Source organism: Curtobacterium sp. MCPF17_018 (genome assembly GCF_003234135.1).
Lineage (GTDB): Bacteria > Actinomycetota > Actinomycetes > Actinomycetales > Microbacteriaceae > Curtobacterium > Curtobacterium flaccumfaciens.
Genome location: NZ_QKSJ01000003.1, coordinates 115,343 through 173,013 on the forward strand (window position 1 = coordinate 115,343; position 57,671 = coordinate 173,013).

A 57,671-nucleotide genomic window follows, 5' to 3' on the forward strand; every position below is an offset into this window, starting at 1 on the left:
TGATGTTCGTGGTCTGCGTCGTGGTCATCGACTGCACGGACACCGGGGCGTCGCCGCCCACGAGCACCTTGCCGACCCGGATCTGCCGCGACTTGCGACGCGGAGCGAGGGTTTCGGGGGACTTGGGCATACCGAGGTTGACTGCGGGCACGTGAGCACTCTACGCGCTCGGTCTGACCGTGCCGGGTCCGGTCCCCGTGGGTCCGTTCAGAGGTCCCCGACCGAGTCCACGACGGTGATGAGCGGGGCGTAGAGCCGCATCGCCGCGAGCGCACGGTCGTGGTCCGCGTCGGTCCCGCCGGCGCAGGCGTCGGCCACGACGGTCACCGTCGCACCGGCGTCGGCCGCCGCCAGCGCGGTCGACAGCACGCAGCAGTCGGTCGAGACCCCCGTCAGCACCAGGTGCGGGTGGTCGCCGACGACGGCCCGGAGGCTCGTCCCCCACTTGCCGAAGGTCGGCTCCGTCACGACGGGGTCGTTCCGGTCCGCGGCGGCCGACGCGAACGGCTCGGTGAGCGCGTACAGCGGGTCGGCGTCCGGGACCAGTGCGAAGGGCCAGTCGCGGTAGTACGGCACCCACGCGCCCTCGGGCTGCGCCGGTGCCACGAAGCGGGTGAACACCGTGCGGCCCGTGAACCGCGGCAGGAGCCGCTCGACGCCGGCGCCGGCGTGGTCGTACCGCGGTGCGGCCCACGGGTTCTCGCCGGTGAAGACCTGCTGCATGTCGATGACGACGAGCCAGGCGTCGTCGCGGATCGCAGCGCTCATCGCAGGTTGTCCGGGGTGCCGAGTGCTTCCTGACGGCGGATCGACCCGCGCGCGAACAGCAGCGTGCCGAGGAACCCGACGACCAGGGCGACGAGGACGCCGAGGTTCGCGTACGCCCACGGCCCCTCGCGGCCACCGAGGCCGAACGGGCCGAGCAGGTAGCCCTGCCAGTTGAGCCAGGCGGGGACGCCGTAGGTGTTCGTCACGAGGCCCCACCCGAGCAAGGTACCGAGCACGACGAGCGCGATCGGCAGCCATCGGACATCGCCGTAGCGCCCGCGGCGGTCGTCGAGCTCGGCCTCGGCGTAGGCGCGTCGACGGAGCAGGACGTCGGCGACGAAGATCCCGGCCCACGCGGCGATCGGGACGCCGAGGGTCACGAGGAAGGCCTGGAACGGCGAGATGAAGTCCTGCGCGAAGAAGGCGACGTAGACGGCACCGGCGACCATGATCACGCCGTCGACACCCGCGGCGGCCGGACGCGAGATCTTCACACCGACGCTCAGCAGTGCGAGGCCCGACGAGTAGATGTCGAGGACGGCTCCCCCGACGAGCCCGAGGATCGCCACGATCGCGAACGGGATGAGGAACCAGACGGGGAGCACCGTCGTGAGCGCGCCGATCGGGTCGGCTCCGATCGCGTCGTTCAGGTCCGGTGACGACCCCGCCAGCATCACGCCGATCACCACGAGGACTGCCGGTGCGAGGGCACCGCCGAACGTCGTCCAGCCGACGACACCGCCCGTCGAGGCGTTCCGTGGCAGGTACCGCGAGTAGTCAGCGGCGGCGTTCACCCAGCCGAGTCCGAACCCGGTCATCACGAGGACGAGCGCCCCGATGACGTTCTGCCCGCTGCCGGACGGGAGGGCACCGAGCGCTGCGAAGTCGATCGTCGGCGCGGCGAGCACGATGTAGACAACCGTCAACACGGCGGTGACGACGGTGATCACGGTCTGCAGGCGCATGATGACGTCGAACCCGGCGATGCCGGCTCCGACGATCAGTGCGGCGACCACGACGAGCGCGACGATCTTCGTCAGCACCCCGCCGTCCCAGCCGAGCTCGGTGAACACCGTCGAGGTCGCCAGGACCGCCAGCGCGGCGAGCGACGTCTCCCACCCGACGGTGAGGACCCAGCTGAGGAACGACGGCACGCGGTTGCCACGGACCCCGAAGGCCGCGCGGCTCAGCACCATCGTCGGCGCGGACCCGCGTTTGCCGGCGATCGCGACGACGCCGCACAGCAGGAACGAGAACACCACCCCGATGACCGAGACGATCGTCGCCTGGGCCAGCGAGATGCCGAAGCCGAGGACGAAGGAGCCGTAGCTCAGGCCGAGGACGGAGATGTTGGCGGCGAACCACGGCCAGAACAACCCCCTCGGGGTGCCCTTCCGGTCGGACTCGGCGATGACGTCGAGCCCCTGGCGTTCGACGGCGCGAACCTCGGGCGGGTTCGTGGCGGCTGTGCTCATGCGCTGAGCGTAGTGGCTCGGCAGCCCTACCCGAAGAGGTTCACCGGTCGAACGATGTCGGCGTAGATGAGCAGGGCGCTCATGCCCGCCAGCAGCACCACGACCACCATCGTCAGCGGCATCGTCTTCGCCAGGTCGATGGGCCCCGGGTCCGCCTTGCCGACGAGCTTGAACGAGCGTCGCTTGATCGCTTCCCAGAGCGCACCCGCGATGTGTCCGCCGTCGAGGGGCAGCAGCGGCACCATGTTCAGCACGAACAGGCCGATGTTGAGCGAGGCCAGCAGCCCGAGGATCGTGTACGCCTTGTCGACCACGGGGACACCGCTCATCGACGAGACCTCGCCGATCGCACGGCCCACGCCCACCACCGACACGGGGCTGTCCTGCGACCGCTCCTGGGCACCGAACGCGGCGTTCCACACCGCGACCATGCGCTGCGGCAGGTCGATGATCAGGTGCGCCGACGCCGCGATCTGGGCGCCGGTCGCGGGCAGCACCTCGGCCGGGGACTGCCGCACCAGGGACTGCCCGATGCTCACGCCGACCACGCCGACGCGCTGGGTCTTCGTGGTGCCGTCGTCGTTCTCGACGACCTTGCCCTCGGCGTCGTAGACGTCGCGGGTGGCGGTCGTCGGGGTGATCTCGAGGGTCTTGCGGGCGCCGTCGCGCTCGACCACCACGGTGACCTGCTCACCGGCGGACTCCTGGAAGACCTCGGAGACGCGGGTGATCGTGGGGTCCTGCTCGCCGTTCACCGAGAGCACGACGTCGCCGGACTCGATGCCCGCCTGCTTCGCCGGCGACACGGCGTCGCCGGGCGAGCACTCGGTCGTCCGGCTGTTCGGCAGCACGCACCCGACGCTCGACGTGAAGGTCGTGGTCGGCGCCCCGAACCCGCACAGCAGGACACCGAACAGCACGATGCCGATCACCAGGTTCATGGCCGGGCCAGCGACCATCACGATGATCCGCTTCCACGGCGTCAGGCGGTAGAAGGCGCGGGAGTCGTCGCCACCGGAGTCCGCGATCTGCTCGGCGCTGGCCTGGCGGGCGTCCTGCACGAACGCGCCGTACATGCCGGTGTTCGTGATGGCGTTCGCCCGGCCCGAGGCGCGCGGCTTGAGCATGCCGACCATCGAGATGTACCCACCGAGCAGGATCGGACGGATCCCGTACTCGGTCTCACCCCGCTTGAACGACCACATCGCCTTGCCGAAGCCCAGTGAGTACTGCGTCACCTTGACGTTGAAGAGCTTCGCGAAGGACAGGTGCCCCAGCTCGTGGAGTCCGATCGAGACCAGCAGGCCGATGATGAAGACGACCACGCCGAGGACGAAGAGCAGGACGGATTCGACGGTCACCGGGAAAGAGTACGGGACTGATTCCATGACGGAGCCGGGCGCCGTCTGAGAGGTGATCAGGGCCTCCCGTCCGTCGCCGTCCGCGGTCTGCCGCCTCCGCGTCGGACGGGAGGCGCGACTCGCGTCAGCGGGTCAGCGCGCGGTCCGCAGCGGTGCGCGCCCACTGCTCCGCCGCGAGCACGCCGTCGAGTGACGGCTCCCCCGCGGTGTGCTCCTCGACGATGCGCTCGACCGTGTCGACGATGTCCAGGAAACCGATCGCGCCGGCGTGGAACGCGGCGACGGCCTGCTCGTTCGCGGCGTTGAACACGGCCGGGAACGTCCCGCCCAGCTCGCCCACCCGCTTCGCGAGGGCGACGGCGCCGAAGGCGTCCTGGTCGAGGGGCTCGAACGTCCACGTGCTCGCGGTCGTCCAGTCGAGCGGCATGCCGACACCCGGCACCCGGTCCGGCCAGGCCAGGCCGAGCGCGATCGGCAGGCGCATGTCCGGCGGCGACGCCTGGGCGATGGTGGAACCGTCGACGAACTCGACCATCGAGTGCACGATGGACTGCGCGTGCACGGTGACGTCGATGCGGTCGTACGGCACGTCGAAGAGCAGGTGGGCCTCGATGACCTCGAGCCCCTTGTTCACCAGGGTGGCCGAGTTCGTCGTGACGACGAGCCCCATGTCCCAGGTGGGGTGCGCCAGCGCCTCGGCAGGGGTGACGTCGCGGAGCTGCTCGCGGGTGCGCCCGCGGAACGGGCCCCCGCTCGCGGTGAGGACGAGCCGCTGCACCTCGGTGTCGACGCCGGCGCGGAGCGCTTGCGCGATCGCGGAGTGCTCGCTGTCGACGGGCACGATCTGCCCGGGCGCCGCGGCCTGCTGCACGAGGGAGCCGCCGACGATCAGGCTCTCCTTGTTCGCGAGGGCGAGCGTGGCACCGCTCTCGAGTGCGGCCAGCGTCGGACCGAGCCCGACCGAACCGGTGATGCCGTTGAGCACGACGTCGGCCTCGACGCTCCGGACGAGCCGCTCCGAGTCGGCCGCTCCGAACGCGGTGTCGCGCACGCCGAAGCGGGCGGCCTGCTCGGCGACGAGATCGCGGTTGCTTCCGGCGGTGAGGCCGACGACCTCGAACCGGTCGGGGTTGCGGGCGACGACGTCGAGCGCCTGGGTGCCGATCGAGCCGGTGCTGCCGAGGACGACGATGCGTCTGCGGTCCGGACCGGTGCTGCCGGGGCGGCCGTCCGTCACGGTCAGCCCTTGGCGAGGATGTCGACCACGAAGACGAGCGTGGCGTTCTTCGGGATGCCCGAGCCCTCCTGCGGGTTGGCGCCGTAGGCGTCCTCCGGTGTGGCGACGATCAGGACCTGTGAGCCGACCTTCTGCCCGACGAGCCCGGTGACGAAGCCCTTGATGAGTGCGCTCTCCGACACGGTGAAGGTGGTGGGGACGCCCTTCGACCACGAGGAGTCGAACTCCTTGCCGGTGTCGTAGACGACGCCCTTGTACTGCACGAGTGCGGTGTCGCCGTCCGCGATCTCGGTGCCGTCGCCCTGCTTGAGCACCTCGACCGTGGTCTTCGTGGGCGCCTTCACGCCGTCGGGGACCGTGATCTCCGGCTCGCCCGAGGCCTTGTCCTCGACCGTGGGCAGGGCCGGGTCCTGGTCCCGCGGGGTGCCGGTCGCCTTGGTCGGCGTCTGCGCGACGACGTCCGCGACCACGACGATCTCGCCGCCGGTGTTGAAACCGAGTGCGGAGGACTGTCCGACCGCGGCGATCCGGTCGCCCACCTTCGAGCAGGCGAGGAGCGCGCCGAAGCCCGACCCGCCGACGGACAGGACCTGCGGGTTGCCCTCGTCGAAGCCGACGGTGCCGAGCTTCTTGGCGTCCGACGTCTCGTACACGCTGTAGGACACCTGCGCGTAGTCGCCCTCGTCGAGCGCCGCGCCCTTCCCCTTCACGAGCCGGGTGGCCTGCGGCGTCTTCGCGGACAGGCCCGAGGCGAACTTCACCGTCGGGGCCTTCGTGCCACCGAACGACCCGGTCGCCTCGACGGCGTCGGAGGACTTCCCCGGGTCGGGGCAGGAGGTGATCGCCGAGGCCGTGGCACTGGCCGACGGGGTCGGCGAGGCCGAGGACCCGTCCGAGCCGGAGCCGGAGCAGGCGGCGAGTCCCAGCACGACGGCGGGGACGATGGCGATCGGGAGCAGGCGGAGACGCTTCACGAGGACCTAGTCTGCCCCACCAGTCGAAGAGTCCCCTGCCAATGACGCAGGTCGGACGACCAGCTGCGGCTCGTGGTGCACCGGGAACGCCACGGACCGCGCGATGAAGCAGAGCTGGTTGGCGGTGACGTGTGCGGCTTCGGCGTCCTCGACGCGGTCGGCCTCGAGGATCGTGACGACCGGGTGCAGGGTCGCCTCGGTCAGTTCACCCGAACCGTCACGGTTCAGGCGGAGCGACGCGGTCGCGGTGTCCTGGTAGTCCACGACGGTGAAGCCCTTCGTGACCGCGACGTGCAGGTAGCTGAGCATGTGGCACTGGGCGAGCGCCGCGAGCACCATCTCCTCGGGGTTCCAGCGGTCACGGTCCCCGCGGAAGGTCGGGTCGGCGGAGCCGGGGACGTCGGGTTTGCCCGTCGCCGAGACCACGTGTTCGCGGCCGTAGTCGCGGTACCCGGACGTGCCGGTCCCGCGGTCGCCGGTCCAGCTGACGGAGACCTCGTAGGAGTGGTCGTGCACGGGTGCGCCCCTTCGCCTTGGCTAGCATGGCGGCATGACGGTGAGCCCCGAAGTCCGCAGTGATCGCCATCCTCTCACCGCCGACGGTTCGGTCGAGCTGGCGGTGCTCGAACGCTCAGGGTTCGACGAGAGCCGACACATCGGCGCCGGCGTCGTCGTCGACGCGACCGGCACGGTGATCGACTCCGTGGGCGACGTGACGGCGAGCATCTACCCGCGTTCCACCATGAAGCCGTTCCAGGCCCTGGCGGTCCGACGTGCCGGTGCGCTGTTCTCGGACGAGGAGCTCGTCCTCACCACGGCGAGCCACGCCGGTACCGCGGCGCACCAGGCGCTCGCCCTGCACATGCTCGAGTCCTTCGACCACGTCGAGGCCGACCTCGGCTGCCCGCCCGACATGCCGTTCGACCGCGGCACCGCCCGCACGATGGACGGACCCCGCCGACTGGCGATGAACTGCTCCGGCAAGCACGCCGGCATGCTCGCGGCCTGCCGGGTGAACGGGTGGGACGAGGCCACCTACCTCGACATCGAGCACCCGTTGCAGCAGCGGGTGCGTTCCGTGGTCGAGGAGTACACGCACGAGACCGTCGACCTGGTCGGCACGGACGGCTGCGGCGCCCCCGTGTTCCCGCTGACCCTGACGGGGCTGGCACGCGGGTTCGCCGGCGTCGTGGCACGGGCCGACGACGACTCCGCCGCGCTGACCGACGCGGTCCTGGCGCACCCGTGGGCGATCGATGGCGTCGGGCGCGCGAACACGGTCACCATCGAGCGGCTGCAGGTGCTGGCGAAGCTCGGTGCCGAGGGCGTCATGGTCATGGGGTTGCCCGGCGGCGCCGCGGTGGCGGTGAAGGTGCTCGACGGCTCGCAGCGGGCCGGCACCCTGGCAGCACTGGCCCTGCTCGAGCGGAACGGCCTCGTGGCGTCCGACGGTGTGGCCGAGGTGCTCGAGGCGACCGGTGAGCGGGTGCTCGGTGGTGGCGTCCCCGTCGGTGCGGTGCGCGCCGGCGCCGGGCTGCGCTGATCCGTCGCGAGTGCTGTTCCTCGGTCGGCGCTGATACCCGGGCCGCGCTGGTCATCGGTCCGCACTGACGGGGTCGGGGGCGAGGACCGGCAGCGCCGGGGACACGCGGACGACCCCGTGGCCGTCGAGTCGACGGACGGAGCAGCCGTACCGCGAGACCTCGACGGTGACGTCCCGGTGTCGGGGCGCTGCTCCGAGTCCGGGGACGAGCACCACCGTGCCGAGCGGTCGGCCGTCGGCGCCCATCCACACCGCGATCGAGGTCCCCGACGGAAGGGTCTCCGCTGACGGCGTGCTCGGGCTGGTCGGGGCCGGATCGTCGCTGCCGGAGCCCGCTGCGTCGAGGACTCCTGGCGCGACGGCCCATCGCAGATCGTCGTCGGCGTGGACGGCAGCGGCTCGGAGCTGCTCGGCGAGCCCGCGGAACACCGCGACGGCGAGTGCTCCGGCACCGACGACCACCACGTGGGACCCGGCGTCGACGCGGAGCAGGTCACCGCCCGGCCCGTGCCCGAGGACGAGTGCCGGCAGGCCGTCACCGTCCTCGGGGGTCGGTCCCATCGGCTGCTCCGGCGCGCCGAGCGGATCGGCCGCGGCGGGTTGGTCCGGCCCGTGCGGCGCAACGACCTGGGCCGGACGGGTTCCGGGATCCGGCGGCGCCGACTGGTGCAGCACCACGTCGACCAGGGCGCAGCACGCACCCGCCCCGAGCAGGACGGTCTGCCCCGCGCCACCGATCGGCGCGAGGACGCCGGCCACGACGAGCGCGACCGCGGCCCCCACGATCACACAGCGGGCGGTGAAGCGGGTCATGTCCCCATCGCACCAGGTACGAAGGGCCCAGCGCTGGTCCGCGACGGATCTGTGGAGAAGTCGCCTACTGCACGAGGAAGAACTGCTCACCGATGTCGACGCGGGCGCCACGCTCGACGCGGTACCGCCGACCGGGCTCGCAGCGGCGGATCGATCCATCGATGTGCCGGACCACCGTGCCGTTGCCGGAGAACCGGTCGGAGACCCACAGGTCGTCGCCGTCGCGGCCGAGCTCGAGGTGGGTCTTCGACACGGACTTGCCCGGGTCGTGCACGGTCAGCAGGTCGTCGTACCGCTCCCCCGGCTGCGGTCGCGGCAGGCGTCCGAGCAGGCCGGTGCCGTGCACCCCGAGCCGTTCACCCGTGCTGAAGTGCAGGACGAACGGCGCCCGGGTCGGGGTCTTCGCGACGATGCGGGTCTCGTCGACGTCGTCGTCGGCGTCGTCATCGGCGTCGTGGAGCGCATCGGCTCCGGCGTTCGACTCCGACCGGCTCGCCGGCGGGAACGGCAGCGCGGGTCCGGTCGCTCCGGGGATCGGGGGCAGCGGTGCAGCCACGGGCGCACCGGTGGTGGTGGCGGACGGCGCGGAGGACGGGACGGTCGCGGAACCGGGCACCGGCGGGAGTGGGGTGCGCGGCACGGCGGACGCCTCGGGCTCGCCCACCGGGGCAGCGTGCGCCCCTCGGGGGCGACGGCCCGCACCGGACTGCTCGACCCCGGCGCGGAGCGACTCGTCGTCCACCCGGGCCTCGTCGTTCGGCTCGTCGCCCTGCTCGTCGCGTGCAGTGATCTCGTCGGAGCTGTTCTCGTCGCGGCCGCTCTCGTCGGACTCGTCCGAGCCCGCGGGCTCAGACGATCCACCGGCCGGCTCGTCCGCATCGTCGGTCGTTCCGGACGTCTCGGTGCCGTCAGACCCCTGGGCGCCGTCAGACCCCTGGGTGCCGTCGGATCCCTCTGCTGCCCAGTCGGGTCGGGTCATCGGCAAGGGCATGACGGGGCCGGTGAAGGCCGCGGTGACCGCCGGGCGGACGGCTCCGCACTCGCCGCAGAAGATGTCGTCGGGCTCGAGCCGGTTGCCACAGACGTGGCAGATGGTCGTCTCGTGCATGCCGGGGGTGACGAGCGGGGCCGGACGCGGCGGCCGTCGATCGATGAGCGGCTCGACCACGGCGGTGTCCCCGGGCTGCGGGGGCGACACGACGGCGGGGCGGTCGTCCGCGGCACTCGTCTCCGACGCCGCCACGATCACCTCGTCGCGCTCCGGCTCGGAGCCGGCCTGGGCATCCTGTTCCCGCTGTGCGCCCTGTGGTTCCGACGCAGGAGCCGCGGCGCCCTGCTCGGTGGCCGGTTCGGCAGCTGCTCCTGGCCCCGGCGGAACGACCGGCTCCGACGGCGTCTCGGCAGCCGGGGTACCGCGGCCCACCCACCAGGAAGGACCGGCGGGTGCCGCTGGGGGTGCGGTGGCGGCTGGCGGCGCCCACACGGGCAGAGCGGGCTCCGCGGTGTGCGGAGGTGCGACGGGCTGCTGCGCCGTCTGCTCAGGAGCGGGCGACGCGGCATCACGCACCGGGGTCGCGGGCGTCGCTGGGCGACCGGGAGCCGGGGCGATGCGGGTGCGCTCGGGATCGTCGGCGTCGAGGGGCTCGGACGGGTAGGCGTCGGGGTCGAGAGCCGGCTCCGGATCCGACTGGCCCGGCGCACCCGACCAGTCCCCGAGTCCGGATCCGGCGCCGTGCACGTGTGAGGGCGCCTGGCGCGGTGCGAAGTCGTCGGGACGCTGCACCGGCACGGGTGCCGGCGGTTCGGTTCCACGGCGGTCGGCACCGGTGAGCCAGGCGCGGGTGGCGGGATCGAGCGTGGCTTCGGGCAACCAGGCGTCGGAGGCCGGGTCGGACCGTCGGCCATGGGCGTCGGGCTGCTGCAACGGTGGCGGCGGTGCCTGTTCGACGGGGGTCGGCGCGACCGGGCGACGGCTCGCCGCGGCGGTGACCGCGCGTCCGCACTCACCGCAGAAGATCGCTCCGTCCGGGAGCATCGATCCGCAGTGTTCGCATCTGATCACGTGGTGCCTCTGTCCTCACTCGGCCGTCCACGACGCTCGTCCGGCCTCTGGACATCGTAGTCGCCGTGCCCCGACGCAGTCTGGCCGTCGGTCACACGACGGGACCGTGGCGTCGGACGACGCCCGGTTCCCCGCAGCGACCGGAGTGACACGGCGGTGCGGAACCGCTCCCGACGGCTCCGCCCGGTCCGGAGCGAAGCGATCGCGTCGTCCGTCGCCGCCCACATGCGATCGGCGGTCGTCTGGTCGGCGTCGCTCGGGCCGAACACCGCACGGTCGGCCAGTGCCGCGAGTCCGGCGCCGCCGTCACCCGGTGCACCGACCACGGCTTCACGTCGGGTGGCGGAACGCCGCACGTCGTGCCCGCGGTCGAGCAGCGCGTCGCGGTACTCGTCCCAGGCACCGACGATGCGACCCCGGTGCGTGGTGGCGTTCCGTCGTCGTCGCCGTCGCAGTCGCTTCAGCAGCACGATCACGGCGAACGGCAACAGGACCAGTGCGACCACGCCGAGGGTCCCGAGGGCCCAGGGCAGCACGGCGAGCAGGATCCGGAGCCAGAGCGGCTGCACCGGCGGCGTGTTCCGGTCGCTCTCGGGCGGCGTCTGCTGGTCCTGGTCCTGCTGGTCCACCGGGGGCGGCGGCACGACCGTCTCCGGTCGGGTCACCGGCTGCGGGGTCTGCTGCTGCTCGTCCGGGATCTCACGCACCTCGGGGTTCGGGTTGAGCATCACCCACCCCCACTGCGCGGTGTCCACCTCGACGCGTGCCGTGACGTCGGACCCACGGAAGGTCATCGTCCCGCCACGCGCTGCGGTGCCGTCGCTGCCCGAGTCACCCCCGGCCGTGAAGCCCATCACGACCCGCGCGGGGAACCCGAGCTGGTCGGCCATCAGCGCGGCCGCCGCGGCGTACTGTTCCTGGTCACCGATCATCAGGGGCGCGGTGAGGAGCTCCTGGACGCGGTCGGCGCCGTGGCCGGACCGACTCATCCGGTCGTCACCGACACCGTGACTGACGTACCCCTTCCGCTGCAGTGCCTGCACCGCGGCGAGGAGCTTCGCGCCGGGTGCCGACACGTCCTCTGTCGTCGACTCGACGGTGTCGCGCACGGCGTCGGGGACGTCCCGTGCGGTGGGAACCGCGGCGCTCCCTGGCCGCGCGGTGGCCAGCTGCCGTTCCGTCGGCTGGTCGGGCAGCACCGCCGTCAGGTCGTAGGACGTGCCGTCCCCCACTCCGCCGACCACGGCGCCGGTGCCGGTCGATCCGTTGTAGAAGAAGGCGCCGCGCTCGTCGTCCGCGTCCTGCCCGGTGAACTCCACGCGCTCCAGGGCGCCGACCGTCGGCAGCCACACACCGCGGTACCCGTCGACCGTCACACCGACGTCGACCGTGGTGCCCCGGACGCCACGGACGTCGACGGCGGTCGGCACGCGTTCGAAGGTGCCCGAGCCCGCCGAGCCGTCGGCGCCGCCGACCCGGTAGACCACGCCGTCGTAGGTGTCGAGCGTCGCGATGCGGACGAACCCGCCCTCGGGCAGGCCGGTCACCCGGAGCTGGATCGCGTCCGAGGCAGTGGGTTCCTCGTAGGCGCGGAATCCGCTGAGCGGACTGACGTAGTCGCGGGGGTCGAACGGCTTCACGACGTCGGTGCGCGCGACGGTGCGGTCACCGGAGGGCGGTGCGACCAGGCCGAGGCCGGTCGCGACGACCGCCGCGGCCACGATGGTGCCGGTGCCCACGAGCGCGGGTCGGACGATGGACCGTGCGACCGGCACCCGTGAACCGATGGTGGTCGCCACGGCGACCGCACGACGCGCGTGCCGGACCGTCAGCGCCCAGACGAGGGCGAGACCGACCAGGACGACCGCCGTCACGATCGACGTGTCGAGCCGGCTCGGCCCGACGACCACCCCCACCGCGAAGAGCACCAGCGCCGGGATGCTCGCGAGTTCCTGCCGGGAGGCGCGGGTCGCCACGCTCACGGCGGTCACCGTCGCCACGAGCAACGTCACGAAGTAGGGCACGAGGAGCGCTTCGTAGGAGCCCACCGGGAGGCTGATGGTCACCAGCTGCTTCCAGCCGAGGGCGACGCCGGCGAAGAGGTCGAGGAGTCCGTGTCCGGTGGGCAGCAGGCCGTTCGCCTGGCTCGGCACGGCGGCGGGGACGCCGGTCAGCGTGAACGCGGCGACGGTCGCGATCGCCACGACGGCCGTCGGGAGCCGGAGCAGGGTGCCGAGGAGCGCGACGATCGTGCCGATGACGATCGCGGTGACCGCGGCGGTGATCATCGCGCCGTCCCGGTACACCGGCCACCAGGACGTGCTCGCGACGGCCAGCAACAGCCAGACCGCCAGCGTGCCGCCGGCGAGGCGGAACGGGACGAGCCGACGGGCACCGCGACGGTCGGATCGCCGGGTCGAGCGTCTCGCCCGGTCCGCCGCAGGGGCCGGGTTGGTCACGGGTGCGGCGCTCATGCTGCCGACGCCGATCGGTGCAGGGCGTGCCGGAGGTCGTCCAGGTAGCCGATGGTCATCACGGTCAGACCCGCGACACGCAGGAACCGCGGCTGGGCCTCGGGCTCGCAGATCACCGCGACGACCTCCACCCCGACGGGGAACCGCGTGGCGGCGAGTCGGAGCGCGGGCAGGCCGACGGTCGAGCCCACGACGAGGAACGCGACGGAGATGCCGTCGGTGTCGCTCCCGACGATCCGGGAGACCTCGGCGATCGGCAGGCACGCGTCGGCGAGGCCGACCGAGGCGAAGTCGTCGAGCAGGCGCGTCGGCGTGACGGTGGGGAGCGTCCGGACGGCGTACACCGCACGCTTCGCGAACTCCGGCGTGCGCTGGGACACCACGACCGAGACCTCACGGCCGTCGCGGATCGCCCGCGCGCCGAGGGAAGCGGCCGCGCTCACCGCGAGCTCGAACTCCTCGTCGTCGGCGAACTCTCCGCGCGCGATGCCGAGCGCGACGACGAGGTGCGAGCGACGGGTGTCCTCGAACTGCCGGACCATGAGCGCGCCGGACTTCGCCGTCGACTTCCAGTGGATGGTGCGCGGGTCGTCGCCGGGCATGTACTCGCGGATGGCGTGGAAAGCGATGTCCGCGGGCGACAGGTCGGTCGTCGCCTGCCCCTCGAGGTCGCGCACCAGGCCTGTGCTCGTCGACGGGATCGCGATGGTGCGCGGGTGCACGATGACCTGCTCGCGGGCGGTCCAGACGAGCTCACGGCGGACGAGTCCCACCGGGTCTGCGCGGACCCCCGTCACGGGCCCGACGTCGAGCACCCCGCGGCGGAGCGTCGGGACCGGGACCTGGCGCTCGAAGGTGCCGTGCGGCCCGATGGCCGGGATCGCGACGTCGACCAGGCCTGATCCGACCGGCACCTCGACGGTGGTCGGCACCGACGGCAGGCGCGTGGGGTTCTCGGCCGTGATGATCACGCCAGCGTCGTCGCCGACCGCCACACGGTGCTGCGGCAGCCGCATCCGGATGGCCAGCCGCGACCGGCCGATCAACGCCACCGCAGCGACCACCGCGAGCACGGCGCCGGCGAACCCGACGACGACGACCTCCCGCAGGCCGAACCGGTAGCCGGCCACGAACGCGACGAGCGTCAGCGCGGCGACCGTCCACCCGAGCCCGGTGACGACGGACGAGACCTCGCCCCAGAGACGCAGGACGAGCCTCCAGGCCGTTGCCCAGAGCCGGACGATCCCGATGACCGCATCCGCTGCGACACCCTCGCGGTCACCGACGATCCGCGTCCGGACGTTGGTCATGCCGGTGACCGTCCCCGTGCGCTCGTACGCCGCCGTGCCACGACGCGACCGCGTCGAGGACGGACGGCGTGAGCGCGTGGAGACGGGCCGGCGGTCCGTCACGTCGTGACTCGGTCGGCGGGCGGCGGGGTCTCCACCAGGAGCTGCGCGATGACGCTCGGTGCGCTGACGCCGTCGAACTCGGCCTCAGCGTCGAGCACCAGGCGGTGCGCGAGGACCGGGACGGCCAGCGCCTTCACGTCGTCCGGTGTGACGTAGTGGCGACCACTCAGCGCCGCGAGGACACGGGAAGCACGGATCAGACCCATCGCCCCGCGGACGCTGACGCCGAGCCGGACCTCGCTCGCGGAGCGGGTCGCGTCCACCAGGCGGGCGACGTAGTCGGCGATCACGGCGTCGACGTGCACGGTGCGCGCCAGGGCGGCCATCTCGGTGATGGTCGCGGCGGGCACGACGCTCGCCAGCGGGACCGACGCCGACGGAGCCGACGAGGTCTCGAGGATCTTCACCGTCGCGGCGTGGTCGGGGTAGCCGATGGACGTCTTCATGAGGAAGCGGTCGAGCTGCGCCTCGGGCAGGCGGTAGGTGCCGGCCTGCTCGATCGGGTTCTGGGTCGCGATGACCATGAACGGCGCAGCGAGACGGTGGTTGACGCCGTCGACCGTGATCGCGGACTCCTCCATCGCCTCGAGCAGCGCGGACTGGGTCTTCGGGCTCGCACGGTTGATCTCGTCGGCGAGCACGATGTTCGCGAAGACCGGCCCGCGGTGGAAGTCGAACTCCTGCGTCCGTTGGTCGTAGACGCTGATGCCGGTGATGTCGCCCGGCAGCAGGTCGGGGGTGAACTGGATGCGGTTCGTGGAGCCCTGCACGCTCTGCGCCATCGCTCGGGCGAGGCTCGTCTTGCCCGTGCCGGGGACGTCCTCGAGGAGCAGGTGCCCCTCGCTGAGCATCGCCGTGACCGCGAGACGGATCACGAACGTCTTCCCGAGGAGCACCTGCTCGACGTTGGTCACGATGCGGCCTGCGACGTCGGCGAACCAGGTGGCCTGCTCCGGGGTCATGCTCATGCGGGATGGTCCTCGTCCTTCTGGATGGTCACTTGCCGGCGGCGGGGGTGATGACGAACGTGTCCGGGCTCGGGTCGGGCGTGCCGTTGACGGTTGCGGTGACACGGATCGCATCGAACCCGACCGGCACGTTGTCGCTCAGCGCGTACTTCCCCGCACCGTCGGGCTTGTCCTCGGTGCAGTTGTAGCTTCCCAGAAGCCCGTCGGTGCAGTACTCCACCTTGTACGTGGGGACCAGAGCCGCGTTGTTGCTGTTGTCGGGTGGGTTCACGACCGGCCCCTGGCCGACCACGGCGCTCACCACCGAGGCGCGGGTGGTGTACGCAGTGCCCTTCGACTCGCTGCTCGATGCGCAGTAGTCACCATCGGTCGCACACGCGGTGAAGACCACCCTCGACTCGATCCCGTTCCCGGCGCCGGCACCGAGCGAAGCGCTGCCGTTGAACCGAACCCGGGGACCGTCGTTCACCGAGTAGTACAGGTAACGGGTCGTCCCGCTCGCAGCGATGTCGACGACGTGGTTCTGTGGGTTCCGGACGTCGGTTCCGATGCTGACGCTGCCGGTGGGCGCGTCCGGCGTCTGGTAGCCCTCGACGCCGGCGGGCTGGGAGGGCGCGCAGAACAGGCCGTTGTCGGCGTACGCGACGTAGCGGTACTGGCTCGTGATCGTGTCGCTGGCGCTGCTGCTCGACCAGGTCCTCTCCGCGCCGTCGGTCGAACACCCGGCCGGGATCGGAGTGTTGGCGGCGTACTTCGCGATCGTCCATCCCGGTGCTCCACCGGCCCAGTTCGACTCGGTCGCGTTCAACGAGACAGCAGTGGTCGAGCCCTGACGGTTCCCCGTCGCGCTCAGGGAGGGGGTTCCGGGTCGACCGATCGCCGAGCCCGTCGCCGACGCCGAGTTCCACTGCACCACCGTGCCGTTGCGATCAGCGCTGTTCCGCGCCGACACGGTCACCGTGTACTGCGCCGCGCTCTGGGCACCGGCGAACGAGGTGTTCGTCGCAGTGCCGGTGTTGCGGGTGTCGGACAACCCCGGACCCTCGATCGTCACGACGTAGTTGTCGACCGAGCTGCCCCGGTTCGGAGTGGCGACGGCGCTCCACTTGACGTCGAGCTGGTTCGGCGTCGACCCGTTCGGCGTGACGGTGATGCCCTTCGGCGGCGCCGGCACGAAGTCCGCACTGATCGGAGCGGAGCTGCCCGACGGCTTCGAGTCGCCGATCGCGTTGGTGGCGATGACGTGGAACCGGTAGGACGCCTTCGGGTCGAGCCCGGTCAGCGTGCAGACGGTCGCGGTGCCGCAGTTCTTCGAGACGCCGTTCGTGCCCGTCACGCGGTACCCGGTGATCGGCGAGTTGTTCCCCTGCGGCGTCGACCAGGTCAGGGTGGCCTGACCGCCGTCGTACGAGCCGGTGCGGGTCGGTGTGCCCGGGGCGTCGGGGACGTCCTGCACGGAGACGGTCACGTCGCCCCACACGTACCGGTCCGGGTCGTTCGTGGCGTCCGCGACCTGGTACTGCAGGTGGGCGTCGACGGGCTTCGCGGTGTCGGAGACCCGGACCTGCAGGCGGGAGCGATCGGCACTCGGCGTCACCGAGACACCGCTCGGCAGCCCGCCGGAGAGCCCGCGGATGTTCACGACGCGCAGCCGCTCACCGGGGAACGGATTGGTCGGCTGGTCGTTCGTCAGGACGTCGATGGTCGTGGTCGCGCCACGCTTGGTGATCGACCTGTCGGCGCCGGGTTGCACGAGCGGGCGGGTGGACGCCACCACGCCGACGGTCACGGTGCCGGCACGTCCGGTGTTGGCGTCGTCCTGCACGCCTATGCCGATCGACGCCGTCGTGTTCTTCTTCGCGGTGTCCGGCACTGCGATGGTCAGCTGCTGGCCCGAGATCGTCGCGGTGGCACCGCTGGTCGGCTTGCTCACCACGGAGTACCGGAGCTCCGGCAGGTCCTTCGGGTACGGGTAGTCGGTGAGCTTCGTCAGGTCGATCTTCCGCGTCTCGCCCGGCTGCATCTCGATCGAGGAGCCCGCGAACGCCGGCGGCTGGTTCGACCGGGGCGTGACCGTGATCGGGAGCACGAGGGTGGCGACGCGGCCCTTGCCGCCGTTCGCCGACGACCCGTCGGTGACCTCGAACGAGATCGACGCCTTGCCGTAGTAGAGCTTCGACGACGTGAACTGCAGCGTCGACGAGTCGACCACCAGGGTCTGCCCGTTCGCGTGGGTGGCCTTGACCGTGCCGCGGTCGGTGATCTTCGCGGTCTGGCCGTTCGCCGTCACGACGAAGTCCTGCAGCGGGATGCGAACCGTGGCCTCGCTCTTCACCGTGACCGCGCCGGCGCTGCGGTTGATCTGGGGCAGGGCGTCGTCGAAGCCCGGCACGTTGATGAAGCCGTAGGAGACGATGTCCGGGTGGTCGAGCCGGGCGACCGAGAACGGGATCACCTGCGAATCGTCGGTCAACCGGACGGTGATGCGGCCATCGTCGGTGGGCGTCGCCGTGTCGCCGTAGCCGGGGACGACCCCGACCCGGAGGTCGGCCGCGGTGCCCTCGGCGAAGAAGACGTTGTCGAGCACGTCGACGGTCACGCTCTGCCGGCGCAGGATGTCCTGCAGGTCGAGGGTCGTGTCGTCGACCTCGGGCCGGAGGGGCTGGGCGTCCGGGTCGACGGTCACCGTGAGGAACGCCGTGCTCGATCCCCCGCTGCTGTTCGCGACGGTGTAGAGCACCGCGAAGTCACCACGCTTCGCCGACTTCGGCGGCGTGACGCGGATCTGCTGCTTCCGGAGGATCTTCGCGGAGACGTCCTCGGCCGTCGGCTCGGCCTGCGCGACGGTCAGCTGCCCACCCTCGGGGTCGGAGTCGTTCTGCAGGACACGCACCGTCACCGACCCACCGGGACGGATCGTGACGTGGTCGGCCTCGGCCACGGGGTTCGAGGCCTGCTCGGCGCGGGGTGCGATGCCCACCCGCACGGTGCCGGTCGCACGGGCACCGAGGGCGTCCACGACCGTGTAGGTGAACTCGTCGGTACCTGCCGAGTAGTCGCCGGCCTCGTAGCTGAGGGCGTCAGAGGCCACGTCGGCGACCGATCCCTTGTCGGGGTTGGAGCCCACGCCGACGAGCTGGACGGAGTCGCCGTCCGGGTCGATCCCGTTCAACGGCACGCTGATCCGCACCGACGACCCGGCGACCACGCGCGCGGTGACGGTCTGCGGGACGGGTGGGTTGTTGGTCGCGGCGTCACGCTCGCGCACCGAGATCGACACGGCGGCATCGGCGTACTGGCCGTCCGGGCCGGCGACCCGGTAGACGGCGGTGTAATTGCCCGGCGTCTTCGGGGCGAGGTAGCGCAGGTGGTCACCGGAGACGAACAGCAGGCCGCCGTCGCCCGGCACGTTCTGCACCAGCTCGGGCTGGAGCGTCAACGGTTCGCCCTCGGGCTGGGTGTCGTTGCCGAGCACGTCGATGTTCGCGACGTCGCCGACGCGCACGGTCGCGGTGTCCGGCTGGGCGACCGGGGGCTGGATGCGGTCGGGCTTCGGGATCTCGACGACGGTGATCGTGCCCGGGGACGACGCCAACCCGTTCGTCTCCGTGTACCCGAACGACACCGGACCGTCGAGCGGCGCCGTGAGCGTCACACGGACCGTGTGCTGGTCGAGGATGCTCGCCTGCACGCCGCTGCCCCGCGCGGGTCCGTCGAGCGCCGTCACGAGCAGCACACCGCCCGCCGGGTCGATGTCGGTGGCGGTCACGTCCGTGTCCTTGGTGGACAGCGTGTTGACGAACACCGTCTTCGGCGTGGTGATCGGCGCCGTCGAGGCGTCCGGTGGCGCGAGGACGGTCACGCGGACGATCCCGCTCGACGTCTTCACGCCGTCGGTCACCGTGTACTCGAGCTGGTGGTCGCCCGCCCGCTCCCCCTGCACCCGGAAGGTCCCGGCGTCGTAGCTCGGGGTGACGGTGAGCCCGGACGCCGACGACACGCTCGTCAGCGTCACGGTGCCGTTGCCACCACGGACGTGGTCGAGCGGCTCGACCGTGAAGGCCTTCCCGGCGTACCCGGACACGGGGAACGGATCGGCACGCAGCGGGACGGTGCCCTGCTTGGCCACGCGCACCGTCACGGCACCCCGGCCGTCGGCGCGTCCGTCGCTCACGACCAGCTGCACCGACCGCTCACCGGTCCGGCCGCTGTCGTTCCGGAAGTCGAGCAGGCCGTCCGGTGTGGTGGACACCCGGTCGCCGTTCGACGCGGTCGCCGACTCCAGGTACACCGGGTCGCCGTCCGGGTCGACCCAGTCGCCGAGGACGTCCGAGACGACGTGCCCGTTCTGGACGACGTCAGCCGAGGTGTCACGGACCTGCCGCGGCGCCTCGTTCTGACTGTCGGGGCGCACGCTGATCCGGACGGTCGCTGTGTCCGATCCGCCGTTGCCGTCGGTGATCGTGTACGGGAACGTCACGGTCCCGGAGGCGCGCGACGACAGCGTGACCTGCAGGCGTTGGCCGTCGCCGACGATCGCGACGCGGCCGGCGGCCTTCGAGATGGTGCCGACCTCGCTCACGATGATCGGGTCACCGTTCGGGTCGTAGTCGTTCAGCAGGACCGGGAGGCTCGTGGTGCGTCCCGGACGAGCGCCCAGTTCGTCGTCCACCGCCACCGGCGGCTTCTGGTCCTTGTCGACCTCGGGGTCGTCGTCGGAGACCTGCTCCTGCTGCTGCTCGTCGTCCTGCTTGATCAGGTCGGCCCAGTTGTCGATGAGCTGGCCACTCCGGTCGATCGCCCAGGAACGGCCGCTCGTCGGGTCGTTGGCGACGACGGTGTCGCCGTTGTGCAGGATCTGCAGTTCGCTCGCGCCGCCGGTGCTCGCCAGGCGCTGCAACGCGCTGCCGTCACACGTGTCGATCGCCTGTCCGCCCGCCCACGCCGCGTACGTGCAGGACCCGTCGACGTAGGGCCGCGCGGGTCGCCCGGACACCTGGAGCGCGGTGGCGTCCACGGTGCCGGAGGCGCTGACGCGGACCAGGCCCGCCGTGCCCGCGACCGTGACCTCGGCCGTGCTGTCGGAGGACCGCTGGAGGGCAGGCGACGCCCCCACCCGGTCGCCGAGCTCGACCGTGCGGCCGTCGACCGACAGGGCACCGCTCGTGCGGTCGAGCACGGCGAGGTGCCCGTCGAACGTGGCGACCTGGAAGTCGTCGCCCCGGCCCATGTCGACCTTCCACCGTTCGGAGACGGTGAGTGTCGCGCCGACGTCGACCAGCGACGCCGTCCCGGTCTTCGCGGAGTAGACCGCGACGTGGCCGTCGGAGGCGTCGAAGACGGTGTCGGCGCCCAGGGTCAGGTCGGCCTTGGCCGACGCGTCGAACTCGCCGAGGTCGCTCGTGGGGGTCGCCCAGAGTTCGCCCGTGTCCGCGTTGCCGATGACCGCGGTGTCGCCCGCGAAGAATACCTGCGGCGTCCCCGCCGGCAGCGTGATCGCATCACCCACGGTGGCGTCGGCGACGTCGACCCGGGCGACCGTGCCCTTGGTCTCGTCGACGCTGTAGACGGTGGAGCCGCGCTGCAGCACCGACAGGTCGTCGCTGGCCGTCTCGACCGCGGTGTTGAGCTGCAGGATGCCGGTGTTCGCCCGGCCGACCGCGCCGTACTCGGCCGAGGGGACCCAGACGGTGCCGTCGCCGAGGTCGACGCGTTGGGTGTGGTACCCGGTGGAGACGATCGCCGTGGTCGCGACGACGGCGGCGACGAGCACCGAGGCACCCGTGGTCACGGCAGCGGAGCGGTGCTTCGCGAGGAGGGCGCGGATCACCCGGCGCTCCCGATCGTCGCGCACTTCTGCGCGCTCGCGGCACCTGTCCTGCCGTCGCGGTTCACCGCGACGGCGATGCACTCCTCGTCGCCGCGTTCACCGGAGACGACGAACGTCGTGCCGGTCTGCTGGCTCGAGGACCCGTTGGACGAGATGACGTACGTGTCGCCGCTGCGCAGCCCGGGGTCGGTCCAGCTGAAGGACACGAACTGCGGCGACGGCTCGGCACGGACCTCGGCCACGACCGGGATGGCCCCGGCGCCGAGCCGACCGACGACGACGACCGTGGCGATCGCGAGGGCGGCGACCACGACGACGGCGAGGGACGTCGCCCACACCAGGGTCGAACGGGTCCGGCGCCGCGAACGGGTCACGGACCCGGTGCGGTGCACGGTGCCGACGCTGTGCGAACCGCCGGCCACGACCCCGCCCTGCACCGCGCGGCGGGTGCGACGACGCCCGCCGACCCGGGTGGGTGGCTGCAGCTCACGGATCACGGTGCGGTCACCGTGCGGGGTCGGCGTCGAGATCGCCCAGGCCTCGACCGCGACGTCGGCGGTCGTCTGCGGGATGCCGAGTTCGGCCTCGACCTGCTGGAACCCGCGCACGAGTTCGATCACCGTCGCGGGGCGTCCCTGCGGCTTGCGGGACAGCGCCGAGGCGAGCAGGCGCTCCAGCGAGGGCGGCACGTCGGTGCGACCGGTGGGCTTCACGCCGCCCTTGTCGATCCGGTGCATCAGGTCGTTCGCGCCGTTCTTGCCGCCGCGGACCTCGAACGGGCTGCGCCCGGCGAGGAGCGAGTACACCGTCGCCGCGAGGGAGTACACCTCGGACTGGATCGTGCCGCGCGACTCGTCGATCAGGACCTCGGGCGCAGACCACGGGATCGACATGCCGATCGGCTCGTCCGGGTCGGTGCCCCCGATCGTCGCGGCGATGCCGAAGTCGGAGAGCACGGGGTTGCCGTAGGCCGTCAGCAGGATGTTCGACGGCTTGATGTCGCGGTGCAGCACGCCCTCACGGTGTGCGGTCTCGAGCGCCGACCCGATGCGGATGCCGATCGACAGCACCTCGGACACGGGGATCGGTTCGCGACGGTACCGCTCGCTGAGGGACGAGGAGCAGAGCTCCATGACCAGGTAGGGACGGCCGTCAGCCGCGACGCTGGCCTGGAAGACGGTGAGGATCGACGGGTGGGTGCTGAGCCGGGCCATCAGGTTGGCCTCGGCCTGGAACATCTGCCGGACGCGGTCGTCGACGACCTCGTCCAGCAGCACCTTCACCGCGACCTGTCGTCGGGGCATGTCCTGCTCGTAGAGAAAGACGTCGGCGAAGCCACCGGACCCGAGGACGTGGACGGGGCTGAAACCGCCGATCACGGGCGGGGTGGACGGCAGGCGTCTCGCCATGGTCCTCTCCTCCCCCGGCCGAGCGGCCAGCTCTCTCGACGTGGCCATGTCATTGTACGAAGCGTGGGTGACGGACATTCCGCACGTCGATCCCCCACAGCTCGACGTGTTCCCCCAGTTCGGGGGCCAGCTAGTGCCGCGGCAGCGTGTCCTCGAGGTCGCCGTCGTCCGGTGCGGCATCGACCTGCAGCACCACCACGGTGACGTTGTCACGACCGCCGGCCACGACGGCGTCGCCCACCAGGCGTTCCGCCAGGTCCTGCGCGCCTGGCTCACGTGCCGCGATGCGCGCGATCCCGGCGTCGCCGAGCTCCTTGGTCAGCCCGTCGGAGCACACGATGTAGCGATCGCCGGCCCGCAGGGGCAGGGTCCACCAGTCCGGCGCCGGCGGTTCGCCGAAGCCGACCGCACGCGTGATGACGTTGCTGTCCGGGTGCTGCTCGGCGTCCTCGGCGCGCAGCAGGCCGGCGTCCACCATCTCCTGCACCACCGAGTGGTCGACGGTGACGCGGCGGAGCACGCCGTCCTCGATGCGGTAGGTGCGGGAGTCACCGACGTTGAACACGAGCGCCGCGGGCTGCCCGAGCGACGCCACGAGCGCGATCCCGGTGACGGTGGTGCCCGCGCCGATGGCGTTGCCGCCGGCTGCACGCTCGATGTCGGCGGTCGCGAGGAGCAGTGCGCGCTGGATGCCCTGGCGCGTGGTGAACGGCTCGGCCGTCACCTGTTCGAGCCGACGCACGACCGCGTCGCTGGCGCGGTCGCCCGCGAGGTGTCCGCCCATGCCGTCGGCGACGACGAAGAACGGCGCCCCCACGATGTAGCTGTCCTCGTTGTGGTCACGCCGTCGACCGACGTCGGTCGCGGCTCCCCACGAGAGCGTCAGGGTGGCGCCGTCGGCACCGGGGACGTCGATGGCGTGCGCAGTGGCTGCTCGGCCGAGTTCGGTCACGTGTCAGGATCGCTCTCTGGTGGGTCGGGGCGTGCCGTGTGCTGTCTGATCGGAGGGCCACGGGGGAACCGGAGGCAGCCCCTCTGCCGTCGGTGCGACCCGGAGGTACGGCGAGAGGACCTCGATGGCGTTGCCGTCACCGATCTCGACTACCGTACCCGTCAGCGCGACGATCGACGCACCCGACGCCATGCGGTAGGCGGGCGCACCGGCCGGGCGGACGACGGTGCCGTTCGTCGACCGGAGGTCCTGCACGACGACGGCTTCGCCCTCGGCGTGGATCCGGACGTGGGACGACGACACCTGCCCGGACGCGGACCGCACGGTCACGAGTTCGGGCTGCGGACCACGGGTGACCCGGGGCAGCGACGGCCGGCGGCCGATGACCACCGGGTGGTCGAGCCGGAAGGTGCGGCCGTCGATGCGGATCGAGGGCACGCGTGTCGCGGGTGCGGCGGGTACCGACGGGACGGCCGGGAGGCCCGGGGCAGCACCCACGAACGGGTTCGCTCCGGCGCCGGGTCGCGCCGGCACCCGGACGACGGTGTCCTCCGGATCGACGTCGTCCCCCGCTGTCGGTGGCTGGCCGGGTGCGCCGAGCGCGGGCCGGATGACCGTGTCGCCGAGGACCCCGTCGTCGGATCCGGGGTCGGAGTCCGGACCGGCGCCGGGGACGACGGGACCTGAGCCGCGGATGACGGTGTCGTCGACGGCGTCCGCCGTCCGGTCGCCCGCCGCCGATCGTCGGGGTCGCCGGATGACGGTGTCCTCGATGTCGTCGTCGCGCAACCGGAGCCCTCCCAGTGTGGTCTCCCCCACCGTAGACGATCCGGTCGACCCCACGTCATCGACGCTCCCACGACGGGCCGCTGCCCGCGACGACCGAGCGCAGGACGAGCCCCGCGAGCGGATCGTCAGCACGGGTCTCGAGGGCGTACCGGGCACGCGTCTCCGCCCGGGCCCACGACCCGAGCGCCCACGCACACCAGGCTCCGAGCGACAGGGCACCGGCGGCACCCGACGATCCGTCGAACGGGCCGTCCTGCGCTCGCCACACCCGCCACGCGTCGGCGCACCGGTCACCGGCGAGCCGCACGCGGCCCCGGTCGGGAGCCGGGCCGAAACCGTGGAGCGCCGGCGGGGTCGGGTCGGCGAAGGGGTCGAACACCCGGATCGACCGGGGGTCCGGAGTGCCCTGCGCCGCGATGAACGGCACCAGGGCCATGCGGGGCGCGAGTGCGCCGCACGCCGTCACCACGGCCGTCGCAGCGGCCTTCGACAGGTCCGCGCGCCCGGGCGCGACGAGCGCGGCCGCTGCGGCTGGGAGGGTGACCGCCGCGGCGATCTCGCGAGGGAAACGGACTGCGGAGCCGGGGCCGGACTGTGCCGTGAGGGGGATCATGCACGCCATCGAAGCGTGCTGCGGGCCTCCAGGCAGGGGCGCCCCGGCCATCTGTGGACCGGAGCGGCCCCGCCCACGCCTGTGGAGGACGAGTCGGCGGAAGCCGCTCAGGCGGCGACGGGCTCCAGGCTCTCGGCGACCAGGTCCCAGCCGCCCTCGTTGCGTTCGACGGCCACGCCGTTCGCGGCCGCCCAGCCGACCAGGTCGTCCATGCTGCCGATGCTCGCACCGGTGCGGGCGAGCAACGCCACCAGGCGGCCCTTCGCGGTCTTGTTCCAGTGGTTCAGTGCACGACGACGACCGGAGCCGTCGACGCTCACCACCCGTGGTGCCACCGCTCCGGACACGGGACCGAGCTGCCGGTACCCCTCGGATCGAAGGTCGAGCACCAGGCCGTCCGCACGGGTCAGCAGGGAACGGGTCGACACCGCGGGCCAGTGCGCTGCCAGTCGGATCGACCCGAGCCGCGAGTCGTGCGACAGCCGGTAGGCCGGGATCGGGTCACCGGCACCGATCGGGCCGAACATCGCGGACTGCACGATCACGTGCTCCGCCCACCACGCACGGGTCGCCGCGTCCGCGTCCTGCGCGCCCAAGGGGTCGTAGAGGACCCCCGTGTACCGCTCGATCGCGGGCATCGTGCCCGAGGTGTCGAGCTCGAGGTTCCGGAGCCGCTCGGCGATCGACTTCGGACCGAGCTTCAGCGCCGTCCTGGCCGAGGACTCCTCGGAACTGACGAAGCGGGCCGCGGTGATCACCGCGGCCCGCTCATCGGCCAGTTCCGGGAACGAGAGTGCACGCAGATCGAGCGTGCGGCTCGTGTCCCCGCCCTCCCGCTTCGTCTCCGAAGGCGGGAGCAGGACGGTCAGTCCGGTCAGGACGCCAGCGCGGCCTGCCGCGCGACGATCGTCACCGTGTCGTGCTCGACCGACAGGAAGCCGTCCTCGGCGTCGACCGCGACGGTCGACCCATCGGCCCGCGTGATGCGGACCTGACCCTGCGCCAGGATCGCGAGCATCGGCTCGTGTCCGGCGAGGATGCCGATCTGGCCCTCTGTCGTCCGTGCGACGACCATGGTGGTGTCGCCCGACCAGACCTCACGGTCGGCCGAGACGACGCTCACGCTGAGACCCGCCATGTCAGCGGTTCTCCTTCTGGATCTGAGCCCACTTCTCTTCCACGTCGTTGATGCCACCGACGTTGAAGAACGCCTGGGTCGCAACGTGGTCGAACTCACCGTCGGCGATGGCGCGGAAGGACTCGATGGTGTCCTTGAGCGGCACCGTGGAGCCCTCGACGCCCGTGAACTTCTTCGCCATGTAGGTGTTCTGCGAGAGGAACTGCTGGATACGACGAGCGCGCTCGACCGTGATCTTGTCCTCTTCGGAGAGCTCGTCGACACCGAGGATGGCGATGATCTCCTGCAGTTCCTTGTTCTTCTGGAGGATCTGCTTGACGCGCGTGGCCGTCTCGTAGTGGTCGGCACCCAGGTAGCGCGGGTCCATGATGCGCGACGTCGACGCCAGCGGGTCGATCGCGGGGTACAGACCCTGCGACGCGATCTCACGGGAGAGCTCGGTCGTCGCGTCGAGGTGCGCGAACGTGGTGGCCGGAGCCGGGTCGGTGTAGTCGTCAGCCGGCACGTAGATCGCCTGCAGCGAGGTGATCGAGTGACCACGCGTCGAGGTGATGCGCTCCTGGAGCACACCCATCTCGTCGGCGAGGTTGGGCTGGTAGCCCACAGCGGACGGCATGCGGCCGAGCAGCGTCGAGACCTCGGAGCCGGCCTGCGTGAAGCGGAAGATGTTGTCGATGAAGAGGAGCACGTCCTGCTTCTGGACATCGCGGAAGTACTCCGCCATCGTCAGCGCCGACAGGGCCACGCGGAGACGCGTTCCCGGCGGCTCGTCCATCTGGCCGAACACGAGGGCCGTCTTGTCGAAGACACCCGCCTCTTCCATCTCACCGATGAGGTCGTTGCCCTCACGGGTGCGCTCACCGACACCGGCGAACACCGACACACCGCCGTGGTCCTGCGCGACGCGCTGGATCATCTCCTGGATGAGGACGGTCTTGCCGACGCCCGCACCACCGAAGAGGCCGATCTTGCCACCCTGCACGTACGGGGTGAGCAGGTCGATGGACTTGATGCCGGTCTCGAACATCGAGGTCTTGGACTCGAGCTGGTCGAAGGCCGGGGCCTTGCGGTGGATCGGCCAGCGCTCGGTGATCTCGAGCTTCTCGTCCGTGTTGAGCACGTTGCCGAGGACGTCGAAGACCTTGCCCTTGGTGACGTCGCCGACGGGGACCGAGATCGGAGCGCCCGAGTCACGGACCTCCTGGCCACGGACCAGGCCGTCGGTCGGCTTCAGGGAGATGGCACGGACGAGGTCGTCGCCGAGGTGCTGCGCGACCTCGAGGCCGATCTCCTGCGACGAGTCACCGATGGTGATGGTCGTGAACAGGAGGTTGTACATCTCCGGGATTGCGTCGTGGGGGAACTCGATGTCGACGACGGGGCCCGTGACACGGGCGATCCGGCCGACACCGGGCGCCGACGACGTCTCGACCGCGGTGGTTGCGGTGTCGGTCATGGCTGGTGCCTTCCTGAGGGTGGGTATCTGTCCGCGAACGACGCGGACTACTTCTTCTTCGACGAGAGGGCGTCGGCGCCGCCGACGATCTCGGAGATCTGCTGGGTGATCTCCGCCTGACGCGCGTTGTTCGCGAGTCGGGTGAAGTCACGGATCAGCGAGTCGGCGTTGTCGCTGGCCGCCTTCATCGCCTTCTGACGCGCGGCGTGCTCGGAAGCAGCCGACTGCAGCATGGCGTTGAAGATGCGGCTCTCGATGTAGACCGGGAGCAGCGAGTCGAGCACCGCATCGGCGTCCGGCTCGAACTCGTAGAGCGGCAGGGGCTCGTTGCCCTCGGGCTCGTCGATGCCCTCGACGACCTCGAGGGGCAGCAGGCGAACGACCTGCGGCTCCTGGGTCGCCAGGCTGATGAACCGGTTGAACACGATGTGGATCTCGTCCACGCCGCCGTCAGCGGTGTCCTGGAGGAACTTCGCCACGACGGCGTCGCCGATCTCCTTGGCCGTCGAGAACTCCGGCTGGTCGGTGTTGCCGATCCACTGCTGCTCGGACGGACGCTCACGGAACGCGAAGTACCCGACGGACTTGCGGCCGACCAGGTAGTAGACGACGTCCTTGCCCTCGCTGCGGAGCAGGGAGGCGAGCTCCTCGCCCTGCTTGAGGACGTTCGTGCTGAACGCGCCGTTCAGGCCGCGGTCCGAGGTGAAGAGCACGACGGCTGCACGGGTCGACGACTCCGGCTCGGTGGTCAGCACGTGGTCGACGTTCGAGAACGTCGCCACGGCCGACACCGCACGCGTGACGGCCCGCGAGTACGGACCGGACGCAGCCATGCGGGCCTGCGCCTTCTGGATCCGCGACGCCGAGATCAGCTCCATGGCGCGGGTGACCTTCTTCGTGGTCTTCGCCGACTTGATCCGCTGGCGGTAGACCCGGACCTGCGCTGCCATCTAGCGACGACCCTTGACGATCTGCTCCTGGTCGACGTCCTCGGCGTCAGCCGCGTCGAACTGCTCGGAGTCGAGGGTCTTGCCGTCGCTCGTCTGGAAGCTCTTCGTGAACTCGTCGATCTGCTTGTCCATCTCGGCGACGGTCTCGTCGCTGAGCTGGTTCGTCTCGCGCAGGGTCGTGAGGACGTCGGAGTTGCGACGCAGGTGGTCGAGCAGTTCGGACTCGAAGCGGAGCACGTCCGGCACCGGGACGGTGTCGAGCTTGCCGTTCGTGCCCGCCCAGATCGAGACGACCTGCTCCTCGACCGGGTACGGCGAGTACTGCGGCTGCTTGAGGAGCTCGGTCAGACGCGCACCGCGCTCCAGCTGACGACGCGACGCCTGGTCGAGGTCGGACGCGAACATCGCGAACGCCTCGAGCGAGCGGTACTGCGCCAGCTCGAGCTTCAGCGTGCCGGAGACCTTCTTGATCGACTTCACCTGGGCGTCACCACCGACGCGGGACACCGAGATGCCCACGTCGACGGCCGGACGCTGGTTCGCGTTGAAGAGGTCCGACTGCAGGAAGATCTGGCCGTCGGTGATGGAGATGACGTTGGTCGGGATGTACGCCGAGACGTCGTTCGCCTTGGTCTCGATGATCGGGAGGCCCGTCATCGAACCGGCGCCGAGCTCGTCGGACAGCTTCGCGCAACGCTCCAGCAGACGGGAGTGCAGGTAGAAGACGTCACCCGGGTAGGCCTCGCGGCCCGGCGGACGACGGAGGAGGAGCGACACCGCACGGTAGGCCTCGGCCTGCTTCGACAGGTCATCGAAGATGATGAGGACGTGCTTGCCCTGGTACATCCAGTGCTGGCCGATGGCCGAACCGGTGTACGGGGCGAGGTACTTGAAGCCGGCCGGGTCGGAAGCCGGGGCGGCGACGATGGTCGTGTACTCCATCGCACCGGCGTCCTCGAGCGCACCCTTGACGGAGGCGATCGTGGAGCCCTTCTGGCCGATGGCGACGTAGATGCAGCGGACCTGCTTCTCCTCGTCGCCGGACTCCCAGTTGGCCTTCTGGTTGATGATCGTGTCGATCGCGATGGCCGTCTTGCCGGTCTGGCGGTCGCCGATGATCAGCTGACGCTGACCACGGCCGACGGGGATCATCGCGTCGATGGCCTTGATGCCGGTCTGCAGGGGCTGGTGGACCGACTTGCGGGCCATGACGCCGGGGGCCTGGAGCTCGAGGGCACGACGGCCCTCTGCGGCGATCTCGCCGAGACCGTCGATCGGGGCGCCGAGCGGGTCGACGACGCGACCGAGGAAGGCGTCGCCGACGGGGGCGGAGAGGACCTCACCCGTGCGGGTGACCTCCATGCCCTCCTCGATGCCGCCGAACTCGCCGAGCACGATGGCGCCGATCTCGTCTTCGTCGAGGTTCTGCGCCAGGCCGAGCGTGCCGTCCTGGAAGCGGATGAGCTCGTTCGCCATGACGCCGGGGAGACCCTCGACGTGGGCGATGCCGTCACCGGCGTCGGTGACGTGCCCGACCTCGGCCGTGGAGGCCTTCGTCGGCTCGTAGTTCGAGACGAAGTCCTTCAGGGCATCACGGATCTCATCGGGGCTGATGGTGATGTCTGCCATGGGATTTTCCTTGTGGTTTTCCGGGGCCCTTCGGCTCCGAGAGGGTGACGCTGCCGGACTCGGCAGTTCCCGTTGTGGACTTGGGGAGGAGCGGCTTCGACCGTACGCCTAGCCGGCGAGCTGGAGCCGGAGCTCCGAGAGTCGCGTGGACACGGTGCCGTCGATGACGTCGCCGCCGATCTGCACCCGGACCCCGCCGACGACCGTGGGGTCGACGACCTGGTTGATGCTGATGTCCTTGCCGTACCGCTCGGACAGACCGCGCGTGACGCGGGCCGACTGGGCGGGGGTCAGTGGCGTCGCCGTGACGACGGTCGCGACGAGCTTGCCGGCCTGCTCGGCCACGATGCGCGAGGCGTCGCGGACGATCTCACCGATGCGGCGGCCGCGGGGCTGCTGCACCAGAGCCGACACGATCGTGATCGTCTGCTCCGATGCCTTGGCACCGAGGAGCCGCTCGACGAGCGCGCCCTTCTGCTCGGGGCTGCCGAGCTTGGTGCCGAGCGCCAGCTCGAGGCCGGCGTCCGAGCGGACGGCGGTCTCGAAGGCGAACAGCTCCGACTCGATCGACGAGTCCGGACCCGCGGTGGCAGCGACGGCGCGGATGCCCGCGTCCTCGATGCCCGCGAGCAGGTCCTGCTGCGAGGACCAGCGCGAGCCGGCCACCGCGGTCAGGACCGCACGCGTCGCGTCCGACTGTCCGGCGAAGACACGGTCGATGAGGACCTTCTTGCCGGCCGCGTCGGCCGTGGGGTCGGACAGCAGCCCGAGCAGCTGCGGCGCACCGGCGATCGCACGCCCGGAGGCGAGGATCTCGGCACCCGCGGCCAGGCCGGCGCTCGGACCGAGGTCCGACAGCACCGCCCTGGTGGACGCGAGTGCTTCTCTGGTAGCGCTGCGCATGCTCAGTGCTCCCCCGTCTTCGTGGCCTGCGAGGCCTCGAGGTCGGCGAGGAAGCGGTCGACCACTGCGGTCGACTTGGCGTCGTCCTTGAGGGACTCACCGATCACACCGGACGCGAGGTCCAGCGCGAGGGTGCCCACTTCGGACCGGAGTGCCTGGACGGCGCTCTGGCGCTCGGCCTCGATCTGCGCCTGGGCGTTGGCCGTGATGCGTGCTGCATCGGCGGCCGCCTGCTCGCGGACCTCGTTGCCGATCGCCGTGGCGTCGGCGCGGGCCTGCTCACGGATGCGCGATGCCTCGGCGCGTGCATCGGCGAGCTGCTTGTTGTACTCGTCGAGCGCAGCGGCAGCCTGCTCCTGGGCGGCCTCGGCCTTCTTGATGCCACCCTCGATGGCCTCGGTGCGCTCATCGAGCATCTTCGTGATGCGCGGCGTGACGACACGCCACATCACCAGGAAGATGATGACGAAGGCGAGCGCCGACCACACGATGTCGTACACCGGCGGGATCAGCGGATTGTGCGCTTCCTCCGCCGCGATGATGAGTGCGTTCTGCATCGAGGAACCTTAGTTGGTGAAGATGAAGTACGTGGCGATACCGATGAAGGCCAGGGCCTCGGTGAAGGCGATACCGATGTACATGAGGGTCGTCAGGCGGCCCTGGAGCTCGGGCTGGCGAGCGACGGACTCGATCGTCTTACCGACGACGATGCCGACACCGATGGCCGGGCCGATCGCTGCGAGGCCGTAGCCAACCGTCGCGATGTTGCCGTTGATCTCCGCGAGAACGGTCGTTGCGTCCACGTGTTTTCCTTTCGAGGTGCGGGTCCGACGGTCGCCGGTCCCGTAGGGGGTCAGTGAGGAATCAGTGCTCGTCGGCCAGCGCCAGCTGGATGTAGACGGCGGTGAGGAGCATGAAGACGTAGGCCTGCAGCAGCGCGACGAGGACCTCGAAGAAGCTGAACGCGATGCCGAACGCGATGGTCCCGACGCCGAAGGCCTTGAAGCCGAGCGAAGCGTCGAAGAAGAAGAACTGCGTGGCCGAGAAGAACAGCACGAGGAGCAGGTGCCCCACGACCATGTTCATCAGGAGTCGCAGCGTCAGGGTGACGGGACGGAGCACGAAGGTGGAGACGAGCTCGATCGGCGTCACGATGATGTACAGCGGCCACGGAACCCCGGGCGGGAAGAGCGAGTTCTTGAGGAACGTGCCCGGGTGCTTGCGGAGACCGGCGTAGATGAAGGCGAGGTACGCGACGATCGCCAGGATCATCGGCATCGCGATGCGGCTGGTGCCGGCGAGGTTCATGCCCGGGATCAGACCGGTCAGGTTCATGAACAGCACGCCGAAGAAGATCGTCGCCAGGAGCGGCAGGAAACGCTTGCCGTCCTTCTCTCCGAGGTTGTCGAAGGTGTTGCGACGGACGACGTCGAACGCGTACTCGATGAACGCCTGACCGCGGTTCGGCACGAGCTTCAGTGCACGGGTACCCACGAACGCGAACACCAGGAGCACGGCGACGGCGAAGAAGCGGATGAGGACGACCCGATCGATCTCGAACGGCGTCCCGGCGAAGAAGATCGCATCCGGGAAGAACTCGTTGATCGACGGACCATGGAACTCGGCGGCCTTGCTGCTCCCCGCCGCGACGGTGTCAACCGCAGCGGAGAGGGACAGGGGAAGAGCGTGGGATAGCAGCGCTGTCTCCTGTGTCGGCGCGCGCACATCATGGCACGCGATGGTGGACGTTGTGGAGGCTCGCCCGCCCCGAGCGAAAGGCTCCGGTAGCGGACTCCGAGAAGCCTATCAGGTGCGAGAGGCTTCCCGGCTTCTCAGATGCGGGGGGCCGGGTTCCCAGGGTCCGCGGAGTCGTCGAGGCCGTCTCCTGGCAGCCGGACGCCGATCGGGATGCGGGCCTTCGCGACGGCGACGACGTCGATCACCAGGGAGCCGACGACCCCCGCGATGATCACGATCGCCAGCACCGGGAAGTCGACCCAGTCGCGGTCCTTGAGCAGGACCAGCAGCACGATGAAGACGATGAACTTGAGCAGCCAGGTCCCCATCACGATGCCGAAGAAGGCACCGGAGATCATCTGGCCCTTCGAGACGCGCAGCGCGACGAGGACACTGACCGCGGTGAGCCCGAGGAACACGACGCTCAGCACCGCGCCGAGCAGTCCCCCGACCAGTCCGGGGCCGTCCGCGACGAGGAACCCGATGAGCCCGCCGACCACCGCGAGGGCGACGGCGAGGACCGCTCCCCAGGTGATGATGCGGCGGAACACCGGCCGGACGTGGTCGAGCGCGTTCGGTGCGGTCACGTGATGTCTCCAGGGATCGTGCGGTCGTTGGCGGCCCGGTCGAGCGGGTCGAGGCTGGCGTCCACCACGGCGGCGGAACGGTTGGCGGTCTGGGCGGCGATCTCGGTGCGTTTCCGGCCGAGCGGCGCGAACGTCGCGACGGCGCAGACGGTGAAGCCGACGGACACGAAGACGACGACCCAGTACCAGTCCACGAAGAGGAACAGCAGGCACCCGAAGGCGACGGTCGCGGTCCACGCGTAGAAGATCAGCACCGCGTGGAAGTGCGAGTGCCCCATGTCGAGCAGGCGGTGGTGCAGGTGCTTCCGGTCGGCCGAGAACGGCGACTTGCCCGCGCTGAGCCGTCGGGTGACCGCGAGACCGAAGTCCAGGATCGGCACGATCAGGATCGCGAACGGCAGCAGGATCGGGATGAACGCCGGCAGCAGCGCCTGGCGTGTCTGCACCGCCGCCGGGTCGATGTTGCCCGTGACCGACACCGCGCTCGTGGCCATCAGGAACCCGACGAGCAGCGCGCCGGCGTCACCCATGAAGAGCTTGGCGGGGTGCCAGTTCAGGATGAGGAAGCCGAAGCAGGCCCCGACGAGCACCGCGGTGAGCAGCGACGGCAGGTTGAAGAAGAACTCGGTCTGCACGACCACGCGGTTGATGAAGAACGTGTAGAGGAAGAAGACCCCGCCGGCGATGATCGCGACGCCGGCCACCAGGCCGTCGAGCCCGTCGATGAAGTTCACCGCGTTCATCACGAGCACCACCGCCAGCACGGTGAAGATCAGGCTCATGTACGACGAGCCGACGCCCAGCGTGTTGCCGATGGGCAGCGAGACGATCGCGACGCCCTGCCAGGCGAGGATGCCCGCCGCGATGATCTGCCCGGCGAGCTTCGTCATCCAGTCGAGGTCCCAGATGTCGTCCGCGACGCCGAGGACCACGATGATGGTCGCTCCCCCGAGCACCGCGAGCACGCGGCCGGGTTCGGAGAACACGAGCCGGAAGTAGTCGGTCCCCGCTATCGACGGGAACAGGAACCAGGCCGCGAGCAGCGAGACGATGACGCCGATGTACATCGCGATGCCGCCGAGCCGCGGCGTCGGGGTGCGGTGCACGTCCCGCTCGCGGACCTGCGGGTACCACTTGTACTTCAGCCCGAGCTTCCAGACGATCAGGCTCATCACGAAGCTCACGACCGCGGCGATGGCCCCGGCGAGCAGGTAGTACTTCATGTGACGAGGTCGGCTCCGACGACCCGGATGATCTCCTCGTCGGGGATCACCCCGTGCCGGACGATGCGGAGCTTGCCGCCGTCCGACAGCCCGGTGGCGTCGACGATGGTCGACCCGGTGCTGGCCTCGAAGCCGTCGTGCACCTCGACGGGTCCGCCGTCCAGGTAGATCGCGACGCTGTCACCGAGCATGCGCTCGGCGTCGTCGACGTCCATCGCGGCCGGGTCGCCCGTGGAGTTCGCGGACGAGACCGCAAGGGGCCCGACCTCCTGCAACAGCTCGAGGGCGATCCGCGAGTCCGGCATCCGCAGCGCGACCGTGCCACGCGTCTCGCCGAGGTCCCAGTCGAGCGACGGCTGTGCGTGCAGGATGACGGTCAGCCCGCCCGGCCAGAACTCGGCCACCAGGTCGCGCACCGGCTGCGGGACCTCGCTGGCGAGGGCGTCGAGCGTGGGCGGACCGGGGATGAGCACGGGCGGCGGCGACTGCCGCGTGCGGCCCTTCGCGTCGAGCAGCCGCTGCACGGCCGTCGCGCTGAAGGCGTCCGCGGCGAGGCCGTAGACGGTGTCGGTGGGGACCACGACGAGCTCTCCGCGTCCGAGGGCGGCACGTGCGAGCCGCATCCCGGTCAGGAGCCCGTCGGAGTCGGTGCAGTCGTATCGGGATGCCATGACTCGACGATGATAGTGCGACAGAATGGTGGACATCGTGAACGAGACGCCCGCACCCCCGCTCCTGTTCCTCTTCGACATGGACGACGTCCTGGTCCGGTACGACTGGCAGGTGCGCATGGCCGCACTCTCCGAGTTCACCGGACACGAGTTCCAGGAGCTCCGTCGCCGCTGGTGGGACTGCGGCCACGAGATGCGTGCCGAGGCCGGTGGGTTCGCCGACGGCGACGAGTACCTGGCCGCGTTCGAGCGTGCGATGGAGTGCGACGTCCCCGAGGCCGAATGGGCCCGGATCCGCGGCGCGGCCATGACCGAGCTGCCGGAACGCATCGAGGCGGTCCGGATCGCGAGCGAGCACGGGCGTGTCGGGCTGCTCACGAACAACGGTCCGCTCGCCGGCCGCTGGATCCACGAGTGGGCACCGTCCCTGCCCGAGGTCTTCGGCGAGCACCTGGACACGTCGAGCAACTTCGGTGCCCGGAAGCCCGAGCCCGAGGTCTTCCAGCGTGCGGTCGCGCACCACGGGGTCCCCGCGGAGCGCACGTTCTTCGCCGACGACATGCCCGAGAACGTCGCGGGTGCCCGGAGCGTCGGCATCCACGCGGTCCTGGTCGAGCACGACACCGACCTGCGCGAGCACGTCCGCGCCTTCGTCGCGGCACAGCAGCGCGAGGCCTCCCCCGTCGCGTAGCCCGCCACGCCCGTTCCTTCCCATCGCGGTCGCGCTGGAAAGCAAGAACGGGCACACCTGGTCATCCCGTACGACCCGGTACGCCCGATCCCACCAGGTACGCCCGGATCCACCCGGCACATGCACGCGCGGGCGAGCGACGGGAGGCCCGCCCCGCGCCCGCCACGCCCGTTCCTTCCCAGCGCGGTCGCGCTGGAAAGCAAGAACGGGCACACCTGGTCATTCCGAACAGCCCGGTACGCCCGGATCCCCCCGGCACACGCACGCACGGCCGAGCGACGGGAGGCCCGTCGCGTAGCCCGCCACGCCCGCTCCTTCCCATCGCGGTCGCGCTGGAAAGCAAGAACGGGCACACCTGGTCATCCCGAACAGCCCGGTACGCCCGATCCCGCCAGGTACGCCCGGATCCACCCGGCACACGCACGCGCGGCCGAGCGACGGGAGGCCCGCCCCACGCCCGCCAGGCCCGCTCCTTCCCATCGCGGTCGCCCTGGAAAGCAAGAACGGGCATACCTGGTCATCCCGAACAGCCCGGTACGCCCGATCCCACCAGGTACGCCCGGATCCACCCGGTACGCCCGATCCCACCAGGTACGCGCGGATCCACCCGGCACACGCACGCGCAGGCGAGCGACGGGAGGCCCGCCCCCACGCTCAGCGCGTCGCGGTGGTCGTGCGGTCGCGCCCCGTCAGGTCGACGTGCGTCTCCGGGCTGCGGAACCCCCGGCGCGCCAGGACCTGCCGGACGCCGGTGCCCTGCGGCTCGGCGTGCTCGACGACCAGGACTCCCCCGGGCACCAGCAACCGCCAGGCGGTCTCGGCGAGTGCCCGGACGGCGTCGAGGCCGTCCGGCCCGCCGTAGAGCGCCATCGCCGGGTCGTGGTCGCGGACCTCGGGGTCGATCGGGATCGCGTCGTCCGGCACGTACGGCGGGTTCGACACGACGACGGACACCGTGCCGTCGAGTTCCGGCAGTGCGTCGGCGAGGTCGCCCTCGACGAGTCGGACCGTCCCGCCATGGGCGTCGACGTTGCGCCGGGTCCAGGGCAGGGCCTCTGCTGACCGCTCGACGGCGTAGACCACGGCGTTCGGCACCTCGGTGTCCATCGCGATCGCGATCGCACCGCTGCCGGAGCCCAGGTCCACGGCGATCGGCTCGGGGAACGCGGTCGCCCGCAGCGCGTCGATGCCGAACTGCACGACGCCCTCGGTCTCCGGACGGGGTACGAACACGCCCGGTCCGACGGCCAGGGTGAGCGCGCGGAAGTACGCATGCCCGGTGATGTGCTGGAGCGGCTCACGGGTGGCCCGGCGGGCGACGGCGTGCCGGAAGCGCTCGACGTGCTCCGGCGCGATGCCGCCACCGATGAGCGCACGGGCCTGGACGGCACCGCGCGAGGTGTCGGTCGCCCACGCGAGCAGCAGCTCGGCGTCGACCCGGGGCGTGGGGACGCCGACGGCGACGAGCGCCGCGGTCGCCTGCTCGAGCAGGCGATCCGCGGCGTACGTGAGGGGCGTGTCGGCGGTGATCCGGGCCTCCAGGCTGGGTGTGCGGTTACGCGTCCTGGTCGCCGATGGCGGCCAGACGTGCCTCTTCGTCCGCCTGGATGGCGGACTGGATGACGGGCTCGAGGGCACCGTTCATCACACGGTCGAGGTCGTACGCCTTGTAGCCGGTGCGGTGGTCCGCGATCCGGTTCTCCGGGAAGTTGTACGTGCGGATGCGCTCCGAACGGTCCATCCCGCGGATCTGCGACTTTCGCGCGTCCGAAGCGATCGCGTCGAGCTCCTCCTGCTGGCGCGCGAGGATGCGTGCGCGGAGCACCCGCATGCCGGCCTCGCGGTTCTGCAGCTGCGACTTCTCGTTCTGCATCGCCACCGTGATGCCCGTGGGCAGGTGGGTGATGCGGACCGCGGAGTCCGTCGTGTTGACGGACTGTCCGCCCGGGCCGGAGGACCGGTAAACGTCGATCTTGAGGTCGTTCTGGTTGATCTGGACCTCTTCGGGCTCGTCCACCTCGGGGAACACCAGCACGCCGGTGGTCGAGGTGTGGATGCGCCCCTGCGACTCGGTCTGCGGCACACGCTGGACGCGGTGCACACCGCCCTCGTACTTCAGGTGGGCCCAGACGCCCTGGGACGGATCGGTCGTGTTCGACTTGATCGCGACCTGGACGTCCTTGTAGCCACCCAGGTCGGACTCGGTGCGCTCGAGGAGCTCGACCTTCCAGCCCTTGGTCTCGGCGTAGTGCGAGTACATGCGCAGCAGATCGGCCGCGAACAGCGCCGATTCCTCGCCGCCTTCCCCGCCCTTGATCTCCATGATCACGTCACGGCCGTCGTCGGGGTCACGCGGGATCAGCAGCCGGCGGAGACGCTCCTGGCGTTCCGACAGCTGCTCCTCGAGCCCGGGGACCTCGTCCGCGAACGCCGAGTCCTCGCGCGCGAGTTCCTGGGCGGCGGCGAGGTCGTCCCCCGCCGCCTGCCAGGCCTCGTACGCGGACTTGATCTGGTTGAGCTCGGCGTACCGCCGGTTCACCTTCTTCGCCCGGGCCGCATCGGCGTGGAGCGCGGGGTCCGACAGCTGCTGCGTCAGGTCCTCGTGTTCCGCCAGCAGCCCTGCCACCGACTCGAACACGCGTTACTCCTGGTGACCGTTGTGGTGGGCGCCGGTCGTGGGGACCGACTTCTGCACCTGCACCAGGAACTCGACGTTCGACTGCGTCTCCTTGAGGTTCCGCAGCACGATCTCGAGGGCCTGCTGCGGGTCGAGCCCGGCGAGGGCCCGGCGCAGACGCCAGGTGATCTTGACCTCGTCGGCGGAGAGCAGCTGCTCCTCGCGACGGGTGCCCGAGGCGTTTACGTCGACGGCGGGGAAGATCCGCTTGTCGGCGAGGTGACGGTTCAGGCGGAGCTCCATGTTGCCGGTGCCCTTGAACTCCTCGAAGATGACCTCGTCCATCTTGGAGCCGGTCTCGACGAGCGCGGTCGCGAGGATGGTCAGCGAGCCGCCGTCCTCGATGTTGCGCGCGGCACCAAAGAAGCGCTTCGGCGGGTACAGCGCCGCCGAGTCGACGCCACCGGAGAGCACGCGGCCCGACGGCGGGGTCGACAGGTTGTACGCACGGCCCAGGCGGGTGATCGAGTCGAGCAGCAGCACGACGTCGTGGCCCAGCTCCACCAGGCGCTTCGCACGCTCGATGGCGAGCTCGGCGACGGTGGTGTGGTCCTCGGCGGGACGGTCGAAGGTCGAGGCGATGACCTCGCCCTTCACCGTGCGCTGCATGTCGGTGACCTCTTCGGGCCGCTCGTCGACGAGGACGACCATCAGGTGCGCCTCGGGGTTGTTCTTGGCGACGGCGTTCGCGATGGCCTGCAGCACGACGGTCTTGCCGGCCTTCGGCGGGGACACGATGAGACCGCGCTGGCCCTTGCCGATCGGCGACACGAGGTCGATGATGCGGGTCGACAGCTTGCCCGGCTCCGTCTCGAGGCGCAGGCGCTCGTTCGGGTACAGCGGGGTGAGGTCGTTGAAGTCGACGCGGGCCGCGGCCTCGTCGGCGGACTGGCCGTTGATCGACTCGACGGCGACGAGCGCGTTGTACTTCTGGCGGCTCTGCTGCTCGCCATCACGCGGCTGCTTGATCGAACCGACGACGGCGTCGCCCTTGCGCAGGTGGTACTTCTTCACCTGGCCGAGGGAGACGTAGACGTCGCTCGGGCCCGGCAGGTAACCGGTGGTGCGGACGAACGCGTAGTTGTCGAGGACGTCGAGGATGCCCGCGATCGGGATCAGGACGTCGTCCTCGGTGACCTCGGGCTCGAAGTCGTCGTTCTGGCCGCCACGGCCGCGCTTGCGGTCGCGCTGGCGACGGCTGCGGCCGCTCTCGGCCTCGTCGGCGTGCTGTTGCTGCTGCTGCTTCTGCTGACCGCTGGTCTGCTGCTTCTGCTGACCGGCGTTCTGCTGCTGCTTCTGGTCGGCCTTGTCGTCCTGCTTGGCCTCGGCCTGCTTCGGCTGGTCGTTCTGCTTCTGGCCGCCGTTCTGCTGGCCGTTCTGCTGGCCGTTCTGCTGCTCGCCGCCGTTCTGCTTCGGCTGGTCGGCGCCGTTCTGCTTCTGCTGGCCGGCGTTCTGGCCGCCGTTCTGGCCGCCGTTCTGCTGGTCGGCGCCGTTCTGCTGCTCGCCGTTCTCGGCGTTCTGCCCACGGCCACGACCGCGACCACGGCTGCGACGACCGCGACGCGAGCCGCCCTCGCCCTGCTCGGAGTTCTGGTCGCCCTGGTCGTTCTGGTCGCCGGACTCGTTCTGGTCCTGGTCGGCCTGCACCGCGGACGTCGGGGCCTGCTGGCCCGCCTGGCTCGGCTGCTCGGCCTCGGCCGATGCCTGCTGGCCCTGGTCGGTGCCGCGCTGCTCGGTGCCGCGCTGCTCGGTGCCACGCTGCTCGGCGTTCCGCTGGCCACGGCCACGGCGCTGGGAGCCGGACTGCGCGGCCTCCTGGGCGTCCTTCTCGGCGCGGACCTGGTCGAGCCCGGCGAGGAGGTCCTCGGTGCCGGTCTGGCCGTGGTTGGTGTGCTCGGCGGCCGAGGTCGGCGCGGCGTTCACGGTGCCACCGGACGACGCGCGGCGCGAACGACGGGCACGGATCGGGGCTGCCGACTCGGCGGGTGCCTCGGGGTCGGCGACGGGTGCCTCGGCAGCGGGCTGCGCGGGGGTCTCGGCGGGCTCCGGCGGGGTCGGCTGCTCGGTGGCGGCCGGCTCGGCGGGGGTCTCGGCGACGGCGGCGGCCGGGGCGGCGGGCGTCTCGTCGACGGGACGCTTGTCCTCGATGGAGGCGATCAGGTCGCCCTTGCGGAGCTTGGAGAGCCCGGTGATGCCGAGCGAGGAGGCGATGCGCTGGAGCTCCGGGAGACGGAGGGCACGCAGGTCGCTGGGGATCTCCACCTGGGCGGAGTTGTTGTCGGTCAAGGTCGGTGTTTCCTTTCGAACCGCAGAACGCGGAGAGTTTCCACCGTCCCGGATGCAGGTGAGCATCGACCGCCGTTCAGACGACGGATCGGGATTCGGTGATCAGAAAGAGATGCACACTCGCGCACCGGACCCTGCGACGTCGCAGGAGCTGTCCTGAGGACGAGCGATCCGTGCGGTTACGCGGGTTCGGCTTCGAGCGCCGAGTGCGCTGCCACTGTAGCACCACCGAGATCGACGGCCAGCATGAGCGGCCGCCAGTCGGATTCGGCGTGTCGCTGCACCAGTTCGGCGGCGGTCAGGCGCTGTGCCGGGTCGCTGCCGAGGACGAGCAGGCTCGGCCCGGCGCCGGAGACCACCGCGGCGAGGCCGTGCTGCCGGAGCAACCGGATCAGGGCGTCGGTCTCGGGCATGGCGCTGGCGCGGTACGCCTGGTGCAGACGGTCCTCGGTCGCGGCGAGCAGCAGCTCGGGGCTCTGGATGAGCGCCGCGACGAGCAGCGCCGAGCGGGAGACGTTGAACGCGGCGTCGGCGTGCGGGACCTGCTCGGGCTGCAGGGAGCGCGCGAGCTTGGTCGAGAGCGTCGAGGTCGGCACGAACACCACCGGGGCGACACCGCGGTGCACCAGGAGCCGCTTGTAGGCCGGACCCTCGGCGGTCATCCACGCGATCGTCAGGCCGCCGAAGAGCGCCGGCGCGACGTTGTCCGGGTGGCCTTCCATCTCGGTGGCCAGGGTCAGGAGCGTCGAGGCGTCGAGGTCGACGATGCCCTCGAGCAGTCCGCGGGCAGCCATGAGCCCGGCGACGATCGCCGCGGCGGACGAACCGAGGCCGCGGCCGTGCGGGATCGCGTTCGTGGCGTGCAGCTCGAGACCGGGCTGGTCGACACCGGCGTGCTCCAGGCCACGACGGACCGCACGGACGACGAGGTTCGTGTCGTCCGTGGCGACCTCACCGGCACCGACGCCCTCGACCGTGACGGTCGCGCCGGGCTCGGGACGCACGCGCACGACGACCTCGTCGTAGAGCGAGAGCGCGAGGCCGAGCGAGTCGAAGCCGGGGCCGAGGTTCGCCGACGTGGCCGGCACCCGGACGCGGACCGCCGATCCGGTCGGCAGCGCACGGACCGCCCGTCCGGCCGGTACAGCGCTGCGGGCGGTGACGCCCTCCCCCGGTCCGGACGAGCGGTCGGAGATCACTGCTCGCTGACCAGACCGAGCACGTCGGCGATCGACTTCGTGTCGACCGGCACGCTCGTCGGGGTGACCTCGCCGCCGTCCGGCGTGCGGAGGGCCCACTGCGGGTCCTTCAGGCCGTGGCCCGTGACCGTGATGACGACCTTCGCGCCCTTCGGCACGACGCCGGCGTCGGCACGCTCGAGCAGCCCGGCGACACCGATGGCCGACGCGGGCTCGACGAAGACGCCGACCTCGGCCGACAGGATGCGGTGTGCCGCGAGGATGGCCTCGTCGGTGATGGCACCGAAGTAGCCGTCGGTCTCCTGCTGCGCCTCGAGCGCGAACTGCCACGAGGCCGGGTTGCCGATGCGGATCGCCGACGCGATGGTGTCGGGGTGCCGGACGACCTCGCCGTGCACGATCGGGGCGGAACCGGCGGCCTGGAACCCGAACATGCGGGGCAGCTTGGTGCTGCGGCCGGCGGCGACGTCCTCGCGGTAGCCGCGCGAGTACGCGGTGTAGTTGCCCGCGTTGCCGACGGGCAGGAAGTGGAAGTCCGGTGCGTCACCGAGGACGTCGACGACCTCGAACGCGGCGGTCTTCTGCCCCTCGATGCGGTCGTTGTTGACGGAGTTCACGAGGTGCACCGGGTAGTTCGCCGCCAGGTCGCGGGCGATGTCGAGGCAGTCGTCGAAGTTGCCCTGCACCTGCAGCAGCTGGGCGTCGTGGGCGACGGCCTGGCTGAGCTTGCCCATGGCGATCTTGCCCTCGGGCACGAGCACCGCAGCGGTGATGCCGGCGTGCGTGGCGTACGCGGCGGCCGAGGCGCTGGTGTTGCCGGTCGACGCGCAGATGACGGCCTTCGCGCCGTGCTCGACGGCCTTCGAGATCGCCATCGTCATGCCGCGGTCCTTGAACGAACCCGTCGGGTTCATGCCCTCGAACTTCACGTAGACCTCGGCGCCGGTGCGCTCGGAGAGCCGACGAGCCGGGATGAGCGGCGTGCCGCCCTCTCCGAGCGTGACGATGGGCGTCGCCTCGGTCACGTCGAGTCGGTCGGCGTACTCGCGCAGGACTCCCTGCCACTGGTGGGCCATCAGGCTTCTCTCTCTGTCCGGTGGGGTGGATCTGGTGGTGGTTCGGCTCGGTGAGCCTGCTGGTCGGTCTGGAGGCCCGTGGTCGCGTCAGCGACCGACGACGCGCAGGACGCTGGTGACGTCCAGGACGACGTCCTCGCCGCGGAGGGCGACGACGGTGTCCGCCAGGTCGGCCTCACGCGCCAGGTGGGTGCCGATGACGAGCGTCGCGGTCCCCTCGGCTGCGCCGGTGGTGGTCTGCTCGACCGTCTCGACGCTGACGCCGTGCTTCGCGAGCACGCCGGCGACCGTCGACAGCACGCCGGGGGCGTCCGTGACGTGCAGGGTGATCTGGTAGCTCGTGCGGACGGTGCCGATCGGGAACACCGGCAGCTCGGACTGCGTCGACTCGGCGACCCCCGGACCGCCGATGACGTGCCGACGGGCCGCGGAGACCAGGTCGCCGAGGACCGCCGAGGCCGTCTCGACGCCACCGGCACCCGCGCCGTAGAACATCAGGTCGCCGGCGGCCTCGGCCTCGACGAACACGGCGTTCTTCGCACCGTGCACGCTCGCGAGCGGGTGCGACTCGGGCACGAGGGCCGGGTAGACGCGGGCGCTGACGCCCTCGCGGCCGTCCTCGTCGGTCAGACGCTCGGCGGTCGCCAGGATCTTCACGACGTAGCCGGCCTTGCGGGCGGCGCGGACCTGGTCGATCGTGACGTGGGTGATGCCCTCGCGGTGCACGGCGGCGAGCGGCACCGAGGTGTGGAACGCCAGCGAGGCCAGGATCGCGGCCTTCTGCGCGGCGTCGTAGCCCTCGACGTCTGCGGTCGGGTCGGCCTCGGCGTACCCGAGCTCCGTCGCGGTGGCCAGGGCGTCCTCGAACGTGGATCCCTTGCGGTCCATCAGGTCGAGGATGAAGTTCGTGGTGCCGTTGACGATGCCCATGATCCGGACGATGCGGTCACCGGCGAGCGAGTCGTGCAGCGGACGGATGATCGGGATCGCCCCGGCCACGGCGGCCTCGTAGTAGAGCTGCGCGCCGACCTGCTCGGCCGCGGCGAAGAGCTCCGGGCCGTGGGTCGCGAGCAGCGCCTTGTTGCCGGTGACGACGTCCGCGCCCGACTGCAGGGCCTGGAGCACGAGGGTGCGCGCCGGCTCGATGCCGCCGATGAGCTCGACGACGATGTCCGCGCCGAGGATGAGCGATGCAGCGTCCGTGGTGAAGAGCTCCGCCGGCAGGTCGACGTCGCGCTGGGCGTCCACGTCGCGCACGGCGATCCCGACGAGCTCCAGCCCGGCACCGGCGCGCGAGGCCAGCTCGTCGCCGTGCTCGAGGAGCAGTCGCGCGACCTGGGAACCGACCGAGCCGGCCCCGAGCAGCGCGACACGGACGTTGCGGTATTCGATCATCTGGTAGCGGTTCCTGTCGGTGGGGGCGCGCCCTGCGGGGTGGGCGGACCCGGTCGGGTCGGAGGTCAGCGGCCGGTGCCGTCGGCGGGCACGGCGGTGACCCCGGTGTCACGGGCGAGGAGGTCGTCGATCGTCTCGCCCCGCACGAGGATACGGGCTGCACCGTCCGCGACGGCGACGACCGGCGGGCGGCCCACGTGGTTGTAGTTGCTCGACAGCGCCCAGCAGTAGGCACCCGTGGCCGCGACGGCCAGCAGGTCGCCGCGCTGCACGTCGCCGGGCAGGTACTCGTCGTTCACCACGACGTCGCCGCTCTCGCAGTGCTTGCCGACGACGCGGCTCAGCACCGCGGGGGCGTCGGAGGTGCGGGCGAGCCGGGCCGTGTAGTCGGCGCCGTACAGGGCGGGACGGATGTTGTCGCTCATCCCGCCGTCGACCGAGACGTACGTGCGGGTCGCGCTGCCGCCGTCGTCGGTCTCGAGCGTGACGGGCTTGATCGTGCCGACGCGGTAGAGCGTCACCCCGGGCGGGCCGATGATGTAGCGGCCCGGCTCGACGGCGATGTCCGGCACCGGGATGCCGCGCTCGGTGCAGGCCTCGCCGATGATCGTGGCCAGTGCGTCGGCGACGTCCTCGGGGGCGAAGGCCGAGTCGGCCTCGGTGTAGTCGATGCCCCAGCCGCCGCCGAGGTTCAGCTCGGGCACCGGACCGGAGGCCACGAGCGTCGCGTGCACGTCCATGAGCCGGCGTGCGGCCTCGCGGAAGCCGGCGTCGTCGAAGATCTGCGAACCGATGTGCGAGTGCAGCCCGACGAAGGCGAGCGAGGGCTCGGCGCGGACGGCTGCCGCGGCCTCGACGGCCTCGGACAGCGGGATGCCGAACTTCTGGTCCTCACGAGCGGTCGCCAGGTACTCGTGGGTGGACGCGTGCACGCCGGTGTTGATCCGGATGCGGACACGCTGCACGACCCCGGCGTCGGCAGCGGCACGGGCGACGCGCTGCACCTCTTCGTGGCTGTCGAGCACGATCGTGCCGATGCCGACCTCGACCGCGCGAGCGATCTCGGCGTCGGACTTGTCGTTGCCGTGGAAGCCGAGCCGGCCGGGGTCGATGCCGCCGGCCAGGGCGACCGCGAGCTCGCCGGCGGTGCAGACGTCGACGCGCAGGTCGGCCTCGGCCATCCACGCGACGACCTGCGTCGTCAGGAAGGCCTTGCCGGCGTAGTAGACGTGCGCGTGGCTGCCGATGCGCTCGAACGCCTCGGCGAACGCGTTCCGCACGCGGACGGCGCGCGACTGGACGTCACGCTCATCGACGACGTACAGGGGCGTGCCGAACTGCGCGACCAGGTCGGTCGCGCTGATGCCGCCGATCGCCAGGGTGCCGTCGTCGGTCCGCGTCGCGGACGCGGGCCAGATGCGGTCCACCAGTTCGGAGGCGTCCGTCGGGAACCGCAGCCGCGGCGGTGCAAGGGGGTTCTCGCTCACGGGACCCGATCCTACCGACGCGAGCCGATCCTCCAGGCCGCGTTACGCACCCGTCCGCTCAGCCGCAGCTGCCGACGGTCCGCAGGCCGTCCTCGTTGAGCGGCAGCGCATCCGCGGTGATCCGGACCGTGGCGTCCGACCTCGACACGTCGAGTGAGCGCACCCGCAGCGCCTCGGGCAGGAACTGCGCGGTGCAGACCTGTACCGGGACGCCGGTGACGCCCGGGATCGAGTCGACCTTGAGGCCGAGGTCGGAGTTCGTGATCCGGACGCTCTCCGGGGTGATGGTGATGCCGCGGCCGTCGTCCTGCGCGACGACGGCGCCCTTCGCCGCGTAGGTGATGTCGTAGCCGAGCACCGACGACGACCCCGTCAGTTCGACGCCGCCGTCGACCAGGTTCAGTCGGTCGAACAGCGGGCTGTACTTCGCCAGGTCCTTGACGCTCGACGACGCCAGGGTGACCGTGCCGTCCACGTCGCGGACGTCGCCCTCGCCGTCCACGGGGACGTCCTGCGCGGTGACGTCGGCGGCGAGCGGGATGCCGTCGACCGTGAGCTTCGCCGAGGAGATCTCGACGCGGTCGAGCGTGCCGTTGATGAGCTGCGGGATGACGATGCCCTCGGCGTGGGCGTCGACCTCGCCGGTCGTGCCGTCCGGCAGCGACTGCTCGACCTGCTGGGCGATGATCCGGTCGACGACGCCGCGCAGCACGAACTCGGCGATCACGACGAGGGCGGCGAGCACGACGACGACCACGAGCAGGACGACGGGCCAGCGGCGGCGCGTGGTGGGACGTTCGGTGGCTGCGGGCATGCGTCCCACCCTGCCAGTCCGGTCTGCGGCGCAGCTGCGGCCCGGCTGCGGGCCGGACGCAAAACACCGGTGTTCGCGCTCGACACCGCGGAATGCGGGTGTCCGGTGCGCGAACACCGGTGTCTTGCGGACGGGGCGACCGCTACATGCGGGACGGAGCCGACACGCCGAGCAGGCCGAGACCGTTGCGGACGACCTGCCCGGTGGCGTCGTTCAACCACAGGCGCGTGCGGTGCAGGTCGGTCACGGGCTCGTCGCCGAGGGGCGTGACACGGCAGGAGTCGTACCAGCGGTGGTACAGGCCGGCGAGCTGCTCGATGTACCGGGCGATGCGGTGCGGCTCGCGCAGCTCGGCGGCGTGCCGGACGACCCGCGGGTACTCGGCGAGGGCTCCGAGGAGGGCGCTCTCGGACTCGTGGGTCAGCAGCGAGGCGTCGAACACCGACCGGTCGACCCCGGCCGCCGCGGCGTTCCGGGCCACCGACTGCGTGCGGGCGTGGGCGTACTGCACGTAGAAGACGGGGTTGTCGTTCGTGCGCTTCGTGAGCAGGTCGAGGTCGATGTCGATCGCGGTGTCGCTGGCGAACCGGACCAGGGCGTACCGGCCGGCGTCGACACCGACAGCGTCGACGAGGTCCTCCATCGTGACGATGGTGCCGTTGCGCTTCGACATGCGCATCGGCTCGCCGTCCTTGAGCAGGTTGACCATCTGCCCGATCAGGATCTCGAGGTTCTTGCCCGGCTCGTCCCCGAACGCGGCGCACATCGCCATCATCCGGCCGACGTAGCCGTGGTGGTCGGCGCCGAGCATGATCAGGTTCCGCTCGAACCCGCGCTCGCGCTTGTCGAGGTAGTACGCCAGGTCGCCGGCGATGTACGCGGGCTCGCCGTCCGACTTGATGACGACGCGGTCGCGGTCGTCGCCGAAGTCGGTCGTGCGGAGCCACTCGGCACCCTCGGCCTCGTACATCACGCCGGCCGACCGCAGGCGGGCGATGGCACGCTCGACGGCCTTCGACTCGTGCAGGGCGTTCTCGTGGAAGTAGACGTCGAAGTCGACGCCGAAGTCGTGCAGCGACGACTTGATGTCGGCGAACATGAAGTCGACGCCCTCGCGACGGAAGAGCTCCTGCGCCTCGTCGCGCGGCAGGTCGCGGACGTCGACGCCCGGCTCGAGGGTCGCGATGACCCGTGCCGCGATCTCGGCGATGTAGGCGCCGCCGTAGCCGTCCTCGGGCGTGGGCTCACCGAGTGCGCTGGCCACGAGGGAGCGGGCGAACCGGTCGATCTGCGCGCCGTGGTCGTTGAAGTAGTACTCGCGGGTGACGAGTCCGCCCTGCGCCTGGAACACGCGTGCCAGGCTGTCGCCGACCGCGGCCCAGCGGACGCCGCCCATGTGGATCGGGCCGGTGGGGTTGGCGGAGACGAACTCCAGGTTGATCCGGACGCCGTCGTACAGGTCGCCGGTGCCGAAGGACTCGCCGCCGTCCACGATGGTGCGGGCGATCTCACCCGCGGCAGCCGCCTCGAGCGTGATGTTGATGAAGCCGGGGCCGGCGACGTCGACCGAGTCCACGCCGTCGAGCTCGGTCAGCTCGCCGGCGATCTCGGTCGCGAGCTCGCGCGGGTTCGTGCCGAGCCGCTTCGCGAGCTGCATGGCGGCGTTCGAGGCCCAGTCGCCGTGGGCGCGGTTCTTCGGACGCTCGAGCACCACGTGGGACTCCTCGATCGTCACGGTCTCGGACGCACCTCGGCGCTCGACGATCCCGGTCAGGATCGACAGGTACGCGGCGGAGAGTTCGGCAGGAGTCACGAGGATCGATCCTACCGGGACGCCCAGGTCCGCACCGGTCGATGCAGCATCATGTCGGGATGACCCCCCGCAGCCGTGCCCGGGCGCTCACCGTCGCCACCCTCACCACCGCAGCAGCCCTCGTGCTCGCCGGGTGCTCGGGCGGCGGGGACAGCACCCCGTCGGCCACTGCGACCCCGGCGGGCAAGCCGGTGTCGCAGACCTGCGCGGAGCTCCTGCCCGCGAGCGCACTGTCGGTGTACGGGCAGACCTTCGAGCTCGACGACTCCTTCACCCCGGCGAAGGGTTCCCCCGCCGCGACCATCGCGAAGCAGCAGGGTCGCGTGTGCCGGTTCGTCAGCACCGACGCGGACGCCACGGCGATCACGCTCGCGGTCGCCGACCTGCCTGAGAAGTCGCTCACCAACCTGAAGGACGCCCTGTACGAGCGGGGCGGGTCCGTCCCCACCTACCGGGTGGAGGGGTACTTCGCCCTGAGCGGCGACGTCGGCCGCGCGGACGCCTTCGCCGACCCGTACTGGATCACCGCGCAGTCGACCTTGTTCACCGAGCCGGGTGGGGCGCAGCCCGTCGTCGACGCGGTGCGGGCCGCGCTGCAGCCGTCCGCGTCGGCGACGGCCACGCCCGCGGGCTGACGCGGCACTGCGGCCGCGCACCGTGCGGCCTGGAGGCCCGGGGCGGCCCGCACCGCGCCTCCCGGGCGCCCGACGTGACGTCCACGGCGCGACACGCGCTGTCCAGGACCACCCGCCGGACCTGCTACGGTTGTTGACACCCCTTGGCCCCCATAGCTCAGGGGATAGAGCACTGCCCTCCGGAGGCAGGGGCGGAGGTTCGAATCCTCCTGGGGGCACTGGAAATCGCCGGCCAAGGTGACGTCTCCGCTCCGCGGAGTCGGCACCGGCCGATGTCGCCTGCGGCGGCCTTCCCCCGTTGAGACTCCTCCGGGTGCGTCGCCGGCCTCGTGGCTGGGTGCTCCTCGACGGTGAGCAGCAGGACGAACCCCGTGCTCCTCGACCGTGAGCAGCAGGACGAACTGCGCGGCGCGCAGCGGGTCCGCCCGGTAGCGTTCGGGCATGACGATGACGTTCCCGGAGCCCGGAGTCCACGCACTGCGGGGCGGACCCGTGCTCCGGTGGGGTGTGATCGGCCCCGGGGAGATCGCGAACGACTTCACGACGACGCTGCACGCGAACTCCGACCAGCGCGTCGTCGCCGTGGGCTCCCGCTCCCCCGAGCGTGCTGCGGCCTTCGCCGCCCGCCACGGCGTGCCCGGCGTGCACGGGTCGTACGAGGCCCTCGTGGCGGACCCCGCCGTCGACGTGGTCTACGTCGCCTCGCCGCACCCGCAGCACCTCGGGCACGCACTGCTCGCGATCGCCGCCGGCAAGCACGTGCTCGTCGAGAAGCCGATGACGACCTCGGCGGCGGACACCCGCACCCTCGCCGACGCCGCACGGGCCGCGGGCGTCCTCGCGATGGAGGCGATGTGGACCCGGTACCTGCCGGGCACCGCCGTCGTCGCCCGTCTGCTCGCGGACGGGGTCCTGGGCGACGTCCGGCTCGCCACGGTCGACGTCGGGTGGCCGCACGACCCGGACCCGGAGGACCGGATGTTCGACCCCGCCGCCGGTGGGGGTGCCCTCCTCGACGCCGGTGTGTACGGGCACTGGTTCGCACGGTTCGCCACCGGCGCCCCGGTGACCAGCAGCACGACGGGGGCGGTCTCGGATCGCGGGGTGGACCTCCAGTCCGTCACGGTGTCGACGGCGGAGGGTGGCGCGCAGGCGGTGGTGGCCACGTCGATGACGGCGTGGACGCCGGGGCTGGCGGTGATCGCCGGGAGCCGGGCCACGGTCCGGTACACCGACCACTTCGTGTTCCCGGCGTCGTTCGCGGTGCACCACCGGGGTGGGGAGGACCACTGGGAGGAGCCGACGGGGCTGCGGGGTCGTCAGGGACTCGTGTGGCAGGCGGCGGCGCTCGCGCAGTACGTGGCGGACGGCCGCACGGAGTCCCCGGTGCACACGCTGGACGACTCCGTCGGGATCGCGGCGGCGCTCGACGCGGCACGTGCGGCACTCGACCCGACCGGTGCGGCACCGTCCGTTGCGGCACCGTCCGTTCCCGAGCAGGACACCTCGACCCTCTAGGATCACGGGCCGGTCGTCCCGCACGCGACCGGGAAGAGGCCTCGATGACCACCGGCACCGGGAACGCGCAGCTCGAACTCGCCCGCGGCGGCGACGCACCCGCCCCACGGACCCTGTTCGACGTCCTGGCGGCGACCGCGGCGACCCACCCGGATGCGACCGCCCTCGAGGACCCCGCCGGCAGCGTCGACTACGCCGCCCTGCTCGACCTCGTGTGCGCGCAGGCCGACGACCTGGCCCGCCGCGGTGTCCGCCGGGGCGACCGGGTCGGGGTGCGGATCCCCTCCGGTGGGCGTGACCTGTACCTGTCGATCCTCGCCGTGCTCGCCGCCGGAGCCGCGTACGTGCCGGTCGACGCCGACGACCCCGAGGAGCGCGCCACCCTGGTGTTCGGCGAGGCCGGTGTCGTCGGGGTGATCGGCGCGGGCGGTGTCCTGCGCGACCGCGACGGCACAGAGCTGCCGGTGACGGACCCTGCGGCGAGCGCCGAGCTCCCGCGCGAGACCGACGACGCGTGGATCATCTTCACGTCCGGGTCGACCGGGGTGCCGAAGGGTGTGGCGGTCACTCACCGCAGTGCTGCGGCGTTCGTGGACGCCGAGGCTCGGATGTTCCTGCAGGCGGCGCCGATCGGTCCGGGTGACCGGGTGCTGGCTGGTCTGAGCGTGGCGTTCGACGCGTCGTGCGAGGAGATGTGGTTGGCGTGGGGGCACGGTGCCGCGTTGGTGCCGGCGCCCCGGTCGTTGGTGCGGACGGGGGTGGACCTGGGGCCGTGGCTCATCGCGCACACGATCACGGTGGTGTCGACGGTGCCGACGTTGGCGGCGTTGTGGCCGGACGATGCGCTCGAGCAGGTGCGGCTGGTGATCTTCGGTGGTGAGGCGTGCCCCCCGGAGCTGGCGGCGCGCATCGCGAGTCGTGACCGTGAGGTGTGGAACACGTACGGGCCGACCGAGGCGACGGTGGTGGCGTGCGGGTCCCTGCTCGACGGGAGCCAGCCGATCCGGATCGGGTTGCCGCTGGACGGGTGGGACCTGGCGGTCGTCGACGCGTCGGGGTCCCGTGTGGCGCCCGGAGGTGTCGGGGAGCTGGTGATCGGCGGGGTCGGGCTGGGGCGGTACCTCGACCCGGCGAAGGACGCGGAGAAGTACGCGCCGTTCCCGGAGCTCGGGTGGGAGCGGGCGTACCGGAGCGGGGACCTGGTGCGGTACGAGCCCGAGGGGCTGGTGTTCCAGGGGCGTGCGGACGACCAGGTGAAGCTCGGTGGCCGGCGGATCGAGCTCGGGGAGATCGATGCGGCGCTGCAGGCCCTGGACGACGTGGCGGGTGGTGCTGCGGTGGTGCAGCGGACCCCGGCGGGCAACCAGGTGCTGGTCGGGTACGTGGCCCCGGTGGCCGGGGCGACGGTGGACGTGGCTGCGGCGAACGCCCGGTTGCGGCAGGAGCTGCCGGCGGCGCTGGTGCCGTTGGTGGCCGTGGTGGGGTCGCTGCCGACGCGGACGTCGGGCAAGGTCGACCGTGCGGCGCTGCCGTGGCCGTTGCCGGGTGCCTCGGACGCGACGATGCTGCCGGACACGGTGGCGTGGATCGCCGAGCGGTGGTCGGCGATCCTCGGGGTGCCGGTGGCGAGCGTCGACGACGACTTCTTCGCGCACGGCGGTGGGTCGTTGACGGCGGCGCAGCTGGTGTCGGCCATCCGCGAGCGGTTCCCGACGACGACGGTGGCGGACGTGTACGACCACCCGCGGATCGGGGCGTTGGCGGCGGCGTTGGACGAGTCCGGCCCGGTCGAGGCGTCGTCGCGTGACGTCACGCCGGTGCCTCCGGCGACCGGGTTGCTGATGACGCTGCTCGGGCTGCCGGTGCAGGTGCTCCGGGGGTTGCGGGTGCTGACGTGGACGGCCCTGGTGGCTGCGGTGCTGCACGCGACGACGCTGCCGTTCCTGCCGGTGCTGCCCTGGCCGGTGCTGGTGCTGGTGCTCCTGGTGTTCGTGACGCCGATCGGCAAGATGGCGCTGACGGTGGTGCTGGCGCGGCTGCTGCTCGCCGGGGTCCGGCCGGGGTCGTACCCCCGTGGTGGTTCGGTGCACCTGCGGGTGTGGCTGGCCGAGCGCATCGCCGAGGCGGTCGACGGCCCGTCGACGGCGGGTGCCCCGTGGATCAGCTACTACGCCCGGGCGCTCGGTGCGCGGATCGGCAGGGACGTCGACCTGCACACGCTGCCGCCGGTGACGGGGATGCTCACGATCGGCAAGCGTGCGTCGATCGAGCCCGAGGTCGACCTGGCCGGGCACTGGCTGGACGGCGACGTGTTCCACCTGGGGCACGTCCGTGTCGACGAGGACGCCGTGGTGCGCAGCCGGACGACGCTGCTGCCGGGGGCGCACGTCGGCGCGGGTGCCGAGATCACGGCGGGTTCCGCCGTCGGCGGCCCGGTGCCCGCGGGCGAACGCTGGGCGGGGGCGCCGGCGGAGCGCACCGGGTCGGCTCGTGACGACCGGGAGGCCCGTCCCGCGACCCGCCGACGCTGGCTGCTCGCGTACGGGGCCGGGTCCCTGGCCGTTGCAGGGTTGCCGGTCGTCGGTGTCGCGGTCGGACTGCTGGTCGCCCTCGCCCTGGTCGGGCGGGCGTCGACCCTGGGCGACGCGGTGCTCCGTGCGCTGGTGACGGTCCCCCTGGTGACGGTCGTCGCCGGTGCGGTGTACGCGCTGCTCGTGGTGGTCGCGGTGCGGCTGCTCGGCATCGGCCTGCACGAGGGGCGGCACCCGGTGCGCTCCCGGATCGGCTGGCAGGTGTGGTCGACCGAGCGGGTGCTCGACGCGGCGCGCACCCTGTTGTTCCCGCTGTACGCCTCGCTCGTGACGCCGGTGTGGCTGCGGCTGCTCGGTGCCCGGGTCGGTCGGGACACCGAGATCTCGACGGTGCTGCTCATCCCGGCGTTGACGCAGATCGCGTCGGGGGCGTTCCTGGCCGACGACACGATGGTGGCCACGTACGAGCTCGGCGGCGGTCGGGTGCGGATCGGTCGCTCGAAGGTCGGCCGGCGGGCGTTCCTCGGCAACAGCGGGATGACGGGTGCCGGACGCTCGGTGCCGCGCGAGGCACTGGTGGCGGTGCTGTCCGCGGTGCCGAAGAAGGCCAAGCGCGGGTCGTCGTGGCTCGGGTCGCCCCCGGTGCGGCTGCGGCGTGCGGCGACGGAGTTCGACGAGGCGCGCACGTTCCGTCCGTCCGGGAGGCTCAAGGTCGCCCGCGGCTGCTGGGAGCTGCTGCGCCTGGTCGCCCCGATGGTCTCCGCCGCCATCGCGCTCGGCGTGGCCGGAGCACTGCTGGCGCTGTGGTCGGCCGTCGGGATCGGGTGGACGGTGCTGCTCGCCGGGCCGGTGCTCATCGCCGCCGGTGCCGTCGCCGCCGTGGTGTCGACGATCGCGAAGTGGGCGTTCGTCGGCCAGATCACCGCTCGGGAGCACCCGCTGTGGTCGTCGTTCGTGTGGCGCAACGAGGTGCAGGACACCTTCGTCGAGACCGTCGCGCGCCCCTGGTTCGCCGAGCAGGCCACCGGGACCCCCGCGCTGGCCGTCTGGCTGCGGAGCCTCGGTGCGACGATCGGCCGCGGCACCTGGCTCGAGACCTACTGGCTGCCCGAGGCCGACCTGGTCACCATCGGCTCCGGGGCATCGGTGGCGCGGGGGACGGTCGTGCAGACGCACCTGTTCCACGACCGCGTGATGCAGCTCGACACCGTCCGACTCGACGCGGGTGCCACGCTCGGGCCGCACAGCGTGGTCCTCCCAGCGGCCGGCATCGGTGCCGGGGCGACGGTCGGGCCGTCCTCGCTCGTCATGCGCGGTGAGCAGGTACCGACGGGCTCCCGCTGGTCCGGCAACCCGATCGCTCCGTGGACATCGGCCGCACTGTCGGTGACAGCCCCACCGACGGCATGAGGTTGACTGTCCCCGTGCCCTCCGCAGACCCGTACACCCCGCACAGCGGCGACCGACGGTGGAGCGCCGAGCACTACGAGCTCCGTCTCGACTACCGCGTCGCCACGAACCGCCTGGACGGCACCGCCACGATCACCGCGCGCGCCCTCGAGCCCCTCGACAGGGTCGTGATCGACCTGCACGGGCTCACGGTCGACCGGGTCGACGTCGACGGACGCCGGGCCAAGAAGGTCTCGACCGCGACGCACAAGGTGACGGTCACCCCGGCCGACCCCATCGCTGCCGACACCGTGTTCTCCGTGCACCTGCGGTACCGCGGCACCCCGCACCCCGTGCGGAGCGCGTGGGGGCAGCTCGGCTGGGAAGAACTGTCCGACGGCGTCATCGTCGCCGCGCAGCCCACGGGAGCGCCGTCGTGGTTCCCGTGCAACGACCGACCCGACGACAAGGCCACGTACCGGATCGAGATCGCGGCCGAGGCGGCGTACGACGTCCTGGCGAACGGGGAGCTGCTCGCCAAGGAGCGCGACCGCGTCGGCACCCGCTGGACCTACGCCACCACCGAGCCGATGGCGACCTACCTGGCGACCGTGCAGATCGGCCGGTACCGCACCACGAAGGTGCGCACGAGCGGGGTCCCCGTCACGCTGCACCACCCCGCCGACCTCGCCGCCGCCGCGAAGACCGACTTCGGCCAGGTGCCGGAGATGCTCGCGCTGTTCGGCGACCGGTTCGGCCCGTACCCGTTCGCGGCGTACGGCGTCGTGGTGACCGACGACGACCTCGAGATCCCGCTCGAGGCCCACGGCCTGGCGGTGTTCGGCCGGAACCACGTCGACGGCGAACACGGCACCGACCGCCTCATCGCCCACGAGCTCGCCCACCAGTGGTTCGGCAACTCCGTCACGGTCACCCGCTGGCAGGACATCTGGCTGCACGAGGGGTTCGCCTGCTACGCCGAGTGGCTGTGGTCCGAGGACCGCGGCGACGACACCGCCGACCAGCTGGCCGAACGGTACCGGCAGGGACTGCTCGAGCAGCCGGAGGACCTGGTGGTCGGTGACCCGGGCGCGAAGGACATGTTCGACGACCGTGTCTACAAGCGCGGTGCCCTCGCCCTGCACGCCGTCCGCCGCACGATCGGCGACGACGCCTTCTTCACCGGGCTGCGGAGCATCACCGAGCGGCACCGGCACGGATCCGTCACCGTGCCCGACGTGCTCGGTGCGTTCGCGGACGCCACCGGCCGCTCCGTCGCGGACGTCCGTGCGGTGACCGGGCCCTGGATCGACGAGGCGTCGGTGCCGGCACTGCCCGCGCCGCGCGGACGGTAGCAGGCTCCGCCGCCGCGTCGGCTAGCCAGCCAGCTCGCCGTCGGCCGGGTCGCAGCTGACCTCGGACCAGACGGCGTCGAGCGACAGCCCGACCACGCCCGCGACCGACGCGATCGTCGAGAACGCCGGCGTCGCGATGCGGCCGGTCTCGATCTTCCGGAGCGTCTCCGGCGAGATCCCCGCGGCCAGGGCGGTGTCCACGATCGATCGCGGACCACGGGCACGACGCAGCAGCGCACCGAGGCGACGACCGCGCGCGACCTCGTCGGGGCGGAGTGGGAGACGGACCATGACCACATAGTAATACCGGTATGATCATCCGCGTGATCGAGATCCTGACCCCCGCCGAGGTCGACAAGGGCCGCGCCACCGGAGCCCTCGTCGGCACGATCCTGCAGACCCTGCGCGAACGCACCCGCGTCGGCACGAACCTGCTCGAGATCGACCGGTGGGCGAAGCAGATGATCGAGGCCGCTGGCGCCGACTCCTGCTACGTCGAGTACGCGCCCTCGTTCGGCCGCGGTCCGTTCGGCCACCACATCTGCACGGCTGTGAACGACGCCGTGCTGCACGGGCTGCCGCACGACCAGGTGCTGCGCGACGGGGACCTGCTCACCCTCGACCTCGCGGTGTCCCTGGACGGCATCGCCGCCGACGCCGCGATCAGCTTCGTCGTCGGCACCCCGCGCCCGGAGGACCTCGCACTCATCGACGCCACCGAACGGGCACTGGCCGCGGGCATCGCCGCCGCCGGACCGGGTGCCCGCATCGGTGACCTGTCCCACGCGATCGGCACCGTCCTCGAAGCCGCGGGCTACCCGGTGAACGTCGAGTTCGGCGGGCACGGCATCGGCTCGACCATGCACCAGGACCCGCACGTGTCGAACACCGGTCGCCCCGGTCGCGGCTACACGCTCCGACCCGGGCTCCTGCTCGCGCTCGAACCGTGGGTCATGGCGGACACCGACGTCCTGGTCACCGACGCCGACGGCTGGACGCTGCGGAGTGCCACCGGAGCGCGGACCGCCCACACCGAGCACACCATCGCCATCACCGAAGACGGCGCCGAGGTGCTCACGCTCGCCCGCTGACCGTCCCGACCACCTCGACGGACAGCCCACCCGCCGCGACGACGAGCACCACGTCCGGCGCGGGGTACAGCACGGTGAGCGGTTGTTCGACACCCTCGAACCTGGCGGTGCCGGCGGCCACGTCGACCTCGACCGCGAGCGGGTCGACGCGCAGCCCGCGTCCGTCGCGTTTCAGCACGGCCTCCTTGGCCGCCCACGCGGCGGCGAGGAGCGCCGGGTCCCCGTCGGCTCGACGGAGTTCGTCCGGGGTGAACGCGTCGAGCGGCGCGGCAGCGACCCGCGACACCCGTTCGACGTCGACGCCGAGCGCCGGAGCGCCGACCGCAAGGGCGACGACCCCCGGTGCGCGCGACAGGCTCACGCCGACCGTGGTGCCCGCGACGGTCGCCCACGGACGACCGTGGTCGGTCCCCGCGCAGTGCGGGCAGACGCGCCCCGCGCGCACCGCGACCGGCTCGACGCCGGTCGCCGACGCGACGGCGGCGACCAGCGCCTCCCGGTCGTCCGCGCGGTCAGCAGCCGGCGTCCGGAGCGTCACCGTGACGGTCGGGAGGCGCGACCCAACGACCCGGGCAGCGCCCGTCGGTCGTGTGGTCGCGCCCAGAGCAGATCAGGCGTGCGTCAGCGCGATGAGCGCGACGTTCATGGTGCTGTACTGACCCTCGGAGCGGGTCGCCTGGCGGACTCGTCCGCGCAGGACCTCGTAGCGGCCGTCGTGCTCGCGCACGAAACCGATCACA

General features: G+C 71.5%; 48 protein-coding genes and 1 tRNA gene (2 of these 49 running past the window's edge). 8 read left to right on the plus strand and 41 right to left on the minus strand.

Translation table 11 applies throughout. The annotated features are described in order from the left end of the window. The 7 genes from ispG to DEJ27_RS05000 form a co-directional block, all read right to left on the minus strand. On the minus strand, positions 1 to 151 hold the 5' portion of the coding sequence (gene ispG, locus DEJ27_RS04970) for a flavodoxin-dependent (E)-4-hydroxy-3-methylbut-2-enyl-diphosphate synthase (RefSeq protein ID WP_181430089.1). The gene continues 1,004 nt to the left of window position 1, outside the view; only the first 151 of its 1,155 coding nucleotides appear in the window; its start codon is at positions 149 to 151; the stop codon falls past the left edge of the window. A 56-nt stretch (positions 152 to 207) separates the two neighbouring features. Then, the gene (locus DEJ27_RS04975; RefSeq protein WP_111090432.1) at positions 208 to 768 is read right to left on the minus strand and encodes a cysteine hydrolase family protein; all 561 of its coding nucleotides are present in this window, start codon (positions 766 to 768) and stop codon (positions 208 to 210) included. After that, positions 765 to 2,243 (minus strand): cytosine permease, encoded by a 1,479-nt coding sequence (locus DEJ27_RS04980; protein WP_111090433.1) that lies wholly within the window; start codon positions 2,241 to 2,243, stop codon positions 765 to 767. The genes DEJ27_RS04975 and DEJ27_RS04980 overlap by 4 nt, the downstream gene beginning before the upstream one ends. Positions 2,244 to 2,269: 26 nt before the next feature. Beyond that, positions 2,270 to 3,604 carry an RIP metalloprotease gene (locus DEJ27_RS04985; RefSeq protein ID WP_181430090.1) on the minus strand — a complete coding sequence of 445 codons (1,335 nt, stop codon included), beginning with the start codon at positions 3,602 to 3,604 and terminating at the stop codon, positions 2,270 to 2,272. Positions 3,605 to 3,728: 124 nt separating this feature from the next. Next, positions 3,729 to 4,841: a 1-deoxy-D-xylulose-5-phosphate reductoisomerase gene (gene dxr, locus DEJ27_RS04990; protein ID WP_111090435.1), complete on the minus strand. Its 1,113-nt coding sequence runs from the start codon at positions 4,839 to 4,841 to the stop codon at positions 3,729 to 3,731. A 2-nt stretch (positions 4,842 to 4,843) separates the two neighbouring features. Then, a complete protein-coding gene (locus DEJ27_RS04995) occupies positions 4,844 to 5,815 on the minus strand; it encodes an FKBP-type peptidyl-prolyl cis-trans isomerase (RefSeq protein ID WP_110858997.1) in 972 nt (323 codons plus the stop codon). A 6-nt stretch (positions 5,816 to 5,821) separates the two neighbouring features. Next, complete coding sequence (locus DEJ27_RS05000) at positions 5,822 to 6,331, minus strand: OsmC family protein (RefSeq protein WP_110858998.1); 510 nt, start codon at positions 6,329 to 6,331, stop codon at positions 5,822 to 5,824. Positions 6,332 to 6,365: 34 nt separating this feature from the next. Here DEJ27_RS05000 and DEJ27_RS05005 point away from each other — a divergent pair, with 34 nt between their 5' ends. Continuing rightward, positions 6,366 to 7,358, plus strand: a complete 993-nt coding sequence (locus DEJ27_RS05005; protein ID WP_111090436.1) for an asparaginase — start codon at positions 6,366 to 6,368, stop codon at positions 7,356 to 7,358. Positions 7,359 to 7,409: 51 nt separating this feature from the next. Here the strand turns inward: DEJ27_RS05005 and DEJ27_RS05010 are convergent, their stop codons facing one another. The 22 genes from DEJ27_RS05010 to DEJ27_RS05115 form a co-directional block, all read right to left on the minus strand. Further along, on the minus strand, positions 7,410 to 8,171 hold the full coding sequence (locus tag DEJ27_RS05010; protein ID WP_111090437.1) for a hypothetical protein: 762 nt from the start codon (positions 8,169 to 8,171) through the stop codon (positions 7,410 to 7,412). Positions 8,172 to 8,235: 64 nt separating this feature from the next. Beyond that, positions 8,236 to 10,233: a zinc-ribbon domain-containing protein gene (locus tag DEJ27_RS05015; protein ID WP_111090438.1), complete on the minus strand. Its 1,998-nt coding sequence runs from the start codon at positions 10,231 to 10,233 to the stop codon at positions 8,236 to 8,238. Then, on the minus strand, positions 10,230 to 12,707 hold the full coding sequence (locus DEJ27_RS05020; protein ID WP_111090439.1) for a transglutaminaseTgpA domain-containing protein: 2,478 nt from the start codon (positions 12,705 to 12,707) through the stop codon (positions 10,230 to 10,232). Before DEJ27_RS05020 ends, DEJ27_RS05015 begins: the two co-directional genes overlap by 4 nt. Further along, positions 12,704 to 14,017, minus strand: coding sequence for a DUF58 domain-containing protein (locus DEJ27_RS05025; RefSeq protein WP_258370294.1), 1,314 nt, complete (start codon positions 14,015 to 14,017; stop codon positions 12,704 to 12,706). The genes DEJ27_RS05020 and DEJ27_RS05025 overlap by 4 nt, the downstream gene beginning before the upstream one ends. A 98-nt stretch (positions 14,018 to 14,115) precedes the next feature. After that, entirely contained in the window at positions 14,116 to 15,087 is a 972-nt protein-coding gene (locus DEJ27_RS05030) for a MoxR family ATPase (protein ID WP_110859004.1), read from the minus strand. Positions 15,088 to 15,115: 28 nt separating this feature from the next. Further along, the gene (locus tag DEJ27_RS05035) at positions 15,116 to 20,917 is read right to left on the minus strand and encodes an Ig-like domain-containing protein (protein ID WP_146238485.1); all 5,802 of its coding nucleotides are present in this window, start codon (positions 20,915 to 20,917) and stop codon (positions 15,116 to 15,118) included. Continuing rightward, positions 20,914 to 22,326, minus strand: a complete 1,413-nt coding sequence (locus DEJ27_RS05040; protein ID WP_110859006.1) for a serine/threonine-protein kinase — start codon at positions 22,324 to 22,326, stop codon at positions 20,914 to 20,916. The genes DEJ27_RS05035 and DEJ27_RS05040 overlap by 4 nt, the downstream gene beginning before the upstream one ends. A 130-nt stretch (positions 22,327 to 22,456) precedes the next feature. Then, positions 22,457 to 23,278 carry a PP2C family serine/threonine-protein phosphatase gene (locus DEJ27_RS05045; protein ID WP_017885739.1) on the minus strand — a complete coding sequence of 274 codons (822 nt, stop codon included), beginning with the start codon at positions 23,276 to 23,278 and terminating at the stop codon, positions 22,457 to 22,459. A 3-nt stretch (positions 23,279 to 23,281) separates the two neighbouring features. After that, a complete protein-coding gene (locus DEJ27_RS05050; RefSeq protein WP_110859007.1) occupies positions 23,282 to 24,067 on the minus strand; it encodes an FHA domain-containing protein in 786 nt (261 codons plus the stop codon). A 55-nt stretch (positions 24,068 to 24,122) separates the two neighbouring features. After that, on the minus strand, positions 24,123 to 24,680 hold the full coding sequence (locus DEJ27_RS05055; protein WP_110859008.1) for a hypothetical protein: 558 nt from the start codon (positions 24,678 to 24,680) through the stop codon (positions 24,123 to 24,125). A gap of 107 nt (positions 24,681 to 24,787) precedes the next feature. After that, positions 24,788 to 25,558, minus strand: coding sequence for a peroxide stress protein YaaA (locus DEJ27_RS05060; protein ID WP_309146756.1), 771 nt, complete (start codon positions 25,556 to 25,558; stop codon positions 24,788 to 24,790). Then, the gene (locus DEJ27_RS05065; RefSeq protein WP_027465776.1) at positions 25,555 to 25,818 is read right to left on the minus strand and encodes a F0F1 ATP synthase subunit epsilon; all 264 of its coding nucleotides are present in this window, start codon (positions 25,816 to 25,818) and stop codon (positions 25,555 to 25,557) included. The genes DEJ27_RS05060 and DEJ27_RS05065 overlap by 4 nt, the downstream gene beginning before the upstream one ends. 1 nt (position 25,819) lies before the next feature. Then, positions 25,820 to 27,274 carry a F0F1 ATP synthase subunit beta gene (gene atpD / locus DEJ27_RS05070; protein WP_017885744.1) on the minus strand — a complete coding sequence of 485 codons (1,455 nt, stop codon included), beginning with the start codon at positions 27,272 to 27,274 and terminating at the stop codon, positions 25,820 to 25,822. A gap of 47 nt (positions 27,275 to 27,321) precedes the next feature. Then, the gene (locus tag DEJ27_RS05075) at positions 27,322 to 28,224 is read right to left on the minus strand and encodes a F0F1 ATP synthase subunit gamma (RefSeq protein WP_110859010.1); all 903 of its coding nucleotides are present in this window, start codon (positions 28,222 to 28,224) and stop codon (positions 27,322 to 27,324) included. Beyond that, positions 28,225 to 29,853 carry a F0F1 ATP synthase subunit alpha gene (gene atpA, locus DEJ27_RS05080; protein WP_111090441.1) on the minus strand — a complete coding sequence of 543 codons (1,629 nt, stop codon included), beginning with the start codon at positions 29,851 to 29,853 and terminating at the stop codon, positions 28,225 to 28,227. It abuts the gene before it with no gap. A 108-nt stretch (positions 29,854 to 29,961) separates the two neighbouring features. Continuing rightward, positions 29,962 to 30,756, minus strand: a complete 795-nt coding sequence (locus tag DEJ27_RS05085; RefSeq protein ID WP_027465779.1) for a F0F1 ATP synthase subunit delta — start codon at positions 30,754 to 30,756, stop codon at positions 29,962 to 29,964. A gap of 2 nt (positions 30,757 to 30,758) precedes the next feature. Further along, positions 30,759 to 31,313 carry a F0F1 ATP synthase subunit B gene (locus DEJ27_RS05090; RefSeq protein ID WP_110859012.1) on the minus strand — a complete coding sequence of 185 codons (555 nt, stop codon included), beginning with the start codon at positions 31,311 to 31,313 and terminating at the stop codon, positions 30,759 to 30,761. A 9-nt stretch (positions 31,314 to 31,322) separates the two neighbouring features. Beyond that, the gene (gene atpE / locus DEJ27_RS05095; RefSeq protein WP_027465781.1) at positions 31,323 to 31,559 is read right to left on the minus strand and encodes an ATP synthase F0 subunit C; all 237 of its coding nucleotides are present in this window, start codon (positions 31,557 to 31,559) and stop codon (positions 31,323 to 31,325) included. 61 nt (positions 31,560 to 31,620) lie between these two features. Then, complete coding sequence (atpB, locus tag DEJ27_RS05100) at positions 31,621 to 32,481, minus strand: F0F1 ATP synthase subunit A (RefSeq protein WP_027465782.1); 861 nt, start codon at positions 32,479 to 32,481, stop codon at positions 31,621 to 31,623. A gap of 107 nt (positions 32,482 to 32,588) precedes the next feature. Next, the gene (locus DEJ27_RS05105) at positions 32,589 to 33,080 is read right to left on the minus strand and encodes a hypothetical protein (protein WP_258369795.1); all 492 of its coding nucleotides are present in this window, start codon (positions 33,078 to 33,080) and stop codon (positions 32,589 to 32,591) included. Then, on the minus strand, positions 33,077 to 34,303 hold the full coding sequence (locus DEJ27_RS05110) for an MraY family glycosyltransferase (RefSeq protein ID WP_027465783.1): 1,227 nt from the start codon (positions 34,301 to 34,303) through the stop codon (positions 33,077 to 33,079). The genes DEJ27_RS05105 and DEJ27_RS05110 overlap by 4 nt, the downstream gene beginning before the upstream one ends. After that, positions 34,300 to 34,974, minus strand: a complete 675-nt coding sequence (locus DEJ27_RS05115; protein ID WP_110859013.1) for an L-threonylcarbamoyladenylate synthase — start codon at positions 34,972 to 34,974, stop codon at positions 34,300 to 34,302. The genes DEJ27_RS05110 and DEJ27_RS05115 overlap by 4 nt, the downstream gene beginning before the upstream one ends. Positions 34,975 to 35,011: 37 nt before the next feature. On the opposite strand from DEJ27_RS05115, the gene DEJ27_RS05120 reads away from it, so the two are divergent. Further along, complete coding sequence (locus tag DEJ27_RS05120; RefSeq protein ID WP_181419980.1) at positions 35,012 to 35,665, plus strand: HAD family phosphatase; 654 nt, start codon at positions 35,012 to 35,014, stop codon at positions 35,663 to 35,665. A gap of 654 nt (positions 35,666 to 36,319) precedes the next feature. Here the strand turns inward: DEJ27_RS05120 and prmC are convergent. The 9 genes from prmC to argS all read right to left on the minus strand — a co-directional run bounded on the left by prmC (position 36,320) and on the right by argS (position 48,412). Further along, a complete protein-coding gene (prmC, locus tag DEJ27_RS05125; protein WP_110859146.1) occupies positions 36,320 to 37,195 on the minus strand; it encodes a peptide chain release factor N(5)-glutamine methyltransferase in 876 nt (291 codons plus the stop codon). 25 nt (positions 37,196 to 37,220) lie between these two features. Next, on the minus strand, positions 37,221 to 38,303 hold the full coding sequence (prfA, locus tag DEJ27_RS05130) for a peptide chain release factor 1 (protein WP_110859015.1): 1,083 nt from the start codon (positions 38,301 to 38,303) through the stop codon (positions 37,221 to 37,223). A gap of 3 nt (positions 38,304 to 38,306) precedes the next feature. Beyond that, the gene (rho, locus tag DEJ27_RS05135; protein ID WP_110859016.1) at positions 38,307 to 40,628 is read right to left on the minus strand and encodes a transcription termination factor Rho; all 2,322 of its coding nucleotides are present in this window, start codon (positions 40,626 to 40,628) and stop codon (positions 38,307 to 38,309) included. Between the two features lie 179 nt (positions 40,629 to 40,807). Beyond that, positions 40,808 to 41,746 (minus strand): homoserine kinase, encoded by a 939-nt coding sequence (gene thrB / locus DEJ27_RS05140; RefSeq protein ID WP_110859147.1) that lies wholly within the window; start codon positions 41,744 to 41,746, stop codon positions 40,808 to 40,810. A gap of 77 nt (positions 41,747 to 41,823) precedes the next feature. Further along, on the minus strand, positions 41,824 to 42,903 hold the full coding sequence (gene thrC, locus DEJ27_RS05145) for a threonine synthase (RefSeq protein WP_027465789.1): 1,080 nt from the start codon (positions 42,901 to 42,903) through the stop codon (positions 41,824 to 41,826). 87 nt (positions 42,904 to 42,990) lie between these two features. Then, positions 42,991 to 44,298, minus strand: a complete 1,308-nt coding sequence (locus tag DEJ27_RS05150; protein WP_027465790.1) for a homoserine dehydrogenase — start codon at positions 44,296 to 44,298, stop codon at positions 42,991 to 42,993. 65 nt (positions 44,299 to 44,363) lie between these two features. Further along, positions 44,364 to 45,785, minus strand: a complete 1,422-nt coding sequence (gene lysA / locus DEJ27_RS05155) for a diaminopimelate decarboxylase (RefSeq protein ID WP_110859017.1) — start codon at positions 45,783 to 45,785, stop codon at positions 44,364 to 44,366. Between the two features lie 58 nt (positions 45,786 to 45,843). Further along, entirely contained in the window at positions 45,844 to 46,599 is a 756-nt protein-coding gene (locus DEJ27_RS05160; protein ID WP_110859018.1) for an LmeA family phospholipid-binding protein, read from the minus strand. 142 nt (positions 46,600 to 46,741) lie between these two features. After that, positions 46,742 to 48,412, minus strand: a complete 1,671-nt coding sequence (argS, locus tag DEJ27_RS05165) for an arginine--tRNA ligase (protein ID WP_110859019.1) — start codon at positions 48,410 to 48,412, stop codon at positions 46,742 to 46,744. Positions 48,413 to 48,471: 59 nt separating this feature from the next. Here argS and DEJ27_RS05170 point away from each other — a divergent pair, with 59 nt between their 5' ends. The 5 genes from DEJ27_RS05170 to DEJ27_RS05190 all read left to right on the plus strand — a co-directional run bounded on the left by DEJ27_RS05170 (position 48,472) and on the right by DEJ27_RS05190 (position 55,840). Next, a complete protein-coding gene (locus DEJ27_RS05170) occupies positions 48,472 to 49,047 on the plus strand; it encodes a hypothetical protein (RefSeq protein ID WP_110859020.1) in 576 nt (191 codons plus the stop codon). 146 nt (positions 49,048 to 49,193) lie between these two features. After that, positions 49,194 to 49,265, plus strand: a tRNA-Arg gene (locus DEJ27_RS05175). A gap of 223 nt (positions 49,266 to 49,488) precedes the next feature. Beyond that, positions 49,489 to 50,565 carry a Gfo/Idh/MocA family protein gene (locus DEJ27_RS05180; protein ID WP_258370295.1) on the plus strand — a complete coding sequence of 359 codons (1,077 nt, stop codon included), beginning with the start codon at positions 49,489 to 49,491 and terminating at the stop codon, positions 50,563 to 50,565. A 44-nt stretch (positions 50,566 to 50,609) separates the two neighbouring features. Further along, positions 50,610 to 54,506, plus strand: coding sequence for a Pls/PosA family non-ribosomal peptide synthetase (locus DEJ27_RS05185; protein WP_110859021.1), 3,897 nt, complete (start codon positions 50,610 to 50,612; stop codon positions 54,504 to 54,506). Positions 54,507 to 54,520: 14 nt separating this feature from the next. Beyond that, a complete protein-coding gene (locus DEJ27_RS05190) occupies positions 54,521 to 55,840 on the plus strand; it encodes a M1 family metallopeptidase (RefSeq protein ID WP_258369797.1) in 1,320 nt (439 codons plus the stop codon). 21 nt (positions 55,841 to 55,861) lie between these two features. On the opposite strand, the gene DEJ27_RS05195 is transcribed toward DEJ27_RS05190, so the two are convergent. After that, complete coding sequence (locus DEJ27_RS05195; RefSeq protein WP_027465796.1) at positions 55,862 to 56,131, minus strand: helix-turn-helix domain-containing protein; 270 nt, start codon at positions 56,129 to 56,131, stop codon at positions 55,862 to 55,864. 32 nt (positions 56,132 to 56,163) lie between these two features. Between DEJ27_RS05195 and map the strand changes: the two genes are divergently transcribed. Continuing rightward, on the plus strand, positions 56,164 to 56,931 hold the full coding sequence (map, locus tag DEJ27_RS05200) for a type I methionyl aminopeptidase (RefSeq protein ID WP_110859150.1): 768 nt from the start codon (positions 56,164 to 56,166) through the stop codon (positions 56,929 to 56,931). On the opposite strand, the gene DEJ27_RS05205 is transcribed toward map, so the two are convergent. Further along, the gene (locus tag DEJ27_RS05205) at positions 56,915 to 57,469 is read right to left on the minus strand and encodes a 4'-phosphopantetheinyl transferase superfamily protein (protein ID WP_181419981.1); all 555 of its coding nucleotides are present in this window, start codon (positions 57,467 to 57,469) and stop codon (positions 56,915 to 56,917) included. The genes map and DEJ27_RS05205 overlap by 17 nt on opposite strands. 72 nt (positions 57,470 to 57,541) lie before the next feature. Continuing rightward, on the minus strand, positions 57,542 to 57,671 hold the 3' portion of the coding sequence (locus DEJ27_RS05210; protein WP_017885770.1) for a hypothetical protein. Its footprint extends 74 nt past the window's final position; 130 of the gene's 204 nt are visible here — the last part of the coding sequence; its start codon lies beyond the right edge, outside the window; the stop codon is at positions 57,542 to 57,544.

Coding starts and splice junctions, on each gene's coding strand:
- DEJ27_RS05040 (WP_110859006.1), bottom strand. CDS start 22,326: ATGGCGAGACGCCTGCCGTCCACCCCGCCCGTGATCGGCGGTTTCAGC.
- DEJ27_RS04980 (WP_111090433.1), bottom strand. CDS start 2,243: ATGAGCACAGCCGCCACGAACCCGCCCGAGGTTCGCGCCGTCGAACGC.
- atpA (WP_111090441.1), bottom strand. CDS start 29,853: ATGGCAGACATCACCATCAGCCCCGATGAGATCCGTGATGCCCTGAAG.
- DEJ27_RS05090 (WP_110859012.1), bottom strand. CDS start 31,313: ATGCAGAACGCACTCATCATCGCGGCGGAGGAAGCGCACAATCCGCTG.
- DEJ27_RS05025 (WP_258370294.1), bottom strand. CDS start 14,017: ATGACCAACGTCCGGACGCGGATCGTCGGTGACCGCGAGGGTGTCGCA.
- DEJ27_RS05115 (WP_110859013.1), bottom strand. CDS start 34,974: ATGGCATCCCGATACGACTGCACCGACTCCGACGGGCTCCTGACCGGG.
- DEJ27_RS05055 (WP_110859008.1), bottom strand. CDS start 24,680: ATGATCCCCCTCACGGCACAGTCCGGCCCCGGCTCCGCAGTCCGTTTC.
- DEJ27_RS05005 (WP_111090436.1), top strand. CDS start 6,366: ATGACGGTGAGCCCCGAAGTCCGCAGTGATCGCCATCCTCTCACCGCC.
- DEJ27_RS05170 (WP_110859020.1), top strand. CDS start 48,472: ATGACCCCCCGCAGCCGTGCCCGGGCGCTCACCGTCGCCACCCTCACC.
- DEJ27_RS05010 (WP_111090437.1), bottom strand. CDS start 8,171: ATGACCCGCTTCACCGCCCGCTGTGTGATCGTGGGGGCCGCGGTCGCG.
- DEJ27_RS05030 (WP_110859004.1), bottom strand. CDS start 15,087: ATGAGCATGACCCCGGAGCAGGCCACCTGGTTCGCCGACGTCGCAGGC.
- DEJ27_RS05110 (WP_027465783.1), bottom strand. CDS start 34,303: ATGAAGTACTACCTGCTCGCCGGGGCCATCGCCGCGGTCGTGAGCTTC.
- DEJ27_RS05195 (WP_027465796.1), bottom strand. CDS start 56,131: ATGGTCCGTCTCCCACTCCGCCCCGACGAGGTCGCGCGCGGTCGTCGC.
- DEJ27_RS05075 (WP_110859010.1), bottom strand. CDS start 28,224: ATGGCAGCGCAGGTCCGGGTCTACCGCCAGCGGATCAAGTCGGCGAAG.
- DEJ27_RS05150 (WP_027465790.1), bottom strand. CDS start 44,298: ATGATCGAATACCGCAACGTCCGTGTCGCGCTGCTCGGGGCCGGCTCG.
- DEJ27_RS05160 (WP_110859018.1), bottom strand. CDS start 46,599: ATGCCCGCAGCCACCGAACGTCCCACCACGCGCCGCCGCTGGCCCGTC.
- DEJ27_RS05065 (WP_027465776.1), bottom strand. CDS start 25,818: ATGGCGGGTCTCAGCGTGAGCGTCGTCTCGGCCGACCGTGAGGTCTGG.
- DEJ27_RS05185 (WP_110859021.1), top strand. CDS start 50,610: ATGACCACCGGCACCGGGAACGCGCAGCTCGAACTCGCCCGCGGCGGC.
- DEJ27_RS04975 (WP_111090432.1), bottom strand. CDS start 768: ATGAGCGCTGCGATCCGCGACGACGCCTGGCTCGTCGTCATCGACATG.
- thrC (WP_027465789.1), bottom strand. CDS start 42,903: ATGGCCCACCAGTGGCAGGGAGTCCTGCGCGAGTACGCCGACCGACTC.
- atpD (WP_017885744.1), bottom strand. CDS start 27,274: ATGACCGACACCGCAACCACCGCGGTCGAGACGTCGTCGGCGCCCGGT.
- DEJ27_RS05180 (WP_258370295.1), top strand. CDS start 49,489: ATGACGATGACGTTCCCGGAGCCCGGAGTCCACGCACTGCGGGGCGGA.
- DEJ27_RS05020 (WP_111090439.1), bottom strand. CDS start 12,707: ATGAGCGCCGCACCCGTGACCAACCCGGCCCCTGCGGCGGACCGGGCG.
- DEJ27_RS05085 (WP_027465779.1), bottom strand. CDS start 30,756: ATGCGCAGCGCTACCAGAGAAGCACTCGCGTCCACCAGGGCGGTGCTG.